This is a genomic window from Mitsuaria sp. RG, assembly GCF_028369275.1.
Lineage (GTDB): Bacteria > Pseudomonadota > Gammaproteobacteria > Pseudomonadales > Pseudomonadaceae > Aquipseudomonas > Aquipseudomonas peradeniyensis.
The window spans coordinates 1-54,717 of the sequence record NZ_JAQMYQ010000027.1 but is presented as its reverse complement, the minus strand read 5'-3'; the positions used below and the strand labels follow the sequence as shown (position 1 = coordinate 54,717).

At 64.7% G+C, this 54,717-nt stretch carries 56 protein-coding genes, 2 tRNA genes, 1 pseudogene and 1 riboswitch (1 of these 60 only partly in view); of the genes and pseudogenes, 25 read left to right on the top strand and 34 right to left on the bottom strand.

The window, feature by feature from the left end; translation table 11 throughout:
* Positions 1-67, top strand: partial view of a hypothetical protein gene (locus POF53_RS16165; protein WP_232855615.1) — the 3' portion only. The gene continues 284 nt to the left of window position 1, outside the view; only the last 67 of its 351 coding nucleotides appear in the window; the start codon falls outside the window, past its left edge; it ends in the stop codon at positions 65-67.
* A 195-nt stretch (positions 68-262) separates the two neighbouring features.
* On the opposite strand, the gene POF53_RS16160 is transcribed toward POF53_RS16165, so the two are convergent.
* Positions 263-1,291 (bottom strand): PAS domain-containing protein, encoded by a 1,029-nt coding sequence (locus POF53_RS16160; RefSeq protein WP_232855614.1) that lies wholly within the window; start codon positions 1,289-1,291, stop codon positions 263-265.
* 136 nt (positions 1,292-1,427) lie between these two features.
* On the opposite strand from POF53_RS16160, the gene POF53_RS16155 reads away from it, so the two are divergent.
* Positions 1,428-2,249 (top strand): class I SAM-dependent methyltransferase, encoded by an 822-nt coding sequence (locus tag POF53_RS16155; protein WP_232855613.1) that lies wholly within the window; start codon positions 1,428-1,430, stop codon positions 2,247-2,249.
* A 158-nt stretch (positions 2,250-2,407) separates the two neighbouring features.
* Here POF53_RS16155 and POF53_RS16150 read toward each other — a convergent pair whose 3' ends face one another.
* From POF53_RS16150 to POF53_RS16135, 4 genes are all read right to left on the bottom strand, one after another.
* Entirely contained in the window at positions 2,408-3,175 is a 768-nt protein-coding gene (locus tag POF53_RS16150; RefSeq protein ID WP_046856224.1) for an SDR family oxidoreductase, read from the bottom strand.
* A 27-nt stretch (positions 3,176-3,202) separates the two neighbouring features.
* Complete coding sequence (locus POF53_RS16145) at positions 3,203-4,270, bottom strand: phosphotransferase family protein (RefSeq protein ID WP_186715188.1); 1,068 nt, start codon at positions 4,268-4,270, stop codon at positions 3,203-3,205.
* 197 nt (positions 4,271-4,467) lie between these two features.
* Positions 4,468-4,785, bottom strand: coding sequence for an SCP2 sterol-binding domain-containing protein (locus POF53_RS16140; protein WP_203652286.1), 318 nt, complete (start codon positions 4,783-4,785; stop codon positions 4,468-4,470).
* Positions 4,786-4,839: 54 nt separating this feature from the next.
* A complete protein-coding gene (locus POF53_RS16135; RefSeq protein WP_232855612.1) occupies positions 4,840-5,553 on the bottom strand; it encodes a histidine phosphatase family protein in 714 nt (237 codons plus the stop codon).
* A 199-nt stretch (positions 5,554-5,752) separates the two neighbouring features.
* Here POF53_RS16135 and sohB point away from each other — a divergent pair, with 199 nt between their 5' ends.
* From sohB to POF53_RS16115, 4 genes are all read left to right on the top strand, one after another.
* Complete coding sequence (sohB, locus tag POF53_RS16130; protein WP_232855611.1) at positions 5,753-6,769, top strand: protease SohB; 1,017 nt, start codon at positions 5,753-5,755, stop codon at positions 6,767-6,769.
* A gap of 144 nt (positions 6,770-6,913) precedes the next feature.
* A tRNA-Cys gene (locus tag POF53_RS16125) sits at positions 6,914-6,987 on the top strand.
* A gap of 428 nt (positions 6,988-7,415) precedes the next feature.
* Positions 7,416-8,378: a DUF6242 domain-containing protein gene (locus tag POF53_RS16120; RefSeq protein WP_232855610.1), complete on the top strand. Its 963-nt coding sequence runs from the start codon at positions 7,416-7,418 to the stop codon at positions 8,376-8,378.
* Between the two features lie 324 nt (positions 8,379-8,702).
* Complete coding sequence (locus POF53_RS16115) at positions 8,703-8,918, top strand: hypothetical protein (protein WP_028692450.1); 216 nt, start codon at positions 8,703-8,705, stop codon at positions 8,916-8,918.
* Positions 8,919-8,986: 68 nt separating this feature from the next.
* On the opposite strand, the gene POF53_RS16110 is transcribed toward POF53_RS16115, so the two are convergent.
* Together POF53_RS16110 and POF53_RS16105 are read right to left on the bottom strand one after the other, a co-directional pair.
* Positions 8,987-9,193 carry a DUF6434 domain-containing protein gene (locus POF53_RS16110; protein ID WP_198742680.1) on the bottom strand — a complete coding sequence of 69 codons (207 nt, stop codon included), beginning with the start codon at positions 9,191-9,193 and terminating at the stop codon, positions 8,987-8,989.
* Between the two features lie 91 nt (positions 9,194-9,284).
* Positions 9,285-10,178 carry a LysR family transcriptional regulator gene (locus tag POF53_RS16105; protein ID WP_232855609.1) on the bottom strand — a complete coding sequence of 298 codons (894 nt, stop codon included), beginning with the start codon at positions 10,176-10,178 and terminating at the stop codon, positions 9,285-9,287.
* Between the two features lie 112 nt (positions 10,179-10,290).
* On the opposite strand from POF53_RS16105, the gene POF53_RS16100 reads away from it, so the two are divergent.
* Positions 10,291-10,941: a DsbA family protein gene (locus tag POF53_RS16100; RefSeq protein WP_232855608.1), complete on the top strand. Its 651-nt coding sequence runs from the start codon at positions 10,291-10,293 to the stop codon at positions 10,939-10,941.
* Positions 10,938-11,330: a nuclear transport factor 2 family protein gene (locus POF53_RS16095; RefSeq protein WP_232855607.1), complete on the top strand. Its 393-nt coding sequence runs from the start codon at positions 10,938-10,940 to the stop codon at positions 11,328-11,330. Before POF53_RS16100 ends, POF53_RS16095 begins: the two co-directional genes overlap by 4 nt.
* Positions 11,331-11,386: 56 nt before the next feature.
* On the opposite strand, the gene POF53_RS16090 is transcribed toward POF53_RS16095, so the two are convergent.
* Both POF53_RS16090 and POF53_RS16085 read right to left on the bottom strand, forming a co-directional pair.
* Positions 11,387-12,106, bottom strand: coding sequence for an META and DUF4377 domain-containing protein (locus POF53_RS16090; protein ID WP_232855606.1), 720 nt, complete (start codon positions 12,104-12,106; stop codon positions 11,387-11,389).
* Positions 12,107-12,441: 335 nt separating this feature from the next.
* Positions 12,442-12,798 carry a hypothetical protein gene (locus POF53_RS16085; protein ID WP_203652295.1) on the bottom strand — a complete coding sequence of 119 codons (357 nt, stop codon included), beginning with the start codon at positions 12,796-12,798 and terminating at the stop codon, positions 12,442-12,444.
* Between the two features lie 184 nt (positions 12,799-12,982).
* Here POF53_RS16085 and POF53_RS16080 point away from each other — a divergent pair, with 184 nt between their 5' ends.
* On the top strand, positions 12,983-13,420 hold the full coding sequence (locus POF53_RS16080) for an anti-virulence regulator CigR family protein (RefSeq protein ID WP_046856214.1): 438 nt from the start codon (positions 12,983-12,985) through the stop codon (positions 13,418-13,420).
* Positions 13,421-13,716: 296 nt separating this feature from the next.
* Here POF53_RS16080 and POF53_RS16075 read toward each other — a convergent pair whose 3' ends face one another.
* The gene (locus tag POF53_RS16075) at positions 13,717-14,391 is read right to left on the bottom strand and encodes a polysaccharide lyase family 7 protein (protein ID WP_232855605.1); all 675 of its coding nucleotides are present in this window, start codon (positions 14,389-14,391) and stop codon (positions 13,717-13,719) included.
* Between the two features lie 240 nt (positions 14,392-14,631).
* Here POF53_RS16075 and POF53_RS16070 point away from each other — a divergent pair, with 240 nt between their 5' ends.
* Complete coding sequence (locus POF53_RS16070; RefSeq protein ID WP_050706261.1) at positions 14,632-14,820, top strand: hypothetical protein; 189 nt, start codon at positions 14,632-14,634, stop codon at positions 14,818-14,820.
* Positions 14,821-14,837: 17 nt separating this feature from the next.
* Here the strand turns inward: POF53_RS16070 and POF53_RS16065 are convergent, their stop codons facing one another.
* The 3 genes from POF53_RS16065 to POF53_RS16055 form a co-directional block, all read right to left on the bottom strand.
* Positions 14,838-15,251 (bottom strand): DoxX family protein, encoded by a 414-nt coding sequence (locus tag POF53_RS16065; protein WP_028692439.1) that lies wholly within the window; start codon positions 15,249-15,251, stop codon positions 14,838-14,840.
* Between the two features lie 105 nt (positions 15,252-15,356).
* Positions 15,357-15,441 (bottom strand) — tRNA-Leu (locus POF53_RS16060).
* A gap of 93 nt (positions 15,442-15,534) precedes the next feature.
* On the bottom strand, positions 15,535-15,747 hold the full coding sequence (locus POF53_RS16055; RefSeq protein ID WP_203652297.1) for a hypothetical protein: 213 nt from the start codon (positions 15,745-15,747) through the stop codon (positions 15,535-15,537).
* 102 nt (positions 15,748-15,849) lie between these two features.
* On the opposite strand from POF53_RS16055, the gene POF53_RS16050 reads away from it, so the two are divergent.
* From POF53_RS16050 to POF53_RS16035, 4 genes are all read left to right on the top strand, one after another.
* Positions 15,850-16,134: a hypothetical protein gene (locus POF53_RS16050; RefSeq protein WP_203652298.1), complete on the top strand. Its 285-nt coding sequence runs from the start codon at positions 15,850-15,852 to the stop codon at positions 16,132-16,134.
* An 80-nt stretch (positions 16,135-16,214) separates the two neighbouring features.
* Positions 16,215-17,375 (top strand): two-component system sensor histidine kinase NtrB, encoded by a 1,161-nt coding sequence (locus tag POF53_RS16045; RefSeq protein ID WP_203652299.1) that lies wholly within the window; start codon positions 16,215-16,217, stop codon positions 17,373-17,375.
* Between the two features lie 6 nt (positions 17,376-17,381).
* A complete protein-coding gene (locus tag POF53_RS16040) occupies positions 17,382-18,827 on the top strand; it encodes an ATPase domain-containing protein (RefSeq protein WP_203652300.1) in 1,446 nt (481 codons plus the stop codon).
* A gap of 4 nt (positions 18,828-18,831) precedes the next feature.
* Positions 18,832-19,191 (top strand): response regulator, encoded by a 360-nt coding sequence (locus tag POF53_RS16035; protein ID WP_203652301.1) that lies wholly within the window; start codon positions 18,832-18,834, stop codon positions 19,189-19,191.
* Positions 19,192-19,266: 75 nt separating this feature from the next.
* On the opposite strand, the gene csrA is transcribed toward POF53_RS16035, so the two are convergent.
* The 8 genes from csrA to POF53_RS15995 form a co-directional block, all read right to left on the bottom strand.
* Positions 19,267-19,461 carry a carbon storage regulator CsrA gene (csrA, locus tag POF53_RS16030; protein WP_023628788.1) on the bottom strand — a complete coding sequence of 65 codons (195 nt, stop codon included), beginning with the start codon at positions 19,459-19,461 and terminating at the stop codon, positions 19,267-19,269.
* 252 nt (positions 19,462-19,713) lie between these two features.
* The gene (locus tag POF53_RS16025; RefSeq protein WP_203652302.1) at positions 19,714-20,736 is read right to left on the bottom strand and encodes a DNA topoisomerase IB; all 1,023 of its coding nucleotides are present in this window, start codon (positions 20,734-20,736) and stop codon (positions 19,714-19,716) included.
* Positions 20,737-20,794: 58 nt separating this feature from the next.
* Positions 20,795-21,886 (bottom strand): molybdenum ABC transporter ATP-binding protein, encoded by a 1,092-nt coding sequence (modC, locus tag POF53_RS16020; protein WP_232855604.1) that lies wholly within the window; start codon positions 21,884-21,886, stop codon positions 20,795-20,797.
* Position 21,887: 1 nt separating this feature from the next.
* Positions 21,888-22,568, bottom strand: a complete 681-nt coding sequence (modB, locus tag POF53_RS16015; protein ID WP_475858858.1) for a molybdate ABC transporter permease subunit — start codon at positions 22,566-22,568, stop codon at positions 21,888-21,890.
* Positions 22,568-23,326, bottom strand: coding sequence for a molybdate ABC transporter substrate-binding protein (modA, locus tag POF53_RS16010; protein WP_498968484.1), 759 nt, complete (start codon positions 23,324-23,326; stop codon positions 22,568-22,570). Before modA ends, modB begins: the two co-directional genes overlap by 1 nt.
* 103 nt (positions 23,327-23,429) lie before the next feature.
* Positions 23,430-24,494, bottom strand: a complete 1,065-nt coding sequence (locus tag POF53_RS16005) for an NAD(P)H-dependent flavin oxidoreductase (RefSeq protein ID WP_498968482.1) — start codon at positions 24,492-24,494, stop codon at positions 23,430-23,432.
* A gap of 34 nt (positions 24,495-24,528) precedes the next feature.
* On the bottom strand, positions 24,529-24,699 hold the full coding sequence (locus tag POF53_RS16000) for a hypothetical protein (protein WP_203652307.1): 171 nt from the start codon (positions 24,697-24,699) through the stop codon (positions 24,529-24,531).
* A 15-nt stretch (positions 24,700-24,714) separates the two neighbouring features.
* A complete protein-coding gene (locus tag POF53_RS15995) occupies positions 24,715-25,017 on the bottom strand; it encodes a DUF1883 domain-containing protein (protein ID WP_050706249.1) in 303 nt (100 codons plus the stop codon).
* Positions 25,018-25,181: 164 nt separating this feature from the next.
* On the opposite strand from POF53_RS15995, the gene POF53_RS15990 reads away from it, so the two are divergent.
* The 7 genes from POF53_RS15990 to ahpF all read left to right on the top strand — a co-directional run bounded on the left by POF53_RS15990 (position 25,182) and on the right by ahpF (position 32,429).
* Positions 25,182-25,541: a hypothetical protein gene (locus POF53_RS15990; protein ID WP_050706248.1), complete on the top strand. Its 360-nt coding sequence runs from the start codon at positions 25,182-25,184 to the stop codon at positions 25,539-25,541.
* Between the two features lie 145 nt (positions 25,542-25,686).
* On the top strand, positions 25,687-26,337 hold the full coding sequence (locus POF53_RS15985) for a c-type cytochrome (protein WP_498968479.1): 651 nt from the start codon (positions 25,687-25,689) through the stop codon (positions 26,335-26,337).
* Positions 26,334-27,248, top strand: a complete 915-nt coding sequence (locus tag POF53_RS15980; RefSeq protein ID WP_203652309.1) for a c-type cytochrome — start codon at positions 26,334-26,336, stop codon at positions 27,246-27,248. Before POF53_RS15985 ends, POF53_RS15980 begins: the two co-directional genes overlap by 4 nt.
* Before the next feature lie 232 nt (positions 27,249-27,480).
* A complete protein-coding gene (gene galU / locus POF53_RS15975; RefSeq protein WP_010223914.1) occupies positions 27,481-28,320 on the top strand; it encodes a UTP--glucose-1-phosphate uridylyltransferase GalU in 840 nt (279 codons plus the stop codon).
* A 94-nt stretch (positions 28,321-28,414) separates the two neighbouring features.
* Positions 28,415-29,770, top strand: a complete 1,356-nt coding sequence (gene gorA / locus POF53_RS15970) for a glutathione-disulfide reductase (protein WP_203652310.1) — start codon at positions 28,415-28,417, stop codon at positions 29,768-29,770.
* Positions 29,771-30,020: 250 nt separating this feature from the next.
* Complete coding sequence (ahpC, locus tag POF53_RS15965; RefSeq protein WP_008090543.1) at positions 30,021-30,584, top strand: alkyl hydroperoxide reductase subunit C; 564 nt, start codon at positions 30,021-30,023, stop codon at positions 30,582-30,584.
* A 282-nt stretch (positions 30,585-30,866) separates the two neighbouring features.
* A complete protein-coding gene (ahpF, locus tag POF53_RS15960) occupies positions 30,867-32,429 on the top strand; it encodes an alkyl hydroperoxide reductase subunit F (RefSeq protein ID WP_203652311.1) in 1,563 nt (520 codons plus the stop codon).
* A gap of 277 nt (positions 32,430-32,706) precedes the next feature.
* Here ahpF and POF53_RS15955 read toward each other — a convergent pair whose 3' ends face one another.
* The 11 genes and pseudogenes from POF53_RS15955 to POF53_RS15905 form a co-directional block, all read right to left on the bottom strand.
* Positions 32,707-33,888, bottom strand: a complete 1,182-nt coding sequence (locus POF53_RS15955) for an MFS transporter (RefSeq protein WP_234560706.1) — start codon at positions 33,886-33,888, stop codon at positions 32,707-32,709.
* A gap of 58 nt (positions 33,889-33,946) precedes the next feature.
* Entirely contained in the window at positions 33,947-34,750 is an 804-nt protein-coding gene (gene dkgB / locus POF53_RS15950) for a 2,5-didehydrogluconate reductase DkgB (protein WP_203652313.1), read from the bottom strand.
* Between the two features lie 270 nt (positions 34,751-35,020).
* A complete protein-coding gene (locus POF53_RS15945) occupies positions 35,021-36,226 on the bottom strand; it encodes an NAD(P)/FAD-dependent oxidoreductase (protein ID WP_232855595.1) in 1,206 nt (401 codons plus the stop codon).
* Between the two features lie 131 nt (positions 36,227-36,357).
* Positions 36,358-37,413 (bottom strand): GlxA family transcriptional regulator, encoded by a 1,056-nt coding sequence (locus tag POF53_RS15940; RefSeq protein WP_203652314.1) that lies wholly within the window; start codon positions 37,411-37,413, stop codon positions 36,358-36,360.
* Positions 37,414-37,647: 234 nt separating this feature from the next.
* Positions 37,648-39,774, bottom strand: a complete 2,127-nt coding sequence (locus POF53_RS15935; protein WP_498968473.1) for a TonB-dependent receptor — start codon at positions 39,772-39,774, stop codon at positions 37,648-37,650.
* A gap of 107 nt (positions 39,775-39,881) precedes the next feature.
* A riboswitch (cobalamin riboswitch) is annotated at positions 39,882-40,086 on the bottom strand.
* A 239-nt stretch (positions 40,087-40,325) separates the two neighbouring features.
* Positions 40,326-40,829: pseudogene (locus POF53_RS15930) on the bottom strand (GNAT family N-acetyltransferase); the annotation flags it as partial.
* A gap of 78 nt (positions 40,830-40,907) precedes the next feature.
* Positions 40,908-41,246 (bottom strand): carboxymuconolactone decarboxylase family protein, encoded by a 339-nt coding sequence (locus POF53_RS15925; protein ID WP_498968532.1) that lies wholly within the window; start codon positions 41,244-41,246, stop codon positions 40,908-40,910.
* A 118-nt stretch (positions 41,247-41,364) separates the two neighbouring features.
* Entirely contained in the window at positions 41,365-42,138 is a 774-nt protein-coding gene (locus POF53_RS15920) for a hypothetical protein (RefSeq protein ID WP_203652317.1), read from the bottom strand.
* 64 nt (positions 42,139-42,202) lie between these two features.
* Positions 42,203-43,480, bottom strand: coding sequence for a bifunctional O-acetylhomoserine aminocarboxypropyltransferase/cysteine synthase (locus POF53_RS15915; protein ID WP_203652318.1), 1,278 nt, complete (start codon positions 43,478-43,480; stop codon positions 42,203-42,205).
* A 75-nt stretch (positions 43,481-43,555) separates the two neighbouring features.
* Positions 43,556-44,521, bottom strand: a complete 966-nt coding sequence (locus POF53_RS15910) for an SCO family protein (protein ID WP_267812679.1) — start codon at positions 44,519-44,521, stop codon at positions 43,556-43,558.
* 91 nt (positions 44,522-44,612) lie between these two features.
* Complete coding sequence (locus POF53_RS15905) at positions 44,613-47,969, bottom strand: Ig-like domain-containing protein (RefSeq protein ID WP_498968470.1); 3,357 nt, start codon at positions 47,967-47,969, stop codon at positions 44,613-44,615.
* Between the two features lie 283 nt (positions 47,970-48,252).
* On the opposite strand from POF53_RS15905, the gene POF53_RS15900 reads away from it, so the two are divergent.
* The gene (locus tag POF53_RS15900; RefSeq protein WP_186734299.1) at positions 48,253-48,999 is read left to right on the top strand and encodes a sulfite exporter TauE/SafE family protein; all 747 of its coding nucleotides are present in this window, start codon (positions 48,253-48,255) and stop codon (positions 48,997-48,999) included.
* Positions 49,000-49,268: 269 nt separating this feature from the next.
* Positions 49,269-50,009, top strand: a complete 741-nt coding sequence (locus POF53_RS15895) for a hypothetical protein (RefSeq protein WP_254464154.1) — start codon at positions 49,269-49,271, stop codon at positions 50,007-50,009.
* A 44-nt stretch (positions 50,010-50,053) separates the two neighbouring features.
* Here POF53_RS15895 and POF53_RS15890 read toward each other — a convergent pair whose 3' ends face one another.
* Positions 50,054-51,472: an aminotransferase-like domain-containing protein gene (locus tag POF53_RS15890; protein ID WP_186715225.1), complete on the bottom strand. Its 1,419-nt coding sequence runs from the start codon at positions 51,470-51,472 to the stop codon at positions 50,054-50,056.
* Between the two features lie 413 nt (positions 51,473-51,885).
* Here POF53_RS15890 and POF53_RS15885 point away from each other — a divergent pair, with 413 nt between their 5' ends.
* Both POF53_RS15885 and tam read left to right on the top strand, forming a co-directional pair.
* Entirely contained in the window at positions 51,886-53,295 is a 1,410-nt protein-coding gene (locus POF53_RS15885) for an amino acid permease (RefSeq protein ID WP_232855587.1), read from the top strand.
* Between the two features lie 153 nt (positions 53,296-53,448).
* The gene (gene tam / locus POF53_RS15880; RefSeq protein WP_234560699.1) at positions 53,449-54,225 is read left to right on the top strand and encodes a trans-aconitate 2-methyltransferase; all 777 of its coding nucleotides are present in this window, start codon (positions 53,449-53,451) and stop codon (positions 54,223-54,225) included.
* On the opposite strand, the gene POF53_RS15875 is transcribed toward tam, so the two are convergent.
* Entirely contained in the window at positions 54,202-54,576 is a 375-nt protein-coding gene (locus POF53_RS15875) for a DUF2784 domain-containing protein (protein ID WP_234560698.1), read from the bottom strand. The two genes, tam and POF53_RS15875, sit on opposite strands and share 24 nt — an antisense overlap.
* Positions 54,577-54,717: the final 141 nt, after the last annotated feature.

Genomic DNA, 54,717 nt, shown 5'->3' with positions numbered 1-54,717 from the left:
CTATTACGCGCAGAAGAATGACGGCGTGGCGTTGCAGCGCCGGGCGGCGGCGGCCACCTGTCTATAACTTGAAGCCAGGCCAGTGCAGGACTAGAACAGGCAAATCGACACCCTGTGGGAGCAACTGTCTTGCTCAATTTTTGGAGTCTGGCGCGATACCTGTGGGAGCTGGCTTGCCCGCGAACACCGGCGTAGCCGGTGCCAAGCACCGCGTCGGATTCTTCGCGGGTAAACCCGCTCCCACAGGGGGGCGCTGTGATGCTTACCCTGCCGCGCGCTCGGCAGTGATGTCCTCGAACACGCTGATCAGATGCTCCGGCTGCCCGTCGGCGCGACGTTCGAGTGAGGTGCGCGCCCGTACCCAGATATAGCGCCCGTCCTTGTGGCGCACGCGCTTCTGCACCTCGTAACGCTCGATCTCGCCGGCCAGCATGCGCTGCAGCAACGCCAGGTTGCCCGGCAGGTCGTCGGGGTGGGTGATCTGCTGGAAGGTCGTGCCGTACAGTTCGTCCTCGCGGTAGCCCAGCAGCTCGCAGAAGCTGCCGTTGACCCGCTGCCAGCTGCCATCCGGGTCGATATAGGCCAGCGCGCCCCAGGCCAGTTCGAAGATGGTGCGAAAACGCGCCTCGCTCTGGCGCAGCTCTTCTTCGGCGACCTTGCGCTCGGTGTTGTCCATGCTGATGCCGACCATCTTCACCGGGCGCCCGACGCTGTCACGCAGCACCGTGGCGCGCGAGGCGATCCAGCGCTGGCCGCCATCGGGGCGAGTGATGCGAAAATCGCATTCGCAGCCGGTGCCGTCGGCCACCGCCTGGGCATACATGCCCTGCATGTGGCGGGCGTCATCGGCGTGGATGTGTTCCCAGAAGTCCTCGTTGCGGCGCAGCGGCCAGCCATACACCGCCTCGACGTTGGGCGAGTAGGTCACCTCGTCGGTGACCAGGTTCCATTCCCAGGTGACGATGCGCGCGCCTTCCTGGGCCAGCTTCATGCGCGTCTCGCTTTCCATGATCTCGGCGGTGTAGCGGCGGCGCACGTCGGTCATTGGCAGCTCGACCACCTCGGCCTGCTGCACGTTGTGCAGGGCCTCCTCGCCGTAGCGCAGCCAGATCCAGTTGACCTTGAGCAGGTCGGCCAGGCGGCGCAGGTTGTCGTAGTCGATCTCGCCGCCGCGGGTCCACTTGTGCACCGCCGTGCGCGAGATCCCCAGCGCCGTGCCCACGGCCTGCAGGGTCAGCTTGTGGTGTTCGAGCAGTTCCTTGAGGCGAAAGGCGAAGCTGTTTTCGGTCATGGGCGCTGGATCCTTGGGCGGGCACGAAGCGGGCAGTATACCCGAGCCGTCAACTTCTGGTTGACGGGGTGGTTGCCGGGTTGGCGAGGGCCGGTTAACGTGGCGCCTGACTCACTCAGGACAGGGAAGCACCGCTATGAGCCGATCACTGGAACTCAATCGCGCCAGTTGGGACGAGCGCGCACCCTTGCACGCTGCCTCCGGGGACTACGAGGTCGAGCGCTTCGTCGCCGAGCCCGGGCACCTGTCCGAGGTGGTGCGCTTCGACCTGCCACGCCTGGGCGATATCCACGGCCTGCGCGCGGTGCATCTGCAATGCCATATCGGCACCGACACCCTGTCGCTGGCGCGCCTGGGCGCCGAGGTCTGCGGCCTGGATTTCTCTGCGGCGTCCCTGGCCCAGGCGCGCCAGCTGGCCGAGCGTTGTGGGGCGGGCATCGCCTATGTCGAATCGGACGTCTATCAGGCCGCGCAGGTATTGCCGGCGGGAGCTTTCGACCTGGTCTACACCGGCATCGGCGCGCTGTGCTGGCTGCCGAGCATCGAGCGCTGGGCGCAGACCGTGGCGACGTTGCTCAAGCCGGGCGGGCGGTTGTTCCTGCGCGACGGCCACCCGATGCTGATGGCCGTGAACGAGGACCATCAGGACTGCCTGCAACTGGAGTACCCGTACTTCGAGCGCGAGGCGCCGACGGTGTGGCACAGTGACGAGACTTATGTCGAAACCGACCAGGCACTGACCCAGACCGAAACCCATGAGTGGAACCATGGCCTGGGCGAGGTGATCACCGCGCTGCTGAACAACGGCCTGCGCATCACTGGCCTGGAGGAGCACCAGAGCATCCCCTGGGAAGCGCTGCCGGGGCAGATGACGCTGGGCGATGACGGCGAGTGGCGCCTGAACGAGGCGCCGTGGCGGTTGCCGCTGAGCTATACGTTGCAGGCGATCAAGGGATAGATCCGCGGGTTGCGCCATCCCTGTAGGAGCGGCCTTGTGCCGCGAAAGGGCTGCAAAGCAGCCCCGCGATCTTTGCATCAGCGCTGAAATCCTGGGGCTGCTGCGCAGCCCTTTCGCGGCACAAGGCCGCTCCTACACAGGGCGTGCGTGGATCCGGATCAGGACAGGAACCCACCATCGACATTGAGCGCGGTGCCGGTGGTATAGCTGGAGGCATCGCTGGCCAGGTACAGCACCGCGCCGGCCATCTCGCTCGGGTCGGCCACGCGCTTGAGCGGGATCTGTTGCAGCGCGGCGTTGCGGATGCTGTCGTTCTTCACCAGCGCCGAGGCGAACTTGGTGTCGGTCAGCCCCGGCAGCAGGGCGTTGCAGCGGATGCCGAACTGCGCGCACTCCTTGGCGAAGACCTTGGTCATGTTGATCACCGCCGCCTTGGTCACCGAGTAGATGCCCTGGAACAGCCCGGGCGAGACACCATTGATCGAGGCCACGTTGATGATGCTGCCGCCGCCGTGCTCGCGCATCAGCTTGCCGGCCTCCACCGACATGAAGAAGTAGCCGCGGATGTTGACGTCGACGGTCTTCTGGAACGCCCCCAGGTCGGTGTCCAGGACATTGCAGAACTGCGGGTTGGTGGCGGCGTTGTTGACCAGGATATCGAGACGGCCGAACTGCTCGCGGATGCCGGCGAACACCTGCTGGATCTGCTCCATCTCGCCGATGTGGCAGGCCACCGCGGTGGCCTTGCCGCCGGCGGCGACGATCGCTTCGGCCACCTGCTGGCAGCCGTCGAGCTTGCGGCTGGAGACGATCACATGGGCGCCCTGCTGGGCCAGCAGGTGGGCGATGGCTTCGCCGATGCCGCGGCTGGCGCCGGAAACGAAGGCGATCTTGCCGTCGAGGTCGAACAGGTGGGTCTTGGACATGCGCGTATTCCTTGTTGTCTGCCGAAGTTACAGGCTGGATTTGCCGATCAGTTGCAGGCTCATCTGCTCCAGCAGCCGGTTCATGTGGATGAACTGGGCGAAGCGCTTGTCCTGGGTCTGGCCGTGGAAGAAGCGGTAGTAGATCTGCTGGACGATGCCGGCCAGGCGGAACAGGCCGTAGCAATAATAGAAGTCGAAGTTGTCGATGCGGATGCCGGCGCGCTCGGCGTAGTAGTCGACGAACTGCTGGCGAGTAAGCATGCCGGGGGCGTTGCTCGGCTGGCGGCGCATCAGTTGCACCGGCGCCGGGTCGCCGGCCTCGATCCAGTAGGCCAGGCTGTTGCCCAGGTCCATCAGCGGGTCGCCGATGGTGGCCATCTCCCAGTCCAGCACGCCGATGATGCGCATCGGGTTGGCGCTGTCGAGGATGACGTTGTCGAAGCGGTAATCGTTGTGCACGATGCCCGGGCGCGGATGGTCGGCGGGCATCTTCTCGCGCAGCCAGGCGATCACCTGCTCCCAGCGCGGCGCGTCGGGGGTCAGGGCTTTTTCGTAGCGGCTGGCCCAGCCTTCGACCTGGCGCTGCACATAGCCTTCCGGCTTGCCCAGGTCGGCCAGGCCGCAGGCCTGGTAGTCCACCTGGTGCAGCTCGACCAGGCGGTCGATGAAACTCTTGCACAGGGCTTCGGTGCGGCCGGCGTCCAGGTCCAGTTCGGCGGGGATGTCCGAGCGCAGGATGATGCCGTTGACCCGTTCCATTACATAGAACTCGCCGCCGATCAGCGACTCGTCGGTGCAGTGCACGTAGGCCTTGGGGCAATAGGGGAAGCCAGCGTTGAGCTGGTTGAGGATGCGAAACTCACGGCCCATGTCGTGGGCCGACTTGGCCTTGTGGCCGAATGGCGGGCGGCGCAGCACGAACTCCCGGTCCGGATAGCTGACCAGGTAGGTCAGGTTGGAGGCGCCGCCGGGGAACTGGCTGATGCTCGGCGTGCCCGCGAGGCCGGGAATGTGATCCTTGAGGTACGGATCGATGACGGCCGCGTCGAGTTCTTCGCCGGGGCGTACCTGGGTGGACTGGTCGGTGAGCGTCATGCGATTTCCTTATGATCAGTAGCAAGGACTATTGGCTAATCTAATTTCCTGTCAAAGCTGGTACAAGCGTGCCAGACGTTTATTGGCCTGGGTGTTGCCGGGCGATCAATGGCCCTGATGGGCGGGCCTTGCAGCGGGCAAAAAAAAACCGAAGCCCGTCAGGCTTCGGTTTTTTCATTGGCGATTCGCCGCGCCGATCAGGACGGGAACAGCTCGCTGAGCTTCATCGACAGCATCATGTCGCCTTCGACGCGCAGCTTGCCGCCCATGAAGGCCTGCATGCCGTCGGTGTCACCGCTGACGATGCCCTTGAGGGTTTCGCTGTCCATCACCAGGGTGCAGTTGGCATCGGCGTTCTCGCCTTCCTGGATCTCGCAGGTGCCGTCCTTGACCAGCAGGGCGTAGTGCTTGTCTTCGTCGGTGATGTTGAAGCCGAACACCAGGTCCAGGCCGGCGGCAGCGGATGGGTTGAATTTTGCCTTCATCGCCTCGACGGCTTTAGCTACATCGCTCATGGTGTATTCCTTGTTAAGTGATATTCGCGTCCGCAGGGACACAACAGACCGGGCTCATCGGTAGGTGACGAGCTCCGGCAACCGCAACAGCCGCACATGGGCTTGGCTGTTGAAGGAAGCCAGGGTGACGTCGCGGCCACGGAACTTCAGGTGGCTGAGCGACGTGTTGATGATCTGCCAGTTCAGGGTGAACGCCTGAGCCGGCGTGATTCCGCTTACCAGGTGCAGCAGGGCGGCGATGGTGCCGCCGGAGGTGAACAGGGCGATGTTGTCGCCGCTGGCCGCGCTGTCGAGCAGGCGCCGCAGGCCATCGCCGACCCGGCCGGTGAAGGCCTGCCAGGTTTCCAGGTGTTCGTCGTGGGCATGTTCGCCGTCGTGCCAGCGCTGCACCATCAGGGCGAACAGGCGCTGGAACTCGCCGCGGTGCTGGGCGCCGTTGCGCAGCACATGCAGGGCCTCGGGCTCTTCGGGCAGCAGGGCCGGGAGCAGGGCGCGGATCACGCCGTCGGCGTCGAACTCATTGAAGGCCGCGTCGGTCTCTATGGCCGGGGCTGCTTCGCCATGGGCCTGCAGCGCGTCGAGGGCCAGGCGGGCGGTGTCCTGCTGGCGCCGCAGGGTGCCGGCCACGCAACGGTCCAGGCGCAGGCCCAATTGGGCGAAGTGCTCGCCCAGTGCCTGGCTCTGACGCTCGCCGACCGGCGAGAGCACGTCGTAGTCGGCGGCACCAAAGGAGGCTTGCCCATGTCGGATCAGGTAGAGATTGCCCACGTTGAAGTCCGGCCCGGTTGGAGGTTGCTGCGAGGTTAGGTTGCCCCAGGCGGGCTGTCAACGAAAAAACATACAAGCGTTTGAAAAGGTCGTTTGAACTGTGTTGCCAGCATTTTCACCGGCTGGCAGCGGCCCTGGCGCCCCGGTATGCTTGCATCCAGTTCGCGCCGTTGCGGCGCTGGTTTATCAAGGAGTCAATGTGGAGTTTCTTGCCGAATACGCAAGCTTTCTCGCCAAAACCGCCACCCTGGTGATCGCCATCCTGGTGGTGCTGTCGGCCATCGCCGGCCTGCGTGGCAAAGGGCGGCGCAAGCCGGGCGGGCAATTGCAGGTTACCCGTCTCAACGAGTTCTACAAGGAGCTGCGCGAGCGCCTTGAGTCGGGCCTGCTCGACAAGGCCCAACTCAAGGCCCTGCGCAAGCAGCAGGCCAAGGCGGAAAAACAGCAGAAGAAAAAGCCCGAGGACAAGCGCCGGGTGTTCGTCCTCGACTTCGACGGCGACATCAAGGCCTCGGCCACCGAGAGCCTGCGCAACGAGATCACCGCACTACTGACCCTGGCCACCCCGCGTGACGAGGTGGTGCTGCGTCTGGAGAGCGGCGGCGGTATGGTGCACAGCTACGGCCTGGCGGCTTCGCAACTGGCGCGCATCCGCGAGGCCGGTATCCCGCTGACCATCTGCATCGACAAGGTTGCCGCCAGCGGCGGCTACATGATGGCCTGCATCGGCGAGAAGATCGTCAGTGCGCCGTTCGCGGTGCTGGGCTCGATCGGCGTGGTGGCGCAGATGCCCAACGTCAACCGCCTGCTGAAAAAGCACGACATCGATTTCGAGGTTCTGACCGCCGGCGAATACAAGCGCACCCTGACCGTGTTCGGCGAGAACACCGACAAGGGCCGGGAGAAGTTCCAGGAAGACCTGGACATCACCCACCAGCTGTTCAAGGACTTCGTCGCCCGCTACCGCCCGCAGCTTCATATAGACGAGGTGGCCACTGGCGAAGTCTGGCTGGGCATCGCCGCGCTCAATCGCCAGTTGGTCGACGAACTGGGCACCAGCGACGAGTACCTGAGCCGCAGCGCCCGCGAGGCCAATGTGTTCCACCTGCGCTTCGCCGAGCGCAAGAGCCTGCAGGAGCGTATCGGCGTGGCCGCCAGCGGGGCAGTGGAGAACACCCTGGTCGGTTTGTGGAGCAAACTCGGGCGTCTGCGCTAACACCTTGAACCCCTTGAAGATTTTTTTCTTCAAGGGGGTTGCAAGGTGCATCGAATGCCGACATAATGGCGTCCATCGAAACGCAGCTGACTTGAAAAAGCCCAGCGGTTTCAAGGAGATAGCGAAAGCTGACTCCGACTTTGAGGCCGAGTAGCAAAGTGGTTATGCTCCGGATTGCAAATCCGTCTACGCCGGTTCGATTCCGACCTCGGCCTCCACCATTCGAAACCCCGCAGATCTAGGTCTGCGGGGTTTTTCTTTGTGCGCAGAAAATGCCAAGAGTTCCGAAACAAAAGGCATGGAGTTCCGAAACTTCAACCCTTCGAGGGCTTGGCGATCGCACCGACTCGACGGTAAACGCGCTCGGTGATTCCCTCTTTCCGGTACACCGGAGCATGTCGATCAGCGAATCCACTCATGCGCGGTGGATGCGTCGAAGTTCACTGAATAAAAACCTCAAAATACTGGTTGAATATACAGTATTCGTGTGGCATAATTTCCTACATCAGCGACAGGTCTGAGGTTGGTGAAACCTCATCACCCCTGATCTTCGCCAGAGGACCTCGAGTCTCGAACCATCGCCCATGAGCGCCATACGCCCAATACAGAGGCCTGAACTTAAATCAGCTCAGTAACGGAGTTTAAAATGGATAACGCAAACTCGGCGTCTCAAACCCTGCAAGATCTTTGGACTCAAGTAGACCCGGTGGAGAACACCGGCATGCTTAGGCGCGTGGTTTTTGCGCAAGGCAAGTTTTATGCGGCTGGTGGCAACGGTCTTCCCACAACCACTCAGCTCATCAGCGGAGACGCAACTGGTACAGCGTGGACCAAGCTCAAGGGCGCCGTCACCTCTGATAGCGGAAAGGTCCTCAACGAGCTGTACTGGAACGGTCTTGGGACAACGCTTCAAGGCCTTTCTCAATCCGGCAATGTGGTCCACGGCAGCATTGCACGCCCTTTAAATGATTGGACAGACCTTACGGCAGCTGCTCGCGCGTATGTAGACTTGCATGGCATTGTGTATTATCAGCCAATTTACGGCGACATCGCGACCTGGATACTGGTTGGGTCTAACGGTAAAGTCTTTTCCCGTTATGAGGATTGGTCAGGCACGGTGGAGCGCACTACGACCTTCACTTCTAGCGAGACTGTGCACTGCGTCAACGTCATTGGCGTTTTTGTGTTGATTGCGGGATCGAATGGGAAGCTGCTTAGCGCTGTGAAGATGCCAACGGGTAATCCGCAATCATTCGCGACCAGAACCAGCACCTTCGGCACTAGCACCATCCTTTCCATGAAGCTTTGCAACGGGAAAATGTTTATCGTTGGTGCGGATGGCAAGATGGCATATTCATCCGATGGGCTTAGCTGGACTGCTGTTGAAGATACCAGTTTCGGTGGAACCATCATCCGCGACATTGCTTACGGTAATGGCAAGTATGTAGCTGTCGGCGACGGCGGCAAGACAGCCGTTTCCGAGGATGGGATCGGCTGGGTTCAGCAAGCCAACACTTTCGCAGGAACCGATATCCGGAGCGTCGCCTACGGCAACGGCAATTTTGTAGCTGTTGGTGCAGCCGGCAAGATTGCTTACTGGACTCCATGATCTTCTATCTCCTTGCGTAATGGAGCCCAGCCGTCGCGCTGGGCTTTTTCATTTCTGATTCAGGCTCGCCACAGCCAGGGTGGCCCTTCGGGGGATGCCTGGACGTGCGGCGAGACTGGTTCAGTTGGGTGCCAGCGCTGCAAGCCCATTGGCGGACAAGCTGGAAGATTGGCAAAACCCCGCAGATCTGTGGCTGCGGTTTTTTAATGCCTGCGAATTGTTCGTCGCCCCGCCATCTGGGACAATCGTGGGCCACGAAGGAAAGTGTGCGACCGCCGGTAGATCCGCTGTGAGCTTCTACTGGTTATTCAAGGATGAAACGCAATGAAAAAGCTCAAAGAACTGGACGCCGCAGCCACCCGTTACCTGAGCAGGTACTCCCGCAAGCAGTTTTTCTCGATTTTCGTTGTGATTACGGCGATCAACTATTGGTGCGCCTACAACGTAGAGGGATACAAATCGATCTGGCTGGCAATGATCGGCGGCTGGTTCTTCGGTATGACCTTCGCGCCGTTCCACGCTAAAAAAGGCCAATCCTGAAGGCGGCTACCGGGTAGCATCCGGGGTGGGGGTACGGGCGGCCAGCGTGGGACAGCAAGCGGCCTGGATCAGCCGCGTCTGCGCAGCCATTCATCCGCAACTTCCCCCATGGTGGCAGGCGCTGCGCTCTTGATCCAGGCCATGAAGGCGCGGTCGAACTTGAAGGCCTCGCCACATTCACCGACCAGGAACCGCCGGACCTTCTGTGTGTTCCGGTAGTGCCGGTCCAGTGGGGTGGCGCGGGTGATCGGTCCAGCATGCCAGTCGAAGCTCATCTTCATTCCCTTGGATGGCTGTGATCCCAGGAGCGTAGCATTGTCGGCGGCTGCGCGGGCGTGCCCTGACCTGATGGTCTGTGCCGTCTCATTAAGCCAGGCGGCTTGCCAGAAGCTCGATGAATGCACGCACCTTGACCGGTCGAAAGCGAGCCGTCGGGAAGACCGCATGGATCTCGCCTCGGGGCAGCGACCATTGCGGCAGGACCTCGATCAGCCGGCCTGCTTGCAGGTCTGGTTCCGCCACATAGTCCGGAAGGACCGATAGCCCGGCCCCGAGCAGCGTGGCTTCGCGCACCGCCAAGGTGGCGTTGAGCGACAGGCTGGCTTTCATCTCCACTGTTTCGCGCTGCGTGGCGTCCTTGGCAAATACCCACCGGGTCGGTTCTCGCAGCGCCAGGTTCGCCACGATCGGCAACTCGGCCACCTCCGCTGGGGCCTGCAGTTTGTCCGCTCGCGCTTGCCACTGAGGGCCGGCCACCAACCGTTGCGCAAACTCGCCGATTCGCCGGGCCTGCAGATGTTGCTCGGTAATCCAGCCAACGCGAATGGAAAGGTCCAGATCGTTGGCGCCCAGGTCCAGGGTCTGGTCGCTGAAGTGTGCCTCGACCTTGCACTGCGGATATCGCTGCGAGAATGCGGTGATGGCCGGCACCACGACACCGATGCCGTAATCGAAAGGGGCGGTCAGGCGTAGGGTGCCCGTCGGCTCGCTGGCCGCTTCGGACAATTCCTCGAAAGCCTCTTCAGCTTCTTTGAGGATCAATGCACAGCGGTGATAGAACTGTTGGCCCGCCTCGGTGGTGCGGACTTTGCGCGTGCTGCGAACCAGCAGTGTGGTACGACAGTCGCTTTCCAGCCGCGCTACCTGTTGGCTGACCACGGCCTTGGTGATGCCGAGGCGCTCTGCTGCTGCGGTGAAGGAGCCGGTTTCGACCACTGCGGTGAAGTACGCAAGCCTGTTCAGGCTGGAAGCGCCGGTCATTGATATATCCTTTAATGTATGTTTGTAGCATACAGTGTGTTTATTTCGTATGCGTTTAAATGTCAATTCGCTCGCTATAAGATTCGAGGCATTCCATTCAAGGCGTTTCACCATGAACAAGACCCTGGTTTACCTCTTCGACCCACTGTGCGGCTGGTGCTACGGTGCAGGAGGACCGCTGCCTCGGGTTCTCGAATCCACGGGCCTCGCGTTGCGCCTGATACCGACGGGGCTGTTTTCCGGCAGCGGTGCTCGCGCCATGGATGATGACTTTGCGGCCTACGCCTGGAGCAACGACCAACGCATCGAGCGGCTGACCGGGCAGGTCTTCAGTGAGCGCTATCGCGACCAGGTACTCGCCGACCGCCTTCAGGCGTTCGACAGTGGTCCGTCTACCCTGGCGCTCAGCGCAGTGAACCTGACTGCGCCTGAGCGCGAGTTCGAAGCGCTCAAGGCGATTCAGGCGGCGCGCTATGTCGATGGCCTGGATGTGACTCGACTGGAGACGTTGGCAGCTGTGCTGGCGAACCTGGGCTTGAATGCCGCCGCCGAGCGGCTGACGCGCCCGGATTCGGCTTTGCTGCAGGCTAATGACGATCGTGTGGGGCAGGGGCGTGCCTTGCTGGGTCGCGTGGGCGGCCGAGGCGTCCCGACATTTGTCCTGCAAGAAGCGGACGATGCCCTGCAGTTGTTACCTGCCAGCGCTATCTTTTCAGATCTTCAGGCCTTCATTCGCGAGCTGAACGTGGGGGTAAAGCCATGAGCAAGAGCAACCTGGACATCATCCGAGCCTCGTACGAAGGCTCAGCCGAACAGAATGGCCAGAACCTGCTGGCGGCGCTGGCAGCGGACGTGACCTGGACCGAGGCGGCCGGTTTCCCTTATGCCGGTACCTATGTCGGCCCCCGGGCGATCATGGAGGGTGTGTTCCATCGCCTGGCCACCGAATGGGATGGCTACCAGGCCAAGGTGCATACCTATGTGGCCGAGGACGACCGAGTTGCCGCCTTTGGCGTTTACTCGGGGACCTATCGCAAGACCGGGAAGGCGATGACGGCTACCTTTGCCCACCTGTACCGGCTGAACAACGGCAAGATCGTCAGCATGGAGCAATACGTCGACAGTGCGCAGGTCAACGCGGCGCTCACCTGAGGTCGCTGTCGGTTCCAGGCGCAGGCCGCTGCAGGGCGGCCTGCGCCGACTGGCAATTACTTGCCCGAAGCGTCCTGCTCGACCACCAGGTCCAGCACATAGACCTGCGACGGGGCGTCGGCCGGCGGGTTCTTCCATTCGTATTGCTTCACGCGCAGCACGGTGCGCACGCCGTCACGGTGCTCGAAGCCCTCGATGGACTGGTACAGCGGGTGCCAGCTGTCCTGGGTCGCCAACTGCAGGCCGGCGTCGTCATAGCGACGCTCGCGCACTTGCAGGCACTGGTAGTTGGGGATCAGTGGATGGCTGCACTTGACGGTCTTGGCGGCCACTTCCAGGAACTTGATCTCGCCCTTGCTGCCGTAGCGGGTCTCCGGGGTGGCTTCACCCTGGAACTTCAGCACAGAGCCGTCCTGGGTGGTCAGTTGCAGCATCGGCTCCCCGGCATCGTCGGATAGGGTGGTACGCAGGTCGCCCTTGAACAGGCGCCCGACCTGGGCGTCCAGTTCCATCAGGGGCTTGTCGCAGGCCTTCAGGGTCGAGGCCAGTGATTGCACCTTCAGTACGCCGTCCTGGTAGGAATAGCCGCCGAACTGGTTGTTGCAGCCGCCGCTGATGTTCAGCTTGCGTTCGGCGAAGTTCAACCGCAGTTTGCCCTCGATGCCTGGGGCCATGGCGGTGATGGGCTTGCCCGACGCATCGTTGGCCGCTACCAGGTTCCAGTAGTAGGCCGAGAGGTTGGGCTGGGTGGCGCTGGATGCGGCAGTGGCGGGCATGGAAGGCGTCCCTTCATGGGAGGTGGAAGCCGGGGCACATGCCTGGAGCAGGGCGGCGCAGACGGCAACGAGGAGAATGTTCTGTTTCATGGTTCGCTCTTTCAGCCTTGAAAAATGAGGGCGGCATCCTCGACAGGTGGGATGCGCGCGCCGGTAAACCGGGATATCGAGGCCGTTTCAGGATCGCTTCGCGATGTGGACCTTGCCACGTCTGTGAGCGCTATCGGACGGCCTCGGCAGTAACCGATGGCAATGGGACAGCATCAATCCCATTGAGTTTCATCGACGGGGTGGCCGGCAAGTGTTGCCAGATTTTGCAGCACAGCCAGCGCCCTCTAGACCTGCGGACCTTTGCAGGGGTATCCACTCATTTTCGCGGCCTGCAGCGCCCGCTCGCTGGTCAAGGGCTTGAGTGCTCCCGCAGCGTAGCCGTTCTTGATGTAAAGAAAATAGTTGCCCTTCAGATCGTGGAAGATCCGGTACACATCGGCAGCTCTATGGGGGGTTGGCAGCGTGACGTTGTCGACCACCAGTTCATAGCCGTCGATACCCAGGTTGCCCAGCCTGGTCGTGAAGTCTGCTTCGAAGGCTGCGCGCCAGCGATTGCGCTCGAAGGTGCATGCCCAGAAGAGGGCGATCAGTAGCAATAGCCCCGCGCACAGGAAGGCTATGTCGGTGAGCAGTTTCAGCATGTCGTTCCTTTGACCTGTGGTCCTTCAATACCGGCTGGATGCCACTTTACCAAGTCGCAACGGTAATATGCGCGCCCGCCGTGGTGCCGATAGGCCTGATTGCTCAAGCAGGGTCATGGCGAAGCCCCATGTCGTTGTCATGGTCTAGGATTGCACAGACCCCAATCTTCAGAGGCAAGCAGCGATGAGCAAACGCCGCACAGTCATTGCCACACTGACATCCATCGCACTGGTACTGGCGCCCTGCATATCTTTCGCCGACCCGGGTAATGGCAAGGGGCACGGCAAGGGGCAATCCCAGCAGAACCATGGCAACCAAGGGGCGGGCAAGCACGATGGCGGTCATGGCGGTCCCGTGATCGACCGGGGCGATGTGCTCGGTATCCTGGGTGGGCACCGCGACTACTGGAGCCCGGGGCCTGCATTGCCTCCCGGCATCCAGAAGAACCTGGCGCGTGGCAAGCCGTTGCCCCCAGGCATCGCCAAGAAGCTCGATGGCCGGTTGCTGGGCCAGCTGCCGCGTTATGACGGTTATGAATGGATGCAGGCGGGTGTCGACCTGATTCTGGTGGCAGTCGCCACGGGGGTGATCTACGAAGTACTCAACGGCGCTTTCGACTAGCGCGCAGGCAAAGAAAAGGCCCGCTGGGGAGGGCGGGCCAAGTGTTTCACGGATGAGTCATTACCTTGGCACGGCAGAGGTGAAAAAGTTGTCAATTGGCGCGCTCTGGTTTGTACGGAAAGCGCAAAAAAGAAAACCCGCCAAAAAGGCGGGTTGAACAGAACGTATCGAAGCCAGGTCAGTCTGCCTGGGCGTTTGTCAGAATTTCGTGAAGGCCATCCGGGTAATCGTGCAGTAAACGTTACTGAGTTTTTCATAAGTCCGGCGAACGTTCCCCGGCAACGGCTCCCGAGCCTCTAACGGTGCAGCAGCTCCAGCTGGCTGATCACGCAGACAGACGCATCCGTGGACGGGGTGTCATCGCTGAAGTCTACCTGGTTGTAGACACCGCCATGGAAGTTGAAGGTGTGGTCCCGCCAGCCCGAGGTCATCTGCAGCAGGCCGGAGTCGCCGCTGCGGCCGTTGCAGGCAGCGGTCACCGTCGCGGCCCTGGCCGCAGAGACTTCGAGGGTGATGTCGAAGGGTGTGCCCAGGGGTACATCGACGAGGAGGGTGCTGTTGGTCGGCGTCGCCTGGTTGAAGTCCCGGCGAAAGCCGAGGGTGATCTTGCCCTTGTTCCAGAACACCTTGATCGCCGGGCTGTCGTCGTCTTTCACATGCAGCTGCGCGATCACCACCTTCTGTGCCGAGTTGACCTGCTCCAGCACCATGCGCTGGTGGCTGAAATGTCGGCTGGCGCTGCTCATGGCCCAATAGGTGGCCTCCTTCCACTCGCAGCGGGTTCGATGGGTACTCTTGCTCGATGCGCCCTTGGTCGGGGCGGTCATGCGCACTGCGCCACTGCTCAGCCGGCTCACAACCTGGGGCAGGCTGGCGAGGGCCTGGGCGCCGGTGACCTCCAGGGCCACAGGGTTGGTAGCGGATTTGGGCACCGGGGTGGTAATGATCAGTTGGTCGATGTTCACGGCCATGGGGAAAGCTCCTTGGTGAAAAAGATCCTGCACCCATGCGAGCGCTGAAATGACGGGCGGTTCAGTGGTGCGGGGGAGGGCCGGGCAAAAAAAGCCCGCCAGGGCGGCGGGCAAAGAACGTTTTTGAAGGGAGAGCCTGCACCATGCGCCTTGTCGGTTAAGCCGGGGTTAAGCGCCGCGAGGATTGACCGCCCGCGTCGATGCGCCTATACAGGCGTGCCGTTGTTACCGGAGCCTGCGATGCACGACGAAGACGATCTGCCCGAACCCGAGCACGACCACCTGCTCGACCCTGAATTCCACGAAGACTTCGACCCCGAGGCGGACGCCTACGGGGCGCTGGACGAAGTCGAGGAGGACGAAGAGTCACTCGACGACTTCGATGATGAAGATGACCATCCGGCCTGGCACGACGACTGCGATGATTGAAATCACCGCAGTCGCGTTCAGCGACGGTCGAGGGAGAAGCGCCCGGCGCCGGTGAGGGCCAGCAGCAGCAACCCGCCGACAATGGCGAGGTTCTTCAGGAACTGGGTCATGTTGGCGCTGCGCTCGGGCTCGACCATGTTCCAGAACGGGTGCCCGAGCAGCGCGGTGCCCAGCACGAACAGGGCGAACAGCAGGGCCAGCGGGCGAGTGTAGAAGCCCAGGATCAGCAGGATGCCGACCAGCAGCTCCATGATCACGGCAACGGCCGCCGCCAGCATGGGCGCGGGCGCGCCGAGAGAGGTCATGTAGCCGACCGTGCCTTCGAAACCGCTCAGTTTGCTCCAGCCAGAGAGCACGAACAGGATCATCAGCAGGATGCGGGCGAGCAGCAGGATGACGTCGCGTTGACCGTCGAGCAGGCTATAGCGCATGGCGGCGCTCCAGTGGACAGTGACAGGTTCCACTCTAGCAGCTGCGCGGCGGTTTTCCGGCGGGCATGAAAAAGGCGCCGCAAGGGCGCCTCGATCGACAGAAGATGGTGCGAGTGGCGGGACTCGAACCCGCAAGGCTCACGCCGACAGATTTTAAGTCTGCTGTGTATACCAATTCCACCACACTCGCGCGATTGACCGGCATGCTTCATAGCAGCAGGGCCCAGGCAATCAGGCGCGCTTTATAACCCATTGTTATAGGAGCGTCAACCGGCCACAGGGTTCAGGGCCTGATGCTACGGGCGATTTCACGCATCTCGCAGGCCGAGTGGTGCAGGTCATCGACATGTCCGTCCATGGCCTGGGCATCGGCCTGGTGGATCGAGTGGCGCAGGAACCGCGCATGACCATCCAGGGCCTGGCACAGTTGGTCGAGTTCGCCGGCGCTGCGCACCAGGTCGTCCTGCAGGCCTTGCATGCGAAGGTTCGAAGTCATGTCGCTTCCTTGTGAAATCGGGGCGCAGCCACTATAGGTCAATTGACAGGATGCCGCCATTACGCCACTGTCCAGGCATTGGATCCAACGGGTTGTATCGCCATGTCATCGCGTTCCCCCGACCCAGAGGCAATCCGGCGTGTGCGCCCGAAGCTGTTCTGGCGTCTGCTGTTCCTGCTTGTCTGCCTGCTGGCGGCATTCTTGTACGCCGGTTTCATGAGCCTGGGCGGCTACCTGCTGATGCTCGGGCTCGATCAGGAGCACCCAGAACCACAGCGCGTGCTGGCATTGGGCGGCGGGGCGTCGATCCTGCTGCTGGGGTTGTGGCTGTTGAAGGTGGCGATGCCGCGCCGGCTGGTGCCGACGGTGGTGGAGCGCGAGCACTGACGATCGTCGCCTGAAGGGCTGTGTCGGCGGGACTTTTGACTACGCTCAATATGTCCTTTCGCGGTGCTTGTGGAGCTTGCATGGTGTCGACAGACCGCCCCACCCATTCGGTGATGCCCGAAGCGCGCTACGAGCAGTTGGTCCAGGCAGTGGTGGACTACGCCATCTACATGCTCGATCCGACCGGCCATGTGGTGTCGTGGAACGCGGGTGCGCAGCGGATCAAGGGTTATCGCGCCGACGAGGTGATCGGCCGGCATTTCTCGTTGTTCTTTACTGACCAGGACCGTGCCGAAGGCCGTCCGCAACAGCTGCTGCACCAGGCCTTGGAAGAGGGCAAGGTGCAGGACGAGGGCTGGCGCGTGCGCAAGGACGGTACGCAGTTCTGGGCGCTGGCGGCGCTGGATGTGATCCGTGACGAAACTGGCGAGGTCATCGGCCTGGCCAAGGTCACCCGCGACATCACCGACCGCCGCGAGTCCGCCCTGCAACTGGACGCCATGCGTGCGCAGCTGTTCCAGGCGCAGAAGCTCGAGGCCCTGGGGCAGTTGACCGGCGGCCTGGCCCATGACTTCAACAATCTGCTGACCATCATCCTCAGCTCTGCCCGGCTGGCCTCTGGCAGCCAGGACCCGGCACGGGTACGACGCCTGCTCGAGCATATTCTTGATGCCGGCGAGCGCGGTACCCAACTGACCCAGCAACTGCTCAGTTTTGCCCGGCATCGGCAACTGAGCATCACCCGCATCGCCCCGGCCCAGATGGTCGACACCACCTGCGGGCTGGCGGAGCACGCGCTGCCCAGGGACATCGAACTGCTGCCGCAGGTGCAGCCGGACCTGCCGCTGATCGAGGTGGACGCCGGGCAGTTGCAGATGGTCCTGCTCAACCTGGTGTTCAACGCCCGCGACGCCATCGCGGCGACCGGGCAAATCCACCTGGCAGTCGAAAGGGTTCGCCTGGCCGGCGAGGTGGAGGGGCTGCATGGGCACTTCGTGCGTTTCGATGTGCGTGATGACGGGCAGGGCATCGACCCTCAGGTGTTGCCGCGCATCTTCGAGCCGTTCTTCACCACCAAGGCCTTCGGCAAGGGCACCGGCCTGGGGCTGAGCCAGGCCTATGGTTTCGCCCGCCAGAGTGAGGGCGCGATCAGCGTGTCCAGCCGCCCTGGCGAAGGCACCTGCATGAGCCTGTACCTGCCCGCCCGAACGGGCGACGATACGCCTGCGAGCGAGGGATAGACGACCATGGTCGAGCAACTCAAGCGACTGGCCACCGGCATCGAAGGGCTCGATGCGCTGCTCAAGGGCGGGCTGGTGGTCGGCGCCTCCTACATCGTCCAGGGGCACCCGGGCTCGGGCAAGACCATCCTCGCCAACCAGCTGGCCTGCAACCATGTGCGCGACGGTGGCCGGGTGCTGGTGGCGACCCTGCTCAGCGAGTCCCATGAGCGCCTGTTCCAGTACCTGTCGACGCTGAGTTTCTTCGACCCGGCGCTGGTCGGTGACAGCATCCAGTTCGTCAGCGCCTTCGACACCCTGGAGCAGGATGGCCTGGATGCGGTGGTCAGGCTGTTGCGCCAGGAGATTGCCCGGCAGCAGGCCACCTTGCTGGTCGTCGATGGCCTGCTCAACGCACGCTCGCGGGCGGAAACCAGCCTGGACACCAAGAAGTTCGTCTCCGAGCTGCAGGGGCATGCGGCGTTCGCCGGTTGCACGGTGCTGTTGCTGACCAGTGCCCGGCTGGAGGAGGGCAGCCCCGAGCACACCATGGTCGATGGCGTGATCGAGCTGGGCGAGCACTTGGTCGGCAGTACCGCGGTGCGGCATGTCCAGCTGCGCAAGACCCGCGGCAGCAGCGCGCTATCCGGGCGCCACGAATGCCAGATCGATGAGTCGGGGTTGCAGGTCTATCCGCGCCTCGAAGCGCTCTACAGTCGGCCCAGCCAGCAGGATGCGCAAACCCTGGCGCGGGTCGCCACCGGGGTCGCCGACCTGGACGGCATGCTCGGTGGCGGGCTGGCCGAGGCCTCGGTGAGCCTGCTGATGGGACCCTCCGGTGTGGGCAAGACGGCCTTGGGCATCGCGTTTCTCGCCGCTTCGACGAAGGCCGCGCCGGGCCTGCATTTCGGTTTCTACGAGACGCCGGCGCGGCTGCGCTTGAAGGCTTCTGCACTGGGCTTTGAGCTGCCGGCGCTGGAGCGCGAGGGGGCGGTGCAACTGAGCTGGCAGCCGACCACCGAAGGCCTGCTGGACCAGCTCGGCGCCCGTCTGCTGGCGCAGGTCGAGGCATTGGGTGCGCGGCGCGTGGTGATCGACAGCCTGGGCGCCTTCGGCCGCCTGGCGCTGGAGCCTGCCCGCCTGAACGCGTTCTTCCGCGCGCTGACCGGCGAGCTGCGCGCCCGCGGCGTCACGGTGCTGCTGACCTGGGAGATGCGCGACATCTTCGGTTCGGAAATCACCGCGCCGGCCCCGGACCTGTCTAGCATCGTCGACAACCTGATTCTCATGCGCTTCGCCGAGCTTGATGCACAACTGCACCGTGCCCTGTCGATCATCAAGGTGCGCGACAGCGACCACGATCCGGCCCTGCAGGCGTTGAGCCTGGGACCGAAGGGCATCAGCCTGGCGCGGGCGTTCGATGGCGCCAGCGGCGTGCTCAGCGGCTCGGCGACAACGCCAGGAGACCGCTGATGGGATGAACAGCATCCTGATCGTCGATGACGAGTACCTGATCGCCGATATCCTGGGTTTCGCCCTGGAGGACGAGGGCTACCTGGTGGAAAAGGCCAGCAATGGGCGCAAGGCCCTGGAGGCCCTGAAAGAAAAACGCGTGGACCTGGTGATCACCGACTACATGATGCCGGTGCTCAATGGCGAGGAGTTGCTCAACGCAATTCGTGAAGAGCTGCAGCTGGCGGACTTGCCGGTGATTCTCATGAGCGGTGCCCAGGCCAGCCAGGGTCGGGCCTGCCCCGGAAGGTTCGCGGCGGTGTTCGACAAGCCATTCGACATGGACCGAATGATCGCCACGGTGCGCGAGCTGCTCGGCACCTGAGGTTCGGGAGAGGCTCCCCGCATGGGCGGGCAATCGATCAGGCGCATCCGTGCGGCATGATGCGTTGGCTTGGGATTACTCGTCGTTGCTCTTTTCCGGCGCCGGGCTGCCGGCCTGGATCCGCTTGTAGATCTCTTCACGGTGCACCTGGACATCCTTCGGTGCATCGATACCGATCCTCACCTGCATCCCCTTGACGCCCAGAATGGTGACTTTGATGTCGTCGTCGATGACGATGCTTTCGCCAACCTTGCGTGTGAGTATCAGCATGTAGTTCTCCTTGGTGATGTAGAAAACCGCCGAGCCTGATGGTCTGCGGTGGGAGCCTGTCCCTCTTCCTTCTCATTAAAGACGCTTTCGGCGGATAGTAATTCCCCGACAGACAAATTCTGTTATCGATCTTTAGTTGCAGGTGCCAGTGGGGGTGCTACGCATTCCACTGGCCAAGGTGCTCGGTGGCAAGGATAGGGTGCTTGGCGCCATATGGGAAATTTCTCTGCTCGATGAACTAAATAGTGGGGCTCAATGATCGTTCTGGCCCTGCAGGGCCTGGAGGAAGCGCAGCAGCGACACTTCCTCGAGTTCCAGGCCCTTGCGCGCCCGTGCGCGGGGCAGGTCCGCCAGGCGTCCGAGCTGGAAGTGTTCGAGAACCGCGGGATGGATGTAGCAGCGCCGGCACACCGCGGGTGTGTTGCCCAGGCGCGCCGCCACCTGGCGGACGGTGTCGGCGACCTGGCGCCGCGCTTCGCTATCCGGCTCCCAGGCCAGTGGCCGTAGCAGGCTCAGGGCCAGGCTGCTGCCGGCCCAGGTGCGGTAGTCCTTGGCGGTGAAATCGGCGCCGGTCAGTTGCTGGAGGAACTGGTTGACCTCGGTCGAGCCGATGCCATGGCGCTGGCCCTGGTCGTCCAGATACTGGAACAAGGCCTGGCCGGGCAGCTCCATGCAGCGCTTGACCAGCCCGGCCAGACGCCGGTCGGTCAGGGTGACGTTGTGCTCGACCCCGCGCTTGCCGCGGAACTGGAAGCGGATTCGGCTGCCCTTGACCTGCACATGGCGGGTATTGAGCGTGGTCAGCCCGTAGGAGCGGTTGTCACGCAGGTACTGGCGGTTGCCGATGCGGATCAGCGTGCTGTCGAGCAGGCTGATCACCAGCGCCATGACCTTCTCCCGGCCCAGCCCCGGGCAGGCAAGGTACCTGTCCAGTTGCTTGCGCAGCCTTGGCAGCGTTTCGGCGAAGGCCAGCATGCGTCCGTACTTGTGCTGGTCGCGCAGCTCGCGCCATTGCGCGTGGTAGCGGTACTGCTTGCGCCCCCGGGCATCCCGTCCGGTGGCCTGCAGGTGCCCCTGCGGGTCGGCGCAGATCCATACATCGGTGTAGGCCGGCGGGATCACCAGGGCGGCGATGCGCGCCAGGGTGTCGGTATCGCGTACCCGCTGGTTGCCGGCGTCGAAATACTGAAAACCATCGCGCCAGCGCCGCCGGGTCAGGCCGGGCTGGCTGTCATCGACGTAGTGCAGGGCGGCAGGCAGCGGGCAGTCGGACATGGGCGCGGTCCATCAAGGGCACTGTTGCTGCAATGGACAGCGTCCGTTGCTGCATTGCTCAACCCAGCAGCGCCACCGACTTGATCTGCGCCCACAGCATCTGGCCCGGCTGCACCGCGAGCTGGTCCGCCGAATAGCGGGTGATGCGCGCCAGCAGGGCGTTGCCGGCGGCATCCAGGCTGACCAGCACATGGGCCGGGTTGTCCGCCGGGCGGCACTCGCGGACCCGCACCGGCAGGCGGTTGAGGATGCTCGAGGCGCTGTCTGCGGTCAGTGCCAGGCTGACATCCCGGGCTTGTACCTTGAGGCGCAGGGTGCTGCCCATGTGCAGCCCGGGGTGGGCGATGCGCAAGCACTGGCCGTCACCGCCGGGCAGGCGCAGTTCGAACAGCTGGTAATGCGGGTCGTGGCCCACCACCACGCCTTCGAGCACCACGCCGGCATCTTCGCCCTGGGCCAGGGGCAGGTCGAGGCGCGCCAGGGTCTGGCCGATCGGCCCGCTGGCCACGGCCTTGCCCTGTTCGAGCAGGACCAGGTGGTCGGCCAGGCGCGCCACTTCGTCCTGGGCATGGCTGACGTAGATCAGCGGGATATCCAGTTCGTCGTGCAGGCGCTCCAGGTACGGCAGGATCTCGCGCTTGCGCGCGCTGTCGAGCGCGGCCAGCGGTTCGTCCATCAGCAACAGCCGTGGGCTGCTGAGCAGGGCCCGGGCGATGCCGACCCGCTGCGCCTCGCCACCGGACAGGGTCGCCGGCTTGCGCGCCAGCAGGTGGCCGATGCCCAGCAGCTGGCAGGCCTGTTCCTGGCTGATCTTGCGCGCCTCGGGGGCGATGCGGCGCCAGCCGAACTCGAGGTTGCCGCGCACCGACAGGTGCGGGAACAGGCTGGCTTCCTGGAACACGTAGCCGACCGGGCGTTGGTGCGGCGGGGTGAAATGCCCGCGTGCGCTGTCCTCCCAGACCTCGCCATTGACCTCGATGTAGGCGCTGGTGGCTCGCTCCAGGCCGGCCAGGCAGCGCAGGCACGAGGTCTTGCCCGAGCCGGAATGGCCGAACAGGGCGCTGATGCCGCGTCCGGGCAGGTTCAGGTCGACGTCCAGGGTGAAGTCGTCGCGCGCCAGTTTCAGGCGCGCCTGTATCGATGCACTCATGTCAGCTCCAGCCAGCCTTGCCACGGCGGCCTGCATAGAGCATCAGCAGCACCAGGAACGAGAATACCAGCATGGCCCCGGCCAGCCAGTGCGCCTGGCTGTATTCCATGGCCTCGACGTGATCGAAGATCTGCACCGAGACCACGCGGGTCTTGTCGGGAATATTGCCGCCGATCATCAGCACCACGCCGAACTCGCCCACGGTGTGGGCGAAGCCGAGGATGCTGGCGGTGACGAAGCCGGGGCGCGCCAGTGGCAGCACCACGTGGATGAAGGTGTCCCAGGGGCTGGCGCGCAGGGTGGCGGCCACCTCCAGCGGGCGCTGGCCGATGGCACCGAAGGCATTCTGCAACGGCTGCACCACGAAGGGCATGGAGTACACCACCGAGCCGATCACCAGCCCGGTGAAGCTGAACACCACGCTGCCCAGGCCCATGGCCTGGGTGGCCTGGCCGATCCAGCCATGAGGGCCAAGGGCCAACAGCAGGTAGAAGCCGATCACCGTCGGTGGCAGCACCAGGGGCAGGGCCACCACCGCGCCGATCGGCCCGCGCAGCCAGGAGCGGGTGCGCGCCAGCCACCAGGCGATGGGCGTGCCCAGCACCAGGAGGATGGCGGTGGTCAGGCTGGCCAGCTTGACGGTCAGCCAGATCGCGCCCAGGTCACTGGCGTCGAGTGGCATCAGAGCTCATAGCCGTACGACTTGATCACCGCGGCGGCCTTCGGGCCCTTGAGGTAGTCGACCAGGGCCTTGGCGGCCGGGTTGTCCTTGCCTTTGTTGAGGATCACCGCGTCCTGGCGGATCGGGTCATGCAGCTCGGCGGGCACGATCCAGGCGGAGCCTTCGCTGACCTTGCCGTCCTTGTAGATCTGCGACAGGGCGACGAAGCCCAGCTCGGCATTGCCGGTGGACACGAACTGGAAGGCCTGGGTGATGTTCTGGCCTTCGACGATCTTCGCCTTGGTGGCCTCGGTCAGCTTCAGCTTGTCCAGCACCTGGGTGGCGGCCAGGCCGTAGGGCGCGGCCTTGGGGTTGGCGATGGACAGGTGCTTGTATTCGTTCTTCTCCAGCACTTCGCCCTTGGCGTCGACGTAGCCCGGCTGGGCCGACCACAGCGCCAGGGTGCCGATGGCGTAGGTGAAGCGCGAGCCGGCGACGATCTCTTTTTCCTGCTCGAGCTTGGCCGGGGTGCTGTCGTCGGCGGCGAGGAACACTTCGAACGGCGCGCCGTTCTTGATCTGTGCGTAGAACTGGCCGGTGGCGCCAAAGGCGGCGACCAGCTTGTGGCCGGTGTCCTTTTCGAAGTCCTTGGCGATGGCCTGGATGGGCGCTGTGAAGTTGGCCGCTACAGCGACCTGGACTTCATCGGCCTGGGCGGCGTTGACGGTGATCAGGGTGGCCAGGGCACTGAAGGCCAGGTGGGACAGGCGAATACGCATGCAAACGGCTCCTAGGGACGGCGGGTTATCGTTATGGCTTGAACTATATAGCGATACGCCATCCGTCGGGAAGAGGGTGTCCGAATATTTCCTGATCTATGGGTCAGCTTTTTGTTGTCTGCCCGGCAATGGCCCGAGTCAGGTCGCCCGCCGGCATATGCCGCCCGAGGCGCAGCGCCTGTCCCGACCACAGGTTGCTGAAGTCGGCGTTGCCCTGTGGATCGGTGATCGCCCGCAGTGGCATCAGCGCGCCGCCGGCCAGCGGGAAGCGTGGGGCGAGGGGACTCATCGGCCCCAGTTCGCGCATCAGGCGGTTGTTGATGCCGCGGGCCGGACGACCGGTGAACAGGTTGGTCAGGGCGGTATCGCTGGCGGGCGCGCTGTCCAGGGCGTGGCGGTGCGCCGGGGACACCTTGGCCTCGGGGCAGAACAGGTAGGCGGTGCCCACCTGTACCGCCGAAGCGCCCAGGGCCAGGGCGGCGACCAGACCGCGATGATCGCCGACACCGCCCGCCGCGATCACCGGCACCTGCACCGCATCGACCACCTGGGGCACCAGGGCGAAGGTACCGATCTGGCTGGTGATGTCGCTGCCGAGGAACATGCCGCGATGGCCGCCGGCCTCGTAGCCCATGGCGATGATCGCGTCGCAGCCGTGCTGCTCCAGCCACAGTGCTTCCTCCACCGTGGTGGCGCTGGACAGCACCTTGGCCCCGCTCGCCTTGACTCGCCGCAGCAGCTCGGGCGTCGGCAGACCGAAGTGGAAGCTGATCACCTCTGGGCGCAGTTCCTCCACCAGCCGGCAGCTCTGTTCGTCGAAGGGCGCACGATTGGAAACCGGCGTTGGCGCCTCGAAGTCCGCGCCGACTTCCTCGTAATAGGGCTTGAGCGCCTGCTTCCAGCGGGCGTCGCGCTCGGGGTCGGGCGCCGGCGGCTGGTGACAGAAGAAGTTCAGGTTGAGCGGGCCCTGGCAGGCGGCACGAAAGGCCTCGATCTCGCCGCGCACCTGTTCGGCGCTGAGCATGGCGCAGGGCAGGGCGCCCAGGCCACCGGCGTTGCCCACGGCAATGGCCATGGCCGAACCGCTGGCGCCGGCCATGGGCGCCTGGAGAATGGGCAACTCGATACCCAGCAGGTCGAGGATGCGGCGGTCTTGCCAGGGGCTCATGGGCGACTCCTTGAGTGCGGGGCGTGCGGCGTGGTTACAAGGCCTTGCTGACCTGAATGTCGCTGATCTTGTCGGCGTCGTCGCCGTGGATCTTGCGCAGGGCTTGCTGCGCCTGCTCGAGGGAGGCATCGGGCATCAGGGCGAAGTCCCAGCGGCGTTCACCGTCGAGCTTGTACTTGATCACGTACTTGATGGTCTGGGTCATGCGGCTATCCGAGTGTTATCCGAGTTTCGACGACGAGCGACGGATGATCTTGATCTTGTGGCTGAGGGCCGGCTTGCGCGTCACCGAGATCGGGCGAGTGGTCACGGTATCGATGGTGATGTTCCAGAAACCGGTGCTGGGCACGGTGATCTTCGCCGGGAAGCGCTCGAAGTGACCACCGTGGTAGGTGTGGCGCCCGCCATTCTTGAAGCTGCGGAAGTTGGCGTCGTTCATCAGGCGGATGTTGCAGCGCTGGGAGCACTCGATGACGACGATGTCGTCCTCGTTCAGGTGCTCGCGCTGGTGTACGAATTTCATGGGGTGCTCCGCAAGGATTGGTTCAGCAAACGCGAAAGATACCACGATGTGAGGTTACACTTGCGCCCGGGCTGGCCAAGCCAAGGAGATTTCTGCCAGACGTGGGAGCAAAACCGCCTGGATGTGGTCAGAGGATGACTTTGAAGAAGCTGGAGACGATGTAGATGAAATGGGTAGCAGCAGCGGTGGCGCTGACGTTGGGTGGCTGTGTCAGCGTGACGGAGCTCGAGCAGTCCCACGCGACGCTGGATGTGATCTCCGGCAAGACGCCGCGCGAGTATGCCGACTGCGTCAAGCGCAAGCTGGCCGATACGCGTGATCCCTTGCAGGAAGAGGTGCGTGGCGATGGCTTGCGCCTGACCGTGCCGCAGAAGGTGTCGGCCGGCGTCGGCCCTGCGGCGCTGCTCGATATCGACAAGCGCGGCAGTGGCAGCGCGATCAAGGTGTACGAGCGGTTGAACAACTTCCCGCTGCGCCTGGGTGATGTGCGCACCTCGGCGACCCAGTGCATCTCCGGTTCTTGATCCAGCTCAGTTAATCGGCAATTAGCTGGCGGTTTGCCACTTTCCTTCCCGGTGACGCGTTGTCGCACGTCGGGGAATAGGCCTAGTATTTCTGGGCTTATATCGTTTAAGCCTAAGCTTATAACAAGGAAATGGAGCCTCCGTGATGAAACCCCTGAGCCATGTCGTGATCGGCAGCCTGCTGATCTTGGCCTGGCCCTCGGCGCACGCTGCCGATGGCCAGAAAATCTTCAACCAGGGCGGGCAGAACCCCGCCGCCATGGCCTGCCTGGGCTGCCATGGTCCGGACGGCAAGGGTATCGCCGCCGCCGGTTTTCCCCGTCTTGTCGGCTTGCCTGCCGGCTATCTCAGCAAGCAATTGCATGACTTTCGCAACGGCAGCCGCAAGCAGGCGGTGATGGAACCGTTGGCCAAGGCCCTGGACGATGCCGAGATCGAGGCGGTCAGCGCCTACCTGGCCAAGCTGCCGGCCGATGCCGCGGCGGACACGCGCCGCCAGCAGATTGCCAACGATCCGGTGACCCGTCTGGCCGTCTACGGCGACTGGAGTCGACTGATACCTGGTTGCGTGCAGTGCCACGGTCCTGGCGGCAGTGGCGTCGGTGAGCACTTCCCGCCACTGGCCGGACAACCCGCCGGTTACCTGGTGGCGCAACTCAACGCCTGGCGCGATGGCAGTCGCAGCAATGATCCCAACCAGTTGATGGTCAACGTGGCCAAGGCGATGACCGATGCCGAGGTCAAGGCGGTCGCCGACTACTTCGCCCAACCGGCCAGCCAGGAGGTCAAGCCATGAAAGTCCTGATGCCAACCCTGCTGCTGGTGGCCATGGGCACTGCCCAGGCCGCGCCCATTGCCATGGAAGACCAGTCCCAGCTCAAGGTCCCGGGTGTGCAGGCTGCCCCGCAGTTCGTGCCGCCTGCGGAAAGCGCGATCCCGGACAACGCCTTCGGCAAGATGATTCGTGAAGGCCACGCCCTGTTTGTCGATACCCGGCGGCTGATGCCCGAAGCGGTCGGCAACGGCTTGAACTGCAGCAACTGCCACCTCGACCAGGGGCGCCTGGCGCATTCCGCGCCGCTGTGGGGGGCGTACCCGATGTATCCGGCGTATCGCAAGAAGAACGACAAGGTCAACACCTTCGCCGAGCGTATCCAGGGCTGCTTTACCTTCAGCATGAATGGCAAGCCGCCGGCGGCCGACAGCCCGCAGATGACCGCCTTGAGCGTTTACGCCTACTGGCTGTCGACCCAGGCCCCGACCGGTGTGGAGATTGCCGGTCGCGGCTACCCGGAAGTGCCCAAGCCCGAAGGCGGTTACGACTTCAAGCGCGGCAAGCAGGTGTACGACGAGCAATGCGCGATCTGCCACGGCGGCAATGGCGAAGGGCAGAAGGTGGCCGGGGAGTACGTGATGCCGCCGCTGTGGGGCAAGGACTCCTACAACTGGGGCGCCGGCATGCACCGGATCAATACCGCGGCGTCGTTCATCAAATACAACATGCCACTGGGCAAGCCCGGCAGCCTGAGCGACCAGCAGGCGTGGGACGTGGCGGCGTGGATCAACCGCCATGAGCGGCCGCAGGATCCGCGGCTGGTCGAAGGCTCGATCGAGAAGACCCGGCTGAAGTTCCATGCCAACGACGGGGTCAACCTGTACGGGCAGAAAGTTGATGGCGTGTTGATCGGGCAGGGGATCGGCGGTTGAGCTGAAACCCTCGCGGGGCAAGCCCGCTCCCACGCCCAGCAAGGGACGATCGTGGGGTCGGGCCCGCCCCGCGATGATGTCGCCGGTCGCCTGAAATTCACGGCCTGGCGGAACTATCTACACTGGAATGTCTCTATGATGGCATCGGCCAGCGCGGGGGGCATTGTAAGGTGACCGCCGCCTGATTAGACTGCGCCGAATTTCGTACGCAAAGCCCTTGTTAAGGACGTATATGATCAAGAAATGCTTGTTCCCGGCAGCCGGTTACGGCACCCGCTTCCTGCCCGCTACCAAAGCCATGCCCAAGGAAATGCTGCCGGTGGTCAACAAGCCACTGATCCAGTATGGCGTTGAAGAAGCGCTGGACGCCGGCCTCAACGAGATCTCCATCGTCACCGGCCGTGGCAAGCGTGCCCTGGAAGACCACTTCGACATCAGCTACGAGCTGGAAAACCAGATCAAGGGTACCGACAAGGAGAAATACCTGGTCGGCATCCGTCGTCTGCTCGACGAGTGCTCGTTCTCCTACACCCGCCAGACCGAGATGAAAGGTCTGGGTCACGCGATCCTCACCGGTCGTCCGCTGATCGGCGACGAGCCGTTCGCCGTGGTGCTGGCCGACGACCTGTGCGTCAACCTCGAAGGTGACGGCGTACTCAAGCAGATGGTCAAGCTGTACAAGCAGTACCGCTGCACCATCGTGGCGATCATGGAAGTCGACCCTCAGGAAACCAGCAAGTACGGCGTGATCGCCGGTGACCTGATTGGTGACGACCTGTACCGCGTACGCAACATGGTCGAGAAGCCAAAGCCTGAAGATGCACCGTCGAACCTGGCGATCATCGGTCGCTACATCATGACCCCGGACATCTTCAAGCTGATCGAAGAAACCGAGCCGGGCAAGGGCGGTGAAATCCAGATCACCGACGCCCTGATGAAGCAGGCCCAGGACGGCTGCGTCATCGCCTACAAGTTCAAGGGCAAGCGTTTCGACTGCGGTGGCGCCGAAGGCTACATCGAGGCGACCAACTTCTGCTTCGAGAACTTCTACAAGACCGGCAAGGCTTACTGAGTCCCCGGCGTTGTAAAAAGCCACCTTCGGGTGGCTTTTTTGTTTGCGGCGGCCAACGGCGCTATGCTGGGCGCCTGCCCAGGAGACTGAATACATGGCTTACGATTTTGATCTGTTCGTGATTGGCGCCGGTTCCGGCGGTGTGCGCGCGGCGCGTTTTGCTGCGGGTTTCGGCGCAAAAGTGGCGGTGGCCGAGAGCCGCTACCTCGGCGGCACCTGCGTCAATGTCGGCTGCGTACCGAAGAAACTGCTGGTGTACGGCGCCCATGTCGCCGACGAACTGGAACAGGCTGCAGGTTTCGGCTGGACCCTGGAAGAGGGCCACTTCGACTGGGGCACGCTGATCGCCAACAAGAACCGCGAGATCGAGCGCCTCAACGGCATCTACCGCAACTTGCTGGTCAACAGCGGCGTCACCCTGTTGCAGGGCCACGCCCGCATCACCGGCGCCAATGAGGTGGAGGTCGAGGGCCAGCGCTACAGTGCCGCCAACATCCTCATCGCTACCGGCGGCTGGCCGCAGGTGCCGGACATTCCGGGCAAGGAACTGGCCATCACGTCCAACGAGGCGTTCTACCTCAAGCAACTGCCGCGACGCGTGCTGGTGGTGGGCGGTGGTTACATCGCCGTGGAGTTCGCCGGGATCTTCCAGGGCCTGGGCGCCGACACCACGCTGCTGTATCGGGGCGATCTGTTCCTGCGCGGTTTCGACGGCTCGGTGCGCACGCACCTGAAGGAAGAACTGGAAAAACGCGGCATGGACCTGCAATTCAACGCCGACATCCAGCGTATCGACAAGCTTGCGGACGGCAGCCTCAAGGCCACCCTCAAGGATGGTCGCGAGCTGGTCGCCGATTGCGTGTTCTACGCCACCGGCCGTCGGCCGATGCTGGATAACCTGGGCCTGGAGAACACCGGCGTGGAGCTGGACGAGCGCGGTTACATTCGCGTGGACCAGCAGTACCAGACCACCGCCCCGTCGATCCTGGCCATCGGCGACGTGATCGGCCGCGTGCAACTGACCCCGGTGGCGCTGGCCGAAGGCATGGCCGTGGCCCGCCGCCTGTTCAAGCCCGAGCAGTACCGCACGGTCGACTACCAGAACATTCCGACCGCAGTGTTCAGCCAGCCGCCAATCGGCACCGTGGGCCTGACCGAGGAGCAGGCGCTGGCCGCCGGGCACAAGGTGCAGATCTTCGAGAGCCGCTTCCGGGCGATGAAGCTGACCCTGACCGATATCCAGGAAAAGACCCTGATGAAGCTGGTGGTCGATGCCGACACCGACAAGGTGCTGGGCTGCCACATGGTCGGGCCGGATGCTGGCGAGATCATCCAGGGCCTGGGGATCGCCCTGAAGGCAGGGGCGACCAAGCAGCAGTTCGACGAGACCATCGGCGTGCACCCGACCGCCGCCGAAGAGTTCGTGACCATGCGCACCGTCACCCGCTAATTGTCGGGGCCTCTTCGCGGGTAAACCCGCTCCCACAAAGGTATGCATGGAACCTGTGGGAGCGGGTTTACCCGCGAAGAGGTCAGCACGGCCGGCGCAATCCTTTGCTCAGCCCAATCCCTTCTATTAATAATCCCGCCTTATAGCCAAAACCAATCACCAGCATGAGCTTTGCCAATGAGCCTTCGAGGGGACCAGCGGTTAGGATTCTCTCCGTCAACCGAATTCAACCCATGAAGGAGCGTCTCTCATGCCAATCATCAACAGCCAGGTCAAACCGTTCAACGCCACTGCTTTCCACAATGGCGAATTCGTCCAGGTCAGCGAAGCCGACCTGAAAGGCAAGTGGTCCGTCGTGTTCTTCTACCCGGCCGACTTCACCTTCGTCTGCCCGACCGAACTGGGTGACCTTGCTGACAACTACGCCGAGTTCCAGAAGCTGGGCGTGGAAATCTACGGTGTGTCCACCGACACCCACTTCACCCACAAAGCCTGGCACGACACCTCGGACACCATCGGCAAGATCAAGTACCCGCTGATCGGTGACCCGACCCACGTCATCTCGCGCAACTTCGACGTGCTGATCGAAGAAGCCGGCCTGGCCGATCGCGGTACCTTCGTGATCAACCCGGAAGGTCAGATCAAGATCGTTGAAATCAACGACGGTGGTGTAGGCCGTGACGCCAGCGAACTGCTGCGCAAGGTCAAGGCTGCCCAGTACGTTGCCGCCCACCCAGGTGAAGTCTGCCCGGCCAAGTGGAAAGAAGGCGAAGCCACTCTCGCTCCGTCCCTTGACCTGGTCGGCAAGATCTAATTTTCGTCCGATAAGCGCCTGCGCGACGACCATGCTGCGTTGAAAACAGGCTCGGAATGCTCATTTGCAACCAGCAAAGTCGAGCGCGACTCCGACCGTTCCTCGCCTGTTTTCGCCTTGCCTGATCGCCGCGCAGTCACTTCTCGAACGAAAATCCGGTTATGCGCCAATCGCGGGCGGTAGACAGCCGCCAAAGCTGAAGTAGTTACCGCCCCGTAAAAACGCCCGGGCGATCTCGCCTGGGCGTTTTTGTATCCGAGTTTTGAAAAAGGAATCGCCCGTATGTTGGACGCCACGCTTAAATCGCAACTGAAAACCTACCTGGAGCGGGTCACCCAGCCGATCGAGATCGTTGCCTCCCTCGACGACGGCGCGAAGTCCCGCGAACTGCACGACCTGCTGGTGGAAATCGCCGGCCTGTCGAACCTCATTACCTTCAGCGCGGATGGCAACGACGCCCGTCGTCCTTCGTTCTCGCTGAACCGCCCTGGCGCGGATATCAGCCTGCGTTTCGCCGGCATCCCCATGGGCCACGAATTCACCTCCCTGGTGCTGGCGCTGCTGCAGGTCGGCGGCCACCCCTCCAAGGCCAGTGCCGAAGTGATCGAGCAGATCCAGGCGCTGGAGGGCGAATTCACCTTCGAAACCTACTTCTCGCTGTCGTGCCAGAACTGCCCGGACGTGGTCCAGGCGTTGAACCTGATGGCGGTGCTCAACCCCAATGTGCGCCACGTCGCCATCGATGGCGCGCTGTTCCAGGATGAAGTCGAAGCCCGCAAGGTCATGGCGGTGCCGAGCATCTACCTGAACGGCGAAGTGTTCGGCCAGGGCCGCATGGGCCTGGAAGAGATCCTCGGCAAGATCGACACCAATGCCGGCGCTCGCCAGGCCGAGAAGATCAACGCCAAGGACGCCTTCGACGTGCTGGTGGTCGGGGGTGGCCCGGCTGGCGCGGCCGCGGCGATCTACGCCGCCCGTAAAGGCATTCGCACCGGTGTCGCCGCCGAGCGCTTTGGCGGCCAGGTGCTCGACACCCTGGCGATCGAGAACTTCATCTCGGTGCAGGAGACCGAAGGGCCTAAGCTGGCCACGGCCCTGGAAGAGCACGTCAAGCAGTACGACGTCGACATCATGAACCTGCAGCGCGGCGAAGCGCTGATCCCGGCCACCGATGGCGGCCTGCATGAAGTACGCCTGGCCGGCGGCGCCTCGCTCAAGGCCAAGACCGTGATCCTCGCCACCGGCGCCCGCTGGCGTGAAATGAACGTGCCGGGCGAGCAGCAATACCGCGCCCGTGGCGTGGCCTACTGCCCGCACTGCGACGGCCCGCTGTTCAAGGGCAAGCGCGTGGCGGTGATCGGTGGTGGCAACTCCGGCGTGGAAGCGGCCATCGACCTGGCCGGCGTGGTCGCCCAGGTGACCCTGATCGAGTTCGACAGCCAGCTGCGCGCCGATGCCGTGCTGCAGCGCAAGCTGCACAGCCTGCCGAACGTCAAGGTGATCACCAGCGCGCTGACCACCGAAGTGGTCGGCGATGGCGAGAAGGTCACCGGCCTGCGCTACAAGGACCGCACCAGCGACACGCTGCATGACCTGGCGCTGGAAGGCATCTTCGTGCAGATCGGCCTGCTGCCGAACACCGATTGGCTCAAGGGCACGGTGGAGCTTTCGCCGCGTGGCGAGATCATCGTCGATGCCAAGGGCCAGACCAGCATCCCCGGCGTGTTCGCCGCCGGCGACGTGACCACGGTGCCGTACAAGCAGATCGTCATCGCCGTGGGCGAGGGCGCCAAGGCGTCGCTGGCGGCCTTTGATCACCTGATCCGCACTTCGGCGCCGGCCTGACGGCAGCGGGGTGTAAATGCCAGCCCTTTCAAGGTCTTTGTTGCGCGAGGTTATTGACCGAGTGAGGGCTGCCAAGTGTTCGCCGTAGCCCTTGCAGCGCCTATCAGATCGAGCGCCGCCCGCGCGGCGCACGGCCTGATAGGCGCAGAAACCTTCGCGGCGAACACCTTGAAAGATCTGGGTGTAAATGCGAAAACGCCGCCATTCCTTCGGGGATGGCGGCGTTTTTGTGTTGGGGCTATCGTGGGGCAAGCCCGCCCCACGTTGCTGATCCCGGTCAGGCTGGATTACCCAGCGCCTCGTCGGCGGCCTTGCCGCGCCCGCCCAGCCACACCAGCAGCAACCCGGTCGCCGCCAGCAGGCCACCGGCCATCGGCACCGCCGCATAGCCCAGGTCCAGGCTGATCACCGCGCCACCCAGGGCGGCGCCGACGGCATTGCCCAGGTTGAATGCACCCACGTTGATCGATGACGCCAGCCCCGGAGCCTCGGCTGCGGCGATCATCACTCGCATCTGCAGCGGCGGCACCACGGCGAAGGTGAACATCCCCCACACCAGCAAGGCCAGCGCGGCGCCGACATGGCTGCCCAACACCAGCGGCATCAGCAGCATGATCGCCGCCAACGCGCCGAGGAAGATCCGCGCGGCGCCGTCCAGCGACCAGTCGGCCAGCTTGCCGCCCAGGCTGTTGCCGAGGGTGAAGCCGACGCCGATCAGCACCAGGCCGAGGGTGACGAAACTGTCGGAGGCGCCGGTCAGTTCGGCGAGCACCGGGGCGACATAGGTGTACAGGGTGAACATCGCGCCGGCGCCCAGTACCGTGGTGGCCATGGCCAGCAGCACGTTGGGGCGGGCGATCACCGCCAGTTCCTTGCGCACATGGGGCACGCTGCCGCGCTCGCCCTTGGGCAGGGCGTACCACAGCGCCGCGATGGCCAGCACGCCGAGCACCGCGGTGCCGGCGAAGGCCATGCGCCAGCCGACCTGCTGGCCGAGCCAGGTGGCGGCTGGCACGCCGCCGATGTTGGCGATGGTCAGGCCCATGAACATGGTGGCCACGGCGCTGGCCTGCTTGTCCCGGGGCACCACGCTGGCGGCCACCACCGCGCCCAGGCCGAAGAAGGCGCCGTGGTTGAGGCTGGTGATCAGGCGCGAGAGCAGCAGGGTGTAGTAGTCCGGCGACAGGGCCGAGAGCAAGTTGCCGACGGTGAAGATGCCCATCAGCATCATCAGCGCGGCACGCTTGCCGAAGCGGCTGAACAGCAAGGTCATGATCGGCGCGCCGACCATCACGCCGATGGCATAGGCGGTGATCAGCATGCCCGCGCTGGGGATGCTGGCACCGACGCCATCGGCGATCACCGGCAACAGGCCCATGGGGGTGAACTCGGTGGTGCCGATGCCGAAGGCGCCGATGGCCAGGGCGAACAGCACCCGTTTGGGGGAAAGCGTGCTCATTGGGAGCTCCGAAAAAGCGGTTGAGAGCGGGGCGGTGGGCCTCCATGCCCGAAGGATATCAGTCCCAGGCTGGCGCCAGGCCGTCCGGGCTGACTTCGCGGCCGTTGCGCTCCAGGGTGGCGATGCGCGCCATGTCGTCGGCGTCAAGGCGCAGGCTGCGGGCAAGCAGGTTGCTGGCCAGGTTCTCGCGTTTGGTGGACGACGGGATAACCGCATAGCCCAGTTGCAATGCCCAGGCCAGGGCCACCTGGGCCACGGTGGCCTTGTGCTTGGCGGCGATCTCGGTCAGCAGCGGATCCTTCAGCACCTTGCCGTAGGCCAGGGTCATGTAGGAGGTGGTAGTGATGCCCTGCTCCTGGAGGAAGGCAGTCAGCTTGCTGTTTTGCAGGTACGGGCTGAGTTCGATCTGGTTGGTGGCGATCTCGCCCTGGCCGACCACGGCGATGGCCTGGCGGGTCAGCTCGATATTGAAGTTGGAGATGCCGATCTGGCGGGTCAGGCCCTGGCGCTTGGCGTCGGCCAGCGCCTGCATGTATTCGGGCAGCTCGACGCCGTTGCCCGGCGCCGGCCAGTGGATCAGCAGCAGGTCGACATGGTCGGTGCGCAGTTTGGCCAGGCTCTCGCGCAGGCTGGGGATCAGTTTGTCGGCGGCGTAGTGGTCGACCCAGATCTTGGTGGTGATGAACAGCTCGTCGCGCGGCACGCCGCTTTCGGCGATGGCCTGGCCGACCTCGGCCTCGTTCTTGTAGATCTGCGCGGTGTCGATGGCGCGGTAGCCCAGCGCCAGCGCCGACTTGACCGAATCGATGACGGCCTGGCCGGTGAGGCGGAAGGTACCCAGGCCAAAGGATGGAATGCTCATGCAACTGCTCCTGTCGAGTGAGGGGATCGAGGCCCGGGCAGTGGGGCACGGGATCGAACGGGTAGGTGCAGTGTGCGGTGTTCGGCGGGATTGATTAAGCCGTTGACGCGCCAAGGTCCTTTGACCTGGAGTCATGAATACCTGGTTGGATTGTGAGCGGGGCGAGGCAATGGCGGCTATCGCGGGGCAAGCCCGCAGGGGCTGCGCTGACTGCTCTCAGTAACAGCGCAGCCCCGGGGGTGGGCGATCTGCGGCAGGTTGGCAGTGCTGTCAGGCGACCGGTATCAGCGGGTCGGCCGCTGCCAGTGCCGTGGCCCGGTCCGCTGCTGGCGGGTAGATCCACACCGAGTTGATCTGCTGCTTGAGCTGCTTGGCCTCGGCCTTGTCGGTCGGTGGCGAAACGGTACGTTCCCAGCCTTCGGTGTACACCGCGCCCCAGGCGCCGAGGTCCAGGCAGGTGACGTACTTGGGCTGGCTGTAGGTCATCGGCGCCACGCCGATCAGCTCGGCGGCGGCGTTGTTGCCGGCGTAGCGGCCCAGGGGGATGGCGTGCTGGCAGGACATCACGGCAAAGTTGCCGACCTCGTCGCAAGCCGCGTAGGCCACATCGCCCGCGGCATACACATCCGGGTTGCCGATGACCTTGAGCTGGCCGTCCACATGCAGGCGGCCCTGGCGATCGCGCTCGCCGGTGATCTGCTCGGTCAGCGGGTTGGCCTTGAAGCCGACGGTCCAGACCACCGTATTGGCGGCGATGCGTTCGCCGTTGTCGAGCAGCACGCCACCGGCATCCACCGAGGCCACCGTGGCGCCGCAGACCCATTCGATGCCCAGCGCCGCCGAGGCCTGCTCGATGGCCGGGCGGATACCGTCGCCCAGGGCGGCGCCGATCTTCGCCCCGCGGTCGACCACGACGATGCGCGGCGTGACCTTGTCGCCCAGGATCGCCCGCAGCCGGCTGGGCAGCTCGGTGGCGGTCTCGATGCCGGTGAAGCCGCCCCCGGCCACCACCACGGTGTTGCGCGCCGGGCTGTCGGGGCGGGCGGCCAGGGACTTGAGGTGTTCTTCCAGGCGGGTGGCTGACTCGATCTTGTCGACGTCGAAGGCGTGGCGGTCGAAGCCTTCCAGCGCCGGGCGGTTGAGCAGGCTGCCGCAGGCCATGATCAGGCGGTCGTAGCCAAGCCTGGCGTCGATGCCGCCGGGCTGGCGGTACGCCACTTCACGGCTGGCCTGGTCGATGTGGTAGGCGCTGCCTTTGACGAAGCGCACGTTGACCGCGTCGAACAGCGCCTGCAACGGCGCGCCCATGGTGTGCACGTCGGGTTCGTAGAAGCGTGGGCGGATGTGCAGTTCCGCCTGGGGGGCAAGCACGGTGATCTGCACGTCGTCGTGTTTGTGCTGGTCGAGCAGGCGGGCGGCGCCGAGGGCGCTCCACAGCCCGGCGAAGCCTGCGCCAATGATCAGGATCTGTTTCATGGGGTGCTCCTGGATGCCGCGATTATCGATGTTGTCGCTGCGGCAGTGGGAAAAGGGTACGCCTTGTGGGTGGGCCTGGATTGCGGCCCGACAGGCGTGCAGCAGATGCTAAAGGCGTGCCCCGTTTGCCCCTAGGCCAAAGAACCCTGGATTTCGGCCAGCGGTACGCTGCGGGCAAAGCGTGCCCGGTAGTCTCGCGGGGTCACCGCCAGATGGCGCTGGAACGCCAGGCGCATGCGCTCCTCGCTGCCGAAGCCGCAGTGGCGGGCGACTTGCTCGATATGCTGGTCGGAGTTCTCCAGCAAGCGCCGCGCCGCCTCCAGGCGGAACACCTCGATGGCCTTGGCCGGGGTGCGGCCGGTCTTGTGCTTGTACACCCGGGTGAAGTTGCGCAGGCTCATGCGCGCCTGCTCGGCCAGCCGCTCGACCGTCAGGCGCGGGTCGCCCAGGTGCTCGTTGAGCCACAGGTGCAGGGCCTCGAAGGCGGCGCCGTCCTCGCCCTGGGCCTTGAGCAGTTCGCTGAACTGCGCCTGGCCGCCGGGGCGCTTGAGGAACACCACCAGTTCGCGGGCCACCTGCATCGCCACCTCGCGGCCGCAGTCGGCCTCGACCAGGGCCAGCGCCAGGTCGATGCCGGCGCTGACCCCGGCCGAGGTCCACACCTGGTCCTGCTGCACGAAGATCGACTCGGCATCCACCTCGATGGCCGGGAAGCGCCGGTGCAGCGCATCGCACATCGCCCAGTGAGTGGCGGCCCGGCGGCCGTCGAGCAGGCCGGCGGCGGCCAGCAGGAAGGTGCCGCTGCACACCGAGGCGGTGCGTCGGGCGCGCTGGGCGGCCTGGGCCAGCCAGGCGATCAGCTCGGCGTGATCGGGGAGGGTGTGGACGATCTCCGGTGCGCCGGGCACCACCAGGGTGTCAAACGGCTCGCACAACCAGGGTGCCAACGGTTCGGTGCCTATCGACAGGCCTTCTGCGGTGGGCACCAAGCCGCCTTCGAGGCTGGCAGTGACCAGGCGATAGCCCGGCAGGCCACGCGCGGTACGGGCCTTGGTCGCGGCCCAGAACACCGTCTGCGCGCCGGTGAGGTCGAGCAGGCCCATCTGCGGGTAGGCGAGGAACAGCAGGGTGCGCGGCTGATCCAGGGCGTGCACGGGCGGGGTGGGGATCTGCGGGATGTCGGTCATGGCGCGCTGCTTGTGACGGAGGCGTAGCGCTAAGTCGAGCACCTGGCGCGGCGCCGATCAAGCGCCGCGCGACAGGCGCAGGCGCCGAGGCTTTGCAGGAACAGCGTGGGAGCGGGCTTGCCCCGCGATGACGTCGGCCCAGGTTGGCGAAGCATCGCGGGGCAAGCCCGCTCCCACGCTGCCCCAGTCAGATCGGAGATTTACATTTTGAACCCCGAGTGGGCTGTACCTGCCTCAGAAGCTGTAGTCGACCGTGGCGAAATACGAACGCGGCGCGCCCAGCAGCCATTGCTCGCCGCTGAAGCTGGACTGGGCGTACTGGCGGTCGAACAGGTTGTTCAACTGCAGGCCCAGGCGCACATCGGGCAGCACCTGCCAGCCCAGGTTGGCGTCGACCACCGTGTAACCCGGCACGCGCTGGTCGTTGGCCGCGCTGGAGTAGCGCTCATCCACATAGCGCAGGCCGATACCGGCATCGACGGCCTGGCCGAAGCCCTTGCTCAGCCACAGGTTGGCGGTGCGCCGCGGCACATCCTGCGGGCGGTTGCCGGCGCGGTCGTTGACCGTGCCGTTGTCGCCTTCCTCCAGGAAATCGTCGTACTTGGCCCTCACCAGCGCGGCGTTGGCCGAGAGCTGCCACTGGTTGCCCAGCGCCAGTTCCAGGCTGGCCTCCAGGCCGTCGGAGGTCTGCTGGCCGGCCTGCTGGCTGTCGTGGGTGAGCGGGTTGTACACCGGCAGTTTCTTCTTGACGATGTGATAGGCCGCCAGCGTCCACTCGCCACGGGTATCCCAGAAACGTTGCTTGAGGCCGATCTCGGTCTGCTTCGCTTCGGTCAGCTCCAGGCGCTTGTTCGGGCGCTGGGTGAGCAGGTCACCGACGCCGTCCTCGCTGGTGGAGTACTGCCCGTACAGCGACAGGTCGTCGGTGAGCGCGTACACCAGCCCGGCGCGCCAGTTGCCGCCTTGCAGGCTGCGGTCGCTGCGGGCGTTGTTGACCAGGTCGTCACGGTCGATGTGGTTCTGGTCGCGGCGGATGCCGGTGACCAGCGCGAGGCGGTCGCTCAGCTGGGTGCGGTTCTCGGCGAACAGGGCGAAGGTGTCGACCTTGGACAGCGTCTGCGCGCGGGTCGGGCTGAGGCTGTGGAAACCGCCCGGAGCCGGATGCCACGGGTCGAGCGGGTCGCTGCTGCCATCGCTGTAGGGCGAGTTGCTGTCGACGTTGAAGCGGATGCGGTTGTATTCGGCGCCGACCACGGTCTTGCTGGCCAGGCCGAACAGGCCATGGTCGAAGGTAAAGCTCTGGCGATCGCCGAGCTGCTCCTGGTTATGGCGAATCTCGAGGAAGCTGCCGCGCTGGATCACGCCGTTGGCGGCGTCCCAGGCGTAGGACTCGGCGTTGCGCCACTGGCGGCGGCTCTTGATGTAGTACAGCTGGTTGCTGGCGATGACACTGTCGCTGAGGGTCCAGTCGGTGGTCAGGCGCGTCCACTCGTCGTGGTAGCGCTGTTCGTCGTTGCTGACGTTGTAGTTCTTGCGGCGCACGCTGCTGCGCAGGTGCCCGTCGATCAGCGGGGTGCCGTAGTAGTTGGCTGGTTGCGCATCGCCGCGTTCGTGGGCGAGGGTGAAGCTCAGGTCGTCGCTGGCATCGAAGCGCAGGGCGGCGCTGAGGGCCAGGCTGCGCGAGTCGGTGCGGTCGACCCAGCCGTTGCCGGCCTGCTGGTTGAGGGTCACGCGGTAGCTCAGCCGCTCGCTCAGGCTGCCGCCGCTGTCCAGGCCCAGTTGCTGGCGGTCCCAGGAGCCGTAGCCCAGGCGCAGGTGGTTGCGGATGTCACCGGCGAACGGCTTCTTCGGCACCACGTTGACCACCGCGCCGGTGGCGCCTTCGCCGTACAGCACCGAGGAGGGGCCGCGGATCACGTCGATGCGTTCGACCATCCACGGGGCGACCGGGAAGGTCAGGGTGCCGGCGCCGGCGTACAGGCGCGAGCCGTCGAACAGGGTCATCACCGAACTCTGCCCGGTGAAGCCCCGGGCCGACAGGCCGGTACCGCCGTCGCCCGGTGTGCCGATGAAGGTCAGGCCCGGCGAGCGGGTCACGGCGTCCTGCACGGTGAGGTTGTTGCGCTGCTGGATCTGCGCCTCGGTCAGGCTGCTGGTGCTGGCCGGGGTGTCCAGGGCGCTGAGGTTCAGGCGCGAGCCGGCCGGGGTTGGCGTGGCCAGGTCGATGACCTGTGGCTCGCGGGTGTCGGTGATCGCCGTGGAGGGCAGGGTGAGGGGCGCCACTTCATGGTCGTCGGCCAGTGCTGGCAGGGACACGGCCAGGCAGGCCGCCAGGGTGTGAAGCTTGTTGATTCGGGACATGTCGTTCCACTGCTGCAGGAAGGAATGGATCCCGGTGGAAAACACGCAACGGCGAAGCGCGCACGCAGGCGCGCGCGGATACCGGCCTGCGCCCGCCCACCGCGGGTTGCCAAGTGAAGCCTCAGGCCGGTCTCCGGGCTTGCGAGGAGCATGAAGCCTTCACCTTCCCATGCGTGCGCACAGTGGTCTGTCGAAGGATTCGCTCGCTTACCGTTGCGGGGGCAGCGCCGGACTTGTCGTGACAACGACGCACCGGCTTCCCGTTTCACCCTGCGCGCGGCGGCGCAGGACACCTGAAACTGGCGCGCATCTGACCATCGAACGGGTGGCGAGTCAATCGCCTGGGTGGCAGGAAAATATCTGGTGGGGCAATGGGTTAGCTGCAATTGCGTTGTCGCTGATCGCGGGGCAAGCCCGCTCCCACGGCGATACCCTGGCAGCTCCAGGCAATCGGATCGTGGGAGCGGGCTTGCCCCGCGATGGGTTCAGCGCCCGCGCCGACGCGAAACCCGCGCCTCGATATTCTTGCGTCCGATCAGCAGCGCCGGCTTTTCCACCACCGGCTCGTCTGCCAGCCACTTGTACATCACCAGGCAGTCCACCAGGCCCAGCTCGGCATGGCGGTAAGCCCTGGGCAGGCGGCCGACGGTCTCGAAGCCGAGCTTGTGCCACAGCGCCACCGCCACCTCGTTGCTGGCCACCACCGAATTGAACTGCAGGGCCAGGAAGCCCTCCTGGCGCGCCAGCTTCTGCGAGTGCTCGCACATCAGCCTGGCCACGCCCCGGCCGCGGGCCTGCTCGCAGACCATGTAGCCGCAGTTGCCGACATGCCCGCCGGGGCCGGCGGCATTGGCCTTGAGGAAGTAGGAGCCGAGCAGCACGCCGTCGTCCTCGGCCACCAGGGTGCGCAACGGGGTTTCCAGCCACAACCGACGCGCCTGGTCGACGTCCAGGGCCGGGTCGAAGGCGTAGGTCTGGCGGGCCTGGACAATGGCCTGGAAGGTCGGCCAGAAGCGTTCGAAGTCTTCCGGGGTCATGGGGCGTATCTGGATCATGGTGGTTCCTGCACGGGCTGAACCGCCAAGTCTGGGTGTCGCGGCGCCGTCGCGCAAGGGCGGCGGCGCCATGAAGTTTCAGGCGCCAGTCTTGCCCACGGCGTCCAGCGCCCTGGCCGAGTAGACCAGCGCGGCGCCGGCGTTCATTGCCACCGCCACGCCCAGGGCCTCGGCGATCTCCTCGCGGGTGGCGCCGTGCTTGACCGCCTGCTGCGAATGCACGGCAATGCAGCCGTCGCAGCGGGTGGTGACGGCGACGGCCAACGAGATCAGCTCACGGGTCTTGGCGTCCAGGTGATTGGTCTTGGCCCCGGCGCCGCTGGCGGTCGCGTAGCCGGCCACGGTATCGGGTGAGAGTTGCTTGAGATCGCCGATGCCGGCCATCAACTGCTTACGGTAGGCGTCCCAGTCCATCATGCTCATCGTCTTCACCTTGTCAGGTTGGCAACAGGAGCATTCAGGCTAGTCGATATTTCGCTGGAGGGGCTGGCCCCAGGGAGAATGGATCAAGCCCGGGACCTGTTCGAATCACTGGTCAATCGGTCGGTACCCGGCGCAGCGCCGCCGCCAACGCTACGGTCAGTGCCACTGCCAGGCCCATGGCGAGGCCGATGGTCACGGCAACCCCCAATCGTTCCAGCAACCCCGCCATCGCCAGGTAGAATGCAATCACTCCCACCGCACCAATGGCATTGCCCCGCACCATCGCCGCCATCCCGGCTCGGCCGCCCTGCACATGGGCGAACACCACCAGCGGCCAGGCGATCACCGGAATTGGCGCCAGCATGCCGCTGGTGGCCGGCCCCAGCCAGCTGGCCAGGCTGGTGGTGATCATCAGCAGCGAGGTGGCCGATACCATGCGCAAGGGAATCTCCCAATACCGCTGCCGGGGACGGGCGAGGGTGTCGGGCCTGGGCTCGCGGCCACTGGCGCGGATCAGCACGCCGATCAGCAGCAGCGCCACGGCCACCGACAGGTAAAGCCCACCCCAGTGGGTGAAGGCATAGGCCGCCAGGCCGTAGAACAGGATCGCCAGCAGCACGGCCGGGGCGATATCGACCCTGCGCGTGGCGAACAGGTAGAAGGCGTAGGTGGCCTGCACCGCCGCCAACCCACCCAGCGCGCCGGGCACCGCGCCCAGGGCGAAGCCCGTGCCTTGCTCCAGGCACAGGAAGGTCATCACCAGGGCCGAGGTGATCGGCAGACCGGACAGCAGCCCGCCGAGCAGTCCGCCCCAGCGCCGCGAGGCGAGGGAGATGGCCCACATCAGCAGCGGGGTGACCAGGAGTTTCAGGTAGAAAAGGGTCATTACGCGAGGTTCCGGTTCTGCAGGGTACGCGCCCGCCGTCGGCATTGGGTGGGGCGCGGGTCGATCAGCCGCGGCTGGCCTCAAGGGCCTGGGCGAGGTCGGCGATGATGTCGTCGCTGTGCTCGATGCCGATCGACAGGCGCACCATGTCGCGCGGTACGCCGGCCTTCTCCAGCTCTTCGTCGTTGAGTTGACGATGGGTGGTGGAGGCGGGGTGGCAGGCCAGCGACTTGGCGTCGCCGATGTTGACCAGGCGCACCACCAGTTGCAGCGCATCGATGAAGCGCGCCCCGGCGGCCTGGCCGCCCTTGATGCCGAACGACAGGATCGCCGCCGGCTTGCCGCCGGTGTAGCGCCGGGCCAGTTGGTGCTCGGGGTGGTCCGGCAGGCCGGCATATTTCACCCAGGCCACCTGGTCGTGTTCCTGCAGGTAGCGGGCGACCTTGAGCGCATTCTCGGTATGGCGCTCCATGCGCAGGGCCAGGGTCTCCAGGCCTTGCAGGATCAGGAAGGCATTGAATGGCGACAGCGCGGCGCCGGTGTTGCGCAGCGGCACCACGCGGCAGCGACCGATGAAGGCGGCGGGGCCGAAGGCTTCGGTGTAGGTGACGCCGTGGTAGGACGGGTCGGGAGTATTGAGCAGGGCGAAACGCTGCTTGTGGTCGGCCCAGGGGAATGTGCCCGAGTCGATGACGATGCCGCCGATGCTGGTGCCGTGGCCGCCGATGTACTTGGTCAGCGAGTGCACGACGATATCGGCGCCGTGCTCGAACGGGCGGCAGAGAATCGGCGTGGCCACGGTGTTGTCGACGATCAGCGGCACGCCATGGCGGTGGGCTGCCTCGGCCAGCGCGGCGATATCGACGATGTTGCCGGCGGGGTTGCCGATCGACTCGCAGAACACTGCCTTGGTGCGCGCGTCGATCAGGGCCTCGAGGGCGGCGATGTCGTCGTGGGCGGCGAAGCGGGTGGTGATGCCCATGCGCGGCAGGGTGTGGGCCAGCAGGTTGTAGGTGCCGCCGTACAGCTTGGCCACCGAGACGATGTTGTCACCAGCTTCGGCGACGGTCTGGATGGCGTAGGTGATGGCGGCCATGCCCGAGGCCACGGCCAGCGCGCCGACCCCGCCCTCGAGGGCGGCCATGCGTTGCTCGAGCACGTCGTTGGTGGGGTTCATGATGCGCGAGTAGATGTTGCCCGCGACCTTGAGGTCGAACAGGTCGGCGCCGTGCTGGGTGTCGTCGAAGGCGAACGAGGTGGTCTGGTAGATCGGCACGGCCACCGCCTTGGTGGTCGGGTCGGGGCTGAAGCCCGCGTGGATGGCGAGTGTTTCCAGCTTCATGCGGTCGTTCCTTGAGCGTGGGATGGAAGCGGTTGAGCATGGGCTGGGGCGGCGCTGGCGGTCAAGGGTCGAGGTTCAACGTTGCGCCGAGGGCACCTGGCGCCGTTGTGTTTCTTCCTCGAGATAGCTGATCAGCGCGGCCACTTCGGTTTCCCCCAGGCGCATGTTGGGCATCGCCAGCTGGTTGTACTGCGCGTACAACAGCATTGCCAGCGGGTCTTGCTCCGCCAGCATCCGGTCCGGCTCCATCAGCCAGCGTTTCAACCACTGTTCCTCGCGCTGGCGGGTCACCCCCAGCAGGTCCGGGCCGATGCCACGGGTGGCACCGGGCTCGGCATCGCCCAGGGTATGGCACGACGAGCAGCGGGTACGGAACAGTTGTTCACCGGCGCTCGGCGGGCGGATATCCGGGGCCTGGGTGTAGTCGCGGCGCTGGGCGCTGGCGGTCTTCCAGTTGTGCAGGCTGTTGGCCAGGCGGTCGGCGAGGATGTACGGGCTTTCGAAGGGCGAGGCCTTCATCCAGCGGCCGGTGGCCTGGTTGCCGATGATCAGGCTGAGGTTGTGGTCCTTGCTGCGGCCGTTCTCCAGTCCTTCGATGTACAGCCCGAGGCTGCGGCGCAGTTGCTCGATGTCGGCGGCTTCGCCAGTGAGCAAGGTCCAGCCGGGGCCGATGGCGAACTTCTCGGCGTAGCGCTTGAGGGTGGCGGGGGTGTCGTTGTAGGGGTCGATGCTGATCGAGTAGATGAAGATGTCCTGGCCGACGCGCTCGCCCAGCAGCTTCTGCACCTGGCGCAGGCGCGCGGTTTCCACCGGGCAGGAGTCGCCGCAGCCGGTGAAGATGAAGTTGATGGCCACCACCTTGTCCTTGATCAGGTCGTCGAAGAAGCGCACCTGTTGGCCGTCCTGGGTGAGCAGGGGGATGTTGGGGAAGTAGTCGGCGCCCCAGGGTGTGGAGGGCGTTGCGCGGGTGCTGGGGGGGAGCGACCAGGCAAGGCTGAGGGGGAGCAGCAGCAGGAGCAGCAGGCGGCAGAGGCGGGGCATGGTTCTACCCTCTGGTCAGGGGACAGGCAAGGACAGCGTGGGAGCGGGCAAGCCCGCTCCCACGCCAATCCCCAGTGTGGTCTTGGCGATATCAACGGATACTCAGCGGCACCGTCACGCTCTGCCCCAGCGCCGACTTCACCGTCACCGCCGGTGGCGAGGCCGGGCCGCTGCCAGTAGTGGTCACCGACAACTTCCAGCGCGCGCCGCTGCCGCTGGTGGTCAGGGTCGCCAGGCCCAGGTCGAGCGGCCCGCTGGTGGTGTTGGTGGAGACCCGGATACTGTTGCCGGCGGCCACCGAGGTGGTCCCGGCGATTTCCCAGGTCCAGCGGCTGTTGCTGCGCAACTGTACCGTGGCGCTGCTGACCTGGATCTGGTCCATCGGTACCGCCGGCGAGACCGCAATGCTCACCGTGGCCGGCGCCAGCGACTCGAGGCCCTTGGCGTCGCGCGCGGCATAGGTGAAGCTGGCGGTGAATGCCGTGGCGACCGTGGCCGGGGGGGTATAGGTCAGCTGGGTGCCGTTGCTGCTCACCGTGCCCTGGCCGGAGTCGGGCTGAGCCAGGCTGCTGATGCTCAGCGGCAGGTTGCCGTCGGGATCGGTGTCGTTGGCCAGCACGTTGAGCACGATCGGCTTGCCGGCCATGGTCGCGGCGCTGTCGTTCACCGCCACCGGCGGCTTGTTGCTGTCGTTGCCGGGGCCACTGCTGGCAGTGCGGAAGGTCGGCAGGGCGGCGGAGTTGATGTATTCCACGCCATCCCAGCCGGGCAGCGGCGTCGGCATCATCTGGAACTGGCCGGGGTGTTCCAGGTCCCAGCGCAGCAGCATCGAGGTGTCCTCGTGCTGGGTGTTGTGGCAGTGCTCCATGTAGGTGCCGGCGAACTCGCGGAAGCGAATGGCCATTTCCACTTCTTCCGACGAATCAGCATCCGCGCCGATGCGGTACACGTCCTTGCGCGCCCATTTTTCCCATTCCGGCGGCGCCTTGCCGTCGCGGCTGAGGATCACCCCTTCCTCGAAGTGCACGTGCACCGGGTGGCTCCAGCCGTTGCCGCCGTTCTTGATCTTCCACACTTCCAGGGTGCCATCGCCGCTGAAGCCAGCGTCGGTGGCTTCGTTGGCCAGTTGCGGGGCGGCGCTGATACGCCGTGGGTCCATGGTGAAGCCAAAGCCGCCGTCGGTCTTGATGGTCCAGGGCGTGCTGTCGGTGCCGTCGGAGCGGCCGAAGATGAACTCGCGGTGGCGAGCGGCCTTGATCTTGACCTGATCGCTGGCGCTGTTGCGGTCGATGGGCAGGGGGATCATCGCCAGGCCAGCAGCCTTGCCGGGCTTGGCCGGTTCATACAGGCTCGGGTCCATGCTGACGTCCTGGCCGGTGTAGGGCTGCACGATCAGTTGCATGAACTTGCCGACCACCGGGTCGCCGCCATCCCATTCCGGGCCGTTGCTGGTCTGCTTGATCACAGGCTTGTACTTGCCCGACAGCACGTCGGCCAGGGCGATGGGCTGTTTCGGGCCCTTGCCGGTCTCGTGTTCCATGAGGTTGACGAAGTACAGCTTGTCGCCGACCTTGATCCCGTTCCTGGCGAAATTGATGATGATGTCGTAGCGCTCGGCGATGCCCTGCAGCGGCATGATGGCGTTGTTGTCCTGCAGGTTGCCGTCACCGTTGAGGTCCAGGGTGCCGTCGAACGGCACGGCGTGTTCCATGATGTTGCCGTCGTTGGCGATCATGTGGAACGGCACCCGGGCGTAGGAAAGGTTGGAGCCGGTCGGGCCCTTGAACTCGCCGCTGGTGCCGGCGATTTCACGCACCACGGCGAACTTGAAGTAACGCGACACCGAGCCGTTGAGAATGCGGAAGCGGTAGCTGCGCGCGCGCACCTTGAGCTTGGGCTGGTACTGCCAGTTGACCAGGATCTGGTCGCCGAGGAAGCCGTCGGTGTTGAACGGGTTGAACCACAGCTGGCCGTTGGCATCCCAGGCCTTGTCGGCGATCACCAGGTTGACGTCATAGTCGCGGTTGCCCCACGGCATCGCCGCGCCGCTGGGAAAACGCAGGTTGACGCCGTCCTGCAGGGCCTCGTTGCCGCGGTCGATGGCCGAGTAGTAGTTCATCATCACCGCGTTGCCCTTGTAGACGTTCTGCGCGGTGAAATCGAGCATGTGGTCGTGGAACCAGTGGGTGCTCATGGTCTCGCGCCAGTCGCCGCGGATCTTGATGCTGCCGTTCTCGCAGGTCTTGAGGCCTGGTGAGGCGTCGTTGACGTACAGGGTTTCGCCCGGCGCGCAGGGGAAGGCGGCGCGCGGGTCCTGGGCACGGGTGTTGATGGTGTCGTAGCCGGCCAGCTGGATCGGCCAGCGGTAGTCGTAATACTGGCCGGGGAAGAAGTAGGCGTTGGCGAAGCCGTCGCTCTCGGCCGGCGAGTGGCCGTTATGCTCGTGGGTGGAGATGGTGTGCAGGCCGAAGCCGTTGTTGGCCGATGGGTCGATCGGCAGGGCGTTGTAGTGGCGCATCAGTACCGGCTGGCCGTAGCGCACCATCAGCAGCTTGACCGGGAAGGTGCCGTCGAAGGTCCACAGCGCCTTGTGGCCCTGCAGGGGCATTTTCGGGTGGAAGCGCGTGTCGATGCCCTTGGTGGTGCCCAGGGTGGTGGGGATGTCGGAGGTCTGGTAGTACAGCCCGCCCGGGGCGAATTCACCCTTGGCGTAGTTGTGCAGCTGCTTGCGGTCGCGCAGGCCCTGGTTGATGCGCGCCCCGGCCTGGGCGGTCTTGAACGCGGCCTGGGGGTAGAACTCGTTCCAGCGCTGGTGCGACCAGCCCTTTCCTGGCGGACGGCCTTCGGCGGGCGAGCCGACCCCGCTGCGGTTGAGGAACATCTCGATCTGCGCCTTCCACGGGTTGCGGTCGAGCACGTTGGCGTACTGCGACGGGAACGGCGTCAGCCCCGGCTGGGTCAGGAACGCTTCCAGGGCGTTGCCGTTGGGGCTGCTGCGGGCGGCGTAGTCGGGGTCCTGGGCGGGGGCCGCGCCGATCACGGGCGGCGGGAAGGTCATGGCGTAGGGCGGGGTGGCCGGGTCGAGTTTCTCCGGGCCGAACTCTTCGAACAGCAGCAGTTGCTGAGTGAACGGCTCGGCGCCGAACAAGGGGCTGGGCTTGCCGTTGGTGGGGTACTTGCGCGAAGTCTGCAACGCGGGGGGCAGCACGTTGTTGCTGGTCACGGTGGCGCGGGTGCCGTAGACGCCATTGGTCAGCTCCAGCGAGCCTTCGTTGGCCTCGGGCATCGACTTCAGGGCCTCCAGTGCCGCCGCCTGGGCCGCTGGCGTGGCGGGCGGGTCGCTGTACGCGGAAGGATCGGTAGGAGGTGGCTGGCTCACGTCGTCGAGCGACCCGGCGACCGCGCTGGCCAGCCCCAGGCTGAGCAGCAGTGCCGTGAGGGAGGACAACCTGGACACCTGGGTCGATGTTGCAGCTGGTTTCTTCATTGCCGTATGCCCCGTGTTGTGCAGACTGGCATCTGTTGCCACTCGAGGAGCGGCGATGTGCCTTGAACAGAGGTCAGCAACGGCTGTGCCAAGCGGTAAATGGCCAAACGCCAGTTGTTTCAAGATGTTGCAGTGTTGCGAACGAGAAACGCTCAAGGTGTTGCCGCAAACCTGGGGCTGGACACCCATTGCTGGGTGGGGAATGCTCCCCAGCCGTTGTCATCGATCGTCGCAGGGAGCCCACATGGATCCGCTCTATCTCATCGCCCTTGGCGCCATCGTCGCCGGTTTCGTCCAGGGCCTGTCGGGCTTTGCCTTCGGCATGGTGGCCATGTCGTTCTGGGCCTGGGGGCTGGAGCCACGGGTGGCGGCGGTGCTGACCGTGTTCGGTAGCCTTACCGGGCAGTTGATCGCCGTGTTCAGCGTGCGCCGGGGCTTCAGCTGGACGCTGCTGTGGCCCTTCGTGCTGGGCGGGCTGGCGGGGATTCCACTGGGCGTGTGGGTGCTGCCTTACCTGGACATGCTGTGGTTCAAGGCGGTGTTCGGCACGCTGCTGGTGGTGTGGTGCCCACTGATGCTGCTGGCGCCGCGCCTGCCGCGTCTGCAGGGCGGGCGCCTGGCCGATGGCGCGGTGGGCATGGTCGGTGGGGTGCTGGGCGGCATCGGTGGCTTTACCGGCACGGTGCCGACGCTCTGGTGCACCCTGCGCGGGTTCGAGCGCGACACCCAGCGGGCGGTGATCCAGAACTTCAACCTGTCGATGCTGGCGGTGACCATGCTCACCTACCTGGGCAGCGGGCTGGTGACCCCGGCGTTGCTGCCGGCGTTCGCGGTGGTGGCGTTGGCGATGGCAGTGCCGACGCTGCTGGGCACGCGGCTGTACCTGGGGATCAGTGAACTGGCGTTTCGCCGGATCGTGCTGGGGCTGCTGACCCTGTCCGGGGTGGCGATGCTGGTGGTGGCTGTGCCGGGATTGCTGGCGCGGGGCTGATGCGGCCGATCACCTCCTCTGTAGGAGCGGCCTTGTGCCGCGAAAGGGCCGCAAAGCGTCCCCGGCGATCTTTGCATCGACGCTGAAATCCAGGGGCCGCTACGCAGCCCTTTCGCGGCACAAGGCCGCTCCTACAGGGAAACGCTTACATTTCGGTCATCGCACAAGACCGCTTCATCACAGGCAGCCAACCCTTGCCCGAACCCGGTGTTCTTGGCACCCTTGCCTGCCTTGCCTCTCGTCACACCCGTAAACAAGGAACCCTCAAGGTGAATTGGGAAAAAGTCGGTAAATCCCTGGTGGGCCTGCTGGCCCTGGTCACCGTCGCCGCCGCGCTCTATGCGGTGCTGCGCGACGACGACCGCCTGCAGGCGCGCCTGACCTACGCCCATCTCACCTATCCGGGCCAGTTCAGCGAGCGTATCAGCCAGGCCAACGACCTGCTCAAGTACGAGCGGCTGCACTCGCAGATCAGCGAGATCGGCGCTGGTTCCCTCAGCCATCCGCAGATCGACAAGCTGGTCGATCTGGCCCAGGCCCCGTATCTGCAGCTGTTTGCCAGGCCGTTCGAGGCCGGATTGGTGGATCACCGCACCGGCCTGCTCATCGAGCTGTACAACCCCGCGCAGACGCCGCTCAAGGCCGTGCACATCCGTTTGCCGGCCAAAGGCCTGGTGCAGGTGCGCGACGCCGCCGGCAATGACACGCTGGTGCCGACGCCCACCAGCAGCATCGACCTGCCGGCCATCGACGGGGTGAGCGAGAGTAAGGTCTGGGTGTACTTCGACGCCGACTATTCGCAGATCCGCCAGGGCGGCATCAGCATCCGCGATGCCGATGGCAGCGCCGATATCCAGGTGACCCGCGAGGTGGTGGGGTTCCCGGCGCTGCTGGCGCGCTACAGCCAGCTGGTGGTGGCGGTGTTTGCCGGGCTGGTGCTGGGGTTGCTGGCGTTGGCGTATGCGTGGCTGGGGCGGAGCAGGGCTGCGGGTGTTTCGCACTCTCTTTAGGTGAGTACGCCGGGCTACTTCCGCGCTTATGAGAAGTGTTGACTTCAACCTCGGCGAACGTGCTTGACCAACACCTTCTCCAGCAACTCCCACATCGCCGGATCGGTACTGAACGCCACATTGAAGCGCATCCAGCCGGTGGCCTTGGCATCGACCATGAACAACTGCCCGGGCCCGAGCATGATGCCTTTCTCCAGGGCATCATCCAGCAGCGCGGCGCTGTCGGGGATCGCCGGATGGCGGGTCCAGATGTACATCCCCTCATCCGATTCGATGAACAGCTCGAAACCCAGCCGGTGCAGGTGCCGGCCCACTTCCTGGTGCGCCTCGGCCAGGCGCTGGCGCAGGCGCTTGAGGTGCTTGCGCCAGCGACCGTCGATGATCGCGGCGTATACCACCCGTTCCATCACCTGCGAAGTGGTCAGGCCCGAGCGCATCTTCAGGTGCAGCAGTTGCTGGGTCAGTTCGGGGTTGGCCAGCAGGTAGCCGACCCGTACGTTGGGTGAAATGCTTTTCGAGTAGCTGCCCACGTACACCACCTGCTGCAAGTGGTCGAGGCTGGCCAGGCACGGCAGCGGGTCGGCGATCATGTCGGCGTAGAGGTTGTTTTCCACCAGGCGGAAACCATGCTGGCTGGCCAGTTGCAGCAAACGGTGCAGCTGCGCCAGCGGGGTGCGCGAGCAGGTCGGGCTGTGCAGGTGTGGCTGGGTGAAGAAGGCCGTTGGGCGGTGGTGGGCCAGCAGGCGCTCTAGCTGGTCGAGGTCGTAGCCGGCCGGAGTGCGAGGCACGCCCACCAGGGTGGCGCCCTGGGTGCGCAGGATGCTCATCAGGTTGGGGTAGCCGGGGTCGTCCACCAGCACTACGTCGCCGGGGCGTACCAGGGTGCGCACGGCCAGGTCCAGGGCCTGGCTGGCGCCGTGGGTGAGCATCAGCTGCGCCGGGTTGGCGACGATCGACAGTTCCTGCTGCAGGTTCTGCGCGGTCAGCGCACGCAGCTCCGGCAGGCCCAGGGGGTCGCCGTAGCCGGACAGCTCCAGCGGGCTGCCGGCCACCTGGCGCAGGCCGCGGCGCAGGCCCTCCTCGTACATCCAGTCGTTGGGCAGCCAGCCGCAACCCGGCTTGAATGGCAACTGGCGGATCTCGAAGATCTGCTGCAGGTACCACTCGGAATTGAAGGTGGGGCGGCTGGTGTCGACTTCGACGTTGTGCTTGTCCAGCAACTCGTTCGCCGCACGATTGACGAAGAACCCCGCATTGCCCTTGCTCACCAGCAACCCTTGGGCCACCAGGCGGTCATAGGCTTCGACCACGGTGAAGGTGCTCACCGAGTAGGTCGAGGCGAACGCCCGGATCGACGGGACCTTGGCCCCGGGCTTGAGGGTCTGGTCGTCGATCAGCGCGCGCAGCCCGTCGATGATCTGGTTGACCAGCGGGGTGGAGGAGTCCGGATGGAGCTGGAGCATTCGGGTGCCTGCAGGGGGTATCGCGGGTGTATTGCATCGGCGGCCTGTACAGTGCAGTGCGATTTTCATGCCGCTGTGCATGGCCCTATGTGTTCGACATTTTTACATTACGTGTCAGATATAGCCAACACAGCACGTACCAGCGCCATGAATAATCACAACATCGCTGCTTTGCCGTCGGGGTTTGCCCCGCACCTTCCTTTCGCCTGGCCGGACGCTTCTCGTCCGTCCCCAGCATGGTTCAGTTCGTCCAGAGGGTTGCCTCTGGCCGCGTAAGCAGGCCGCCACGGATGGCCTGCGTGTGCTCCGCACACCTCCCTGCCCGCAGTAGCACTGATGTACAGGTGAGACCGATAACCATCGGGGTTTCACAGTTTTTCCTTGGATAAAAAGAAGCACGGGGTAAATAACTGATGGACGCAACATCCACATCCACCACCGCGAAGGATGGGCACGAGAGCAAGCTCAGTGCCTCGCTCAAGTCGCGCCACCTGACGATGATGTCGATCGCCGGGGTGATCGGCGGCGCCTTGTTTGTCGGTTCCGGCAGCGTGATCCACAGCGCCGGCCCGGCCGCCGTGCTGGCCTATCTCGCCGGCGGCATCCTGGTGGTGCTGATCATGCGCATGCTCGGCGAAATGGCGACCTCCTCGCCGGACACCGGCTCGTTCTCCACCTACGCCGACCGCGCCATTGGCCGTTGGGCCGGTTTCACCATCGGCTGGCTGTACTGGTGGTACTGGGTGATCCTCATGGCCTGGGAGGCCTACGTGGCGGGCAAGATCCTGCACGGTTTCTTCCCCGACGTGAGCGTCAACGTGTTCGTGCTGGCCACGACGCTGCTGCTGATCACCGTCAACTTCTTCAACGTCAAGCACTACGGCGAGTTCGAGTTCTGGTTCGCGCTGATCAAGGTGGTGGCGATCGTCTGCTTCCTGGTGGTGTGCACCGCCGCGGTGATGAACATCTGGCAGTTCGGCGAAGTGCGCGGTATCACTCATTTGACTGCCGAAGGCTTCATGCCTAACGGCATCACCACGGTGATCGGGGCCTTGCTGGGGGTGATGTTTGCCTTCCTTGGCGCCGAGATCGTCACCATCGCGGCCTCCGAGGCGAAGGATCCGGCCACCCAGATCGTCAAGGCGACCAACTCGGTGGTGTGGCGGGTATGTCTGTTCTACGTCGGCTCGATCTTCCTGATCGTCTGCCTGGTACCGTGGAACGACCCGCAGTTGGGCGTTTCCGGCTATGGCGCCTACCGCCGTACCCTGGAGCTGCTGGGTGTGCCGTATGCCGAGCTGCTGATGAACTTCGTGGTGCTGACTTCGGTGAGCAGCTGCCTGATCTCCGGCCACTACACCGCCTCGCGCATGCTGTTCTCCCTGGCCCAGCGCGGCGACGCGCCGCGCCTGTTCAAGTACACCCGCACCGGTACCGGCGTGCCGGTGAATGCGATCATCGGCTCGTGCCTGGTGGCGGTGTTCTGCGCGCTGATCAACTTCAGCGACACCCTGCGGCCGAAGGACGTGCTGGAAACCCTGATGAACACCACCGGCATGATCGCCCTGCTGGTATACCTGGTGATCGCCTTCTCGCAGTTGCGCATGCGCCGCAAGCTGATCGCCGAGGGCAAGGAAGTGCGCCTGAAGATGTGGCTGTTCCCGTGGCTGACCTACCTGGTGATCCTGTTCATCGTGGCGGCCCTGGTGACCATGGCCTTCATGCCTGACTACCAGATCCTGGTGATTTCCACTGGCATCGCCGCGGCGATCGTGGTGGCGATGGGCGTGGTGCACCAGATCCGTACCGCCACGCGTCACTGATCGCGGCAGTGCCTCTGGCAACGGCCGGTCCCTTTTAAGGGATCGGCCGTTTTCATTTGTGGGCATCGCCTCCTTTGCCAGTCAGATCATCCTTACGTTGCTACATGCCGACATGGCTTATGCTGCACACAATTGCCCTACAAGGAGTCGCCCATGGCCTGGTCCGCCACCCAGTATTCGTTGTTCGAAGACGAACGCACCCGCGCCGTGCGCGATCTGCTGGCTGCCGTGCCGGCGCGTCCGGTGCGGCATGCCACAGACCTGGGCTGCGGCCCGGGCAACTCTACCGAGGTATTGCTGCAGCGCTGTCCGGATGCCCAGGTCCTCGCCCTGGACAGCGATCCGGACATGATCGGCAAGGCCCGGCAGCGGCCACGCCTGAGCATTCCGCGGGTGCGCTGCGAGATTGGCGAGATTGCCAGCTGGACGGCCCACGAGCCCCAGGACCTGATCCTTGCCAACGCGTCGCTGCAGTGGGTGCCGGATCATGCCAGCCTTTACCCGCATCTGGTGCGGCAATTGGGCGATGGCGCCAGCCTGGCCGTGCAGACCCCCGATAACCTCGACGAGCCGGCGCACCGCCGGTTGCGCGAGATCGCCAGCCAGGGGCCCTGGGCCGGGAAGTTCGCCGATTTCAGCCTGCCGCCGCGGCACAACGCCGGCTTCTACTACGACCTGCTCAGCCCGCTGTGTGCGCGGGTGGATGTGTGGCGCACCACCTATCACCACCCGCTGGAAGGTGGTGCCGAGGCGGTGGTGGAGTGGTTCAAGGGCTCGGCGCTGCGGCCTTACCTGGCGCGGCTGGATGAGCAGGAGCAGACGAGTTTCCTGCAGCTTTACCTGCAGGCCATGCAGCGTGACTATCCGCCGGCCAGCGATGGCAGGGTGTTGTTGCCGTTCCCGCGGTTATTCGTGGTGGCGACGCGCTAGGCGCCAGATCACGCAGGCGTAGACCCCCAGGTTGAGCAGCAGCACGACGGTGCCCAGCCACAGCTGGATCTGTGGGGTCAGGCCGGCGGGGTAGATCACTGGCCAGATGTAGTGTTCGACGAAACCGCCGTGGTAGCCGGCGTCGCCGGCGGCGGTGCGCAGGTGGTTTTCCCAGTCGGTCAGGGGGCACTCCAGGTGCAGGCCTTCCACGGCCAGGCCCCAGGCGAGGGCGGGGAGGTGGATCAGCAGGGCGCGGCGGCGCCAGAGCACCAGCAGGCCGCCGAACAGGACCAGCAGGATGAACGAGAGGTGGAACAGGACCAGGGTGTCGGCGGCCAGGCGGTAGAACATGGTGGGTGGGGCCTTGCTGTTGGAGTCGGGTTAGTTTGTCATGGTTTTTTGATTCTGGGTTTCTGGGTTTCTGGGTTTCTGGGTTTTTGAGGCTGGGCGGTAGTTGTTTTGATAGTTGTATGCGCATTCATTTGCGATGTC

Coding starts and splice junctions, on each gene's coding strand:
- POF53_RS16160 (WP_232855614.1), bottom strand. CDS start 1,291: ATGACCGAAAACAGCTTCGCCTTTCGCCTCAAGGAACTGCTCGAACAC.
- POF53_RS16155 (WP_232855613.1), top strand. CDS start 1,428: ATGAGCCGATCACTGGAACTCAATCGCGCCAGTTGGGACGAGCGCGCA.
- POF53_RS16150 (WP_046856224.1), bottom strand. CDS start 3,175: ATGTCCAAGACCCACCTGTTCGACCTCGACGGCAAGATCGCCTTCGTT.
- POF53_RS16145 (WP_186715188.1), bottom strand. CDS start 4,270: ATGACGCTCACCGACCAGTCCACCCAGGTACGCCCCGGCGAAGAACTC.
- POF53_RS16140 (WP_203652286.1), bottom strand. CDS start 4,785: ATGAGCGATGTAGCTAAAGCCGTCGAGGCGATGAAGGCAAAATTCAAC.
- POF53_RS16120 (WP_232855610.1), top strand. CDS start 7,416: ATGGATAACGCAAACTCGGCGTCTCAAACCCTGCAAGATCTTTGGACT.
- POF53_RS16115 (WP_028692450.1), top strand. CDS start 8,703: ATGAAAAAGCTCAAAGAACTGGACGCCGCAGCCACCCGTTACCTGAGC.
- POF53_RS16110 (WP_198742680.1), bottom strand. CDS start 9,193: ATGAGCTTCGACTGGCATGCTGGACCGATCACCCGCGCCACCCCACTG.
- POF53_RS16105 (WP_232855609.1), bottom strand. CDS start 10,178: ATGACCGGCGCTTCCAGCCTGAACAGGCTTGCGTACTTCACCGCAGTG.
- POF53_RS16100 (WP_232855608.1), top strand. CDS start 10,291: ATGAACAAGACCCTGGTTTACCTCTTCGACCCACTGTGCGGCTGGTGC.
- POF53_RS16095 (WP_232855607.1), top strand. CDS start 10,938: ATGAGCAAGAGCAACCTGGACATCATCCGAGCCTCGTACGAAGGCTCA.
- POF53_RS16090 (WP_232855606.1), bottom strand. CDS start 12,106: ATGCCCGCCACTGCCGCATCCAGCGCCACCCAGCCCAACCTCTCGGCC.
- POF53_RS16085 (WP_203652295.1), bottom strand. CDS start 12,798: ATGCTGAAACTGCTCACCGACATAGCCTTCCTGTGCGCGGGGCTATTG.
- POF53_RS16080 (WP_046856214.1), top strand. CDS start 12,983: ATGAGCAAACGCCGCACAGTCATTGCCACACTGACATCCATCGCACTG.
- POF53_RS16075 (WP_232855605.1), bottom strand. CDS start 14,391: ATGGCCGTGAACATCGACCAACTGATCATTACCACCCCGGTGCCCAAA.
- POF53_RS16070 (WP_050706261.1), top strand. CDS start 14,632: ATGCACGACGAAGACGATCTGCCCGAACCCGAGCACGACCACCTGCTC.
- POF53_RS16065 (WP_028692439.1), bottom strand. CDS start 15,251: ATGCGCTATAGCCTGCTCGACGGTCAACGCGACGTCATCCTGCTGCTC.
- POF53_RS16055 (WP_203652297.1), bottom strand. CDS start 15,747: ATGACTTCGAACCTTCGCATGCAAGGCCTGCAGGACGACCTGGTGCGC.
- POF53_RS16050 (WP_203652298.1), top strand. CDS start 15,850: ATGTCATCGCGTTCCCCCGACCCAGAGGCAATCCGGCGTGTGCGCCCG.
- POF53_RS16045 (WP_203652299.1), top strand. CDS start 16,215: ATGGTGTCGACAGACCGCCCCACCCATTCGGTGATGCCCGAAGCGCGC.
- POF53_RS16040 (WP_203652300.1), top strand. CDS start 17,382: ATGGTCGAGCAACTCAAGCGACTGGCCACCGGCATCGAAGGGCTCGAT.
- POF53_RS16035 (WP_203652301.1), top strand. CDS start 18,832: ATGAACAGCATCCTGATCGTCGATGACGAGTACCTGATCGCCGATATC.
- csrA (WP_023628788.1), bottom strand. CDS start 19,461: ATGCTGATACTCACACGCAAGGTTGGCGAAAGCATCGTCATCGACGAC.
- POF53_RS16025 (WP_203652302.1), bottom strand. CDS start 20,736: ATGTCCGACTGCCCGCTGCCTGCCGCCCTGCACTACGTCGATGACAGC.
- modC (WP_232855604.1), bottom strand. CDS start 21,886: ATGAGTGCATCGATACAGGCGCGCCTGAAACTGGCGCGCGACGACTTC.
- modB (WP_475858858.1), bottom strand. CDS start 22,568: ATGCCACTCGACGCCAGTGACCTGGGCGCGATCTGGCTGACCGTCAAG.
- modA (WP_498968484.1), bottom strand. CDS start 23,326: ATGCGTATTCGCCTGTCCCACCTGGCCTTCAGTGCCCTGGCCACCCTG.
- POF53_RS16005 (WP_498968482.1), bottom strand. CDS start 24,494: ATGAGCCCCTGGCAAGACCGCCGCATCCTCGACCTGCTGGGTATCGAG.
- POF53_RS16000 (WP_203652307.1), bottom strand. CDS start 24,699: ATGACCCAGACCATCAAGTACGTGATCAAGTACAAGCTCGACGGTGAA.
- POF53_RS15995 (WP_050706249.1), bottom strand. CDS start 25,017: ATGAAATTCGTACACCAGCGCGAGCACCTGAACGAGGACGACATCGTC.
- POF53_RS15990 (WP_050706248.1), top strand. CDS start 25,182: ATGAAATGGGTAGCAGCAGCGGTGGCGCTGACGTTGGGTGGCTGTGTC.
- POF53_RS15985 (WP_498968479.1), top strand. CDS start 25,687: ATGAAACCCCTGAGCCATGTCGTGATCGGCAGCCTGCTGATCTTGGCC.
- POF53_RS15980 (WP_203652309.1), top strand. CDS start 26,334: ATGAAAGTCCTGATGCCAACCCTGCTGCTGGTGGCCATGGGCACTGCC.
- galU (WP_010223914.1), top strand. CDS start 27,481: ATGATCAAGAAATGCTTGTTCCCGGCAGCCGGTTACGGCACCCGCTTC.
- gorA (WP_203652310.1), top strand. CDS start 28,415: ATGGCTTACGATTTTGATCTGTTCGTGATTGGCGCCGGTTCCGGCGGT.
- ahpC (WP_008090543.1), top strand. CDS start 30,021: ATGCCAATCATCAACAGCCAGGTCAAACCGTTCAACGCCACTGCTTTC.
- ahpF (WP_203652311.1), top strand. CDS start 30,867: ATGTTGGACGCCACGCTTAAATCGCAACTGAAAACCTACCTGGAGCGG.
- POF53_RS15955 (WP_234560706.1), bottom strand. CDS start 33,888: ATGAGCACGCTTTCCCCCAAACGGGTGCTGTTCGCCCTGGCCATCGGC.
- dkgB (WP_203652313.1), bottom strand. CDS start 34,750: ATGAGCATTCCATCCTTTGGCCTGGGTACCTTCCGCCTCACCGGCCAG.
- POF53_RS15945 (WP_232855595.1), bottom strand. CDS start 36,226: ATGAAACAGATCCTGATCATTGGCGCAGGCTTCGCCGGGCTGTGGAGC.
- POF53_RS15940 (WP_203652314.1), bottom strand. CDS start 37,413: ATGACCGACATCCCGCAGATCCCCACCCCGCCCGTGCACGCCCTGGAT.
- POF53_RS15935 (WP_498968473.1), bottom strand. CDS start 39,774: ATGTCCCGAATCAACAAGCTTCACACCCTGGCGGCCTGCCTGGCCGTG.
- POF53_RS15925 (WP_498968532.1), bottom strand. CDS start 41,246: ATGATGGACTGGGACGCCTACCGTAAGCAGTTGATGGCCGGCATCGGC.
- POF53_RS15920 (WP_203652317.1), bottom strand. CDS start 42,138: ATGACCCTTTTCTACCTGAAACTCCTGGTCACCCCGCTGCTGATGTGG.
- POF53_RS15915 (WP_203652318.1), bottom strand. CDS start 43,480: ATGAAGCTGGAAACACTCGCCATCCACGCGGGCTTCAGCCCCGACCCG.
- POF53_RS15910 (WP_267812679.1), bottom strand. CDS start 44,521: ATGCCCCGCCTCTGCCGCCTGCTGCTCCTGCTGCTGCTCCCCCTCAGC.
- POF53_RS15900 (WP_186734299.1), top strand. CDS start 48,253: ATGGATCCGCTCTATCTCATCGCCCTTGGCGCCATCGTCGCCGGTTTC.
- POF53_RS15890 (WP_186715225.1), bottom strand. CDS start 51,472: ATGCTCCAGCTCCATCCGGACTCCTCCACCCCGCTGGTCAACCAGATC.
- POF53_RS15885 (WP_232855587.1), top strand. CDS start 51,886: ATGGACGCAACATCCACATCCACCACCGCGAAGGATGGGCACGAGAGC.
- tam (WP_234560699.1), top strand. CDS start 53,449: ATGGCCTGGTCCGCCACCCAGTATTCGTTGTTCGAAGACGAACGCACC.
- POF53_RS15875 (WP_234560698.1), bottom strand. CDS start 54,576: ATGTTCTACCGCCTGGCCGCCGACACCCTGGTCCTGTTCCACCTCTCG.